The 57,187-nt window shown below is 62.2% G+C and carries 51 protein-coding genes (2 of these 51 running past the window's edge); 18 read left to right on the top strand and 33 right to left on the bottom strand.

The window, feature by feature from the left end; all coding sequences use genetic code 11:
• Together C4Q27_RS02335 and C4Q27_RS02340 are read right to left on the bottom strand one after the other, a co-directional pair.
• On the bottom strand, positions 1-291 hold the 5' portion of the coding sequence (locus C4Q27_RS02335) for a DUF4389 domain-containing protein (protein ID WP_003251499.1). It extends 57 nt beyond the left edge of the window; 291 of the gene's 348 nt are visible here — the first part of the coding sequence; its start codon is at positions 289-291; its stop codon lies beyond the left edge, outside the window.
• A 36-nt stretch (positions 292-327) separates the two neighbouring features.
• On the bottom strand, positions 328-1,353 hold the full coding sequence (locus tag C4Q27_RS02340) for an NAD(P)H-dependent glycerol-3-phosphate dehydrogenase (protein ID WP_010954935.1): 1,026 nt from the start codon (positions 1,351-1,353) through the stop codon (positions 328-330).
• 227 nt (positions 1,354-1,580) lie between these two features.
• Between C4Q27_RS02340 and C4Q27_RS02345 the strand changes: the two genes are divergently transcribed.
• The 5 genes from C4Q27_RS02345 to fabB all read left to right on the top strand — a co-directional run bounded on the left by C4Q27_RS02345 (position 1,581) and on the right by fabB (position 8,468).
• Complete coding sequence (locus C4Q27_RS02345) at positions 1,581-3,695, top strand: TonB-dependent siderophore receptor (protein WP_064493145.1); 2,115 nt, start codon at positions 1,581-1,583, stop codon at positions 3,693-3,695.
• Entirely contained in the window at positions 3,695-4,585 is an 891-nt protein-coding gene (locus tag C4Q27_RS02350; RefSeq protein ID WP_020191659.1) for an ABC transporter substrate-binding protein, read from the top strand. The genes C4Q27_RS02345 and C4Q27_RS02350 overlap by 1 nt, the downstream gene beginning before the upstream one ends.
• Entirely contained in the window at positions 4,582-6,513 is a 1,932-nt protein-coding gene (locus C4Q27_RS02355; RefSeq protein ID WP_104886402.1) for an ATP-binding protein, read from the top strand. Before C4Q27_RS02350 ends, C4Q27_RS02355 begins: the two co-directional genes overlap by 4 nt.
• A gap of 207 nt (positions 6,514-6,720) precedes the next feature.
• A complete protein-coding gene (gene fabA / locus C4Q27_RS02360) occupies positions 6,721-7,236 on the top strand; it encodes a 3-hydroxyacyl-[acyl-carrier-protein] dehydratase FabA (protein ID WP_003251509.1) in 516 nt (171 codons plus the stop codon).
• 11 nt (positions 7,237-7,247) lie between these two features.
• On the top strand, positions 7,248-8,468 hold the full coding sequence (gene fabB / locus C4Q27_RS02365) for a beta-ketoacyl-ACP synthase I (protein ID WP_010954940.1): 1,221 nt from the start codon (positions 7,248-7,250) through the stop codon (positions 8,466-8,468).
• A 156-nt stretch (positions 8,469-8,624) separates the two neighbouring features.
• Here fabB and C4Q27_RS02370 read toward each other — a convergent pair whose 3' ends face one another.
• The gene (locus C4Q27_RS02370; protein ID WP_020415625.1) at positions 8,625-9,632 is read right to left on the bottom strand and encodes an amidohydrolase family protein; all 1,008 of its coding nucleotides are present in this window, start codon (positions 9,630-9,632) and stop codon (positions 8,625-8,627) included.
• A 117-nt stretch (positions 9,633-9,749) separates the two neighbouring features.
• Between C4Q27_RS02370 and C4Q27_RS02375 the strand changes: the two genes are divergently transcribed.
• Positions 9,750-10,613, top strand: coding sequence for a pirin family protein (locus C4Q27_RS02375; RefSeq protein ID WP_104886403.1), 864 nt, complete (start codon positions 9,750-9,752; stop codon positions 10,611-10,613).
• A 244-nt stretch (positions 10,614-10,857) separates the two neighbouring features.
• Here C4Q27_RS02375 and C4Q27_RS02380 read toward each other — a convergent pair whose 3' ends face one another.
• From C4Q27_RS02380 to C4Q27_RS02395, 4 genes are all read right to left on the bottom strand, one after another.
• Positions 10,858-11,583: a dienelactone hydrolase family protein gene (locus tag C4Q27_RS02380; RefSeq protein ID WP_010954943.1), complete on the bottom strand. Its 726-nt coding sequence runs from the start codon at positions 11,581-11,583 to the stop codon at positions 10,858-10,860.
• 63 nt (positions 11,584-11,646) lie between these two features.
• The gene (gene htpG / locus C4Q27_RS02385) at positions 11,647-13,551 is read right to left on the bottom strand and encodes a molecular chaperone HtpG (protein WP_014590273.1); all 1,905 of its coding nucleotides are present in this window, start codon (positions 13,549-13,551) and stop codon (positions 11,647-11,649) included.
• Positions 13,552-13,620: 69 nt separating this feature from the next.
• Positions 13,621-14,103 carry a PaaI family thioesterase gene (locus tag C4Q27_RS02390; RefSeq protein WP_104886404.1) on the bottom strand — a complete coding sequence of 161 codons (483 nt, stop codon included), beginning with the start codon at positions 14,101-14,103 and terminating at the stop codon, positions 13,621-13,623.
• Positions 14,100-14,576, bottom strand: coding sequence for a PaaI family thioesterase (locus C4Q27_RS02395; protein WP_010954945.1), 477 nt, complete (start codon positions 14,574-14,576; stop codon positions 14,100-14,102). The genes C4Q27_RS02390 and C4Q27_RS02395 overlap by 4 nt, the downstream gene beginning before the upstream one ends.
• Positions 14,577-14,730: 154 nt before the next feature.
• Between C4Q27_RS02395 and C4Q27_RS02400 the strand changes: the two genes are divergently transcribed.
• Positions 14,731-15,003 (top strand): hypothetical protein, encoded by a 273-nt coding sequence (locus tag C4Q27_RS02400; RefSeq protein WP_019437947.1) that lies wholly within the window; start codon positions 14,731-14,733, stop codon positions 15,001-15,003.
• Positions 15,004-15,070: 67 nt separating this feature from the next.
• On the opposite strand, the gene C4Q27_RS02405 is transcribed toward C4Q27_RS02400, so the two are convergent.
• The 11 genes from C4Q27_RS02405 to sdhC form a co-directional block, all read right to left on the bottom strand.
• Positions 15,071-15,820 (bottom strand): DUF599 domain-containing protein, encoded by a 750-nt coding sequence (locus C4Q27_RS02405; RefSeq protein ID WP_064493141.1) that lies wholly within the window; start codon positions 15,818-15,820, stop codon positions 15,071-15,073.
• Between the two features lie 235 nt (positions 15,821-16,055).
• Complete coding sequence (brnQ, locus tag C4Q27_RS02410) at positions 16,056-17,369, bottom strand: branched-chain amino acid transport system II carrier protein (RefSeq protein WP_010954948.1); 1,314 nt, start codon at positions 17,367-17,369, stop codon at positions 16,056-16,058.
• A 403-nt stretch (positions 17,370-17,772) separates the two neighbouring features.
• Positions 17,773-18,657: a succinate--CoA ligase subunit alpha gene (gene sucD, locus C4Q27_RS02415; RefSeq protein ID WP_003254203.1), complete on the bottom strand. Its 885-nt coding sequence runs from the start codon at positions 18,655-18,657 to the stop codon at positions 17,773-17,775.
• A complete protein-coding gene (gene sucC / locus C4Q27_RS02420) occupies positions 18,657-19,823 on the bottom strand; it encodes an ADP-forming succinate--CoA ligase subunit beta (RefSeq protein ID WP_003254205.1) in 1,167 nt (388 codons plus the stop codon). Before sucC ends, sucD begins: the two co-directional genes overlap by 1 nt.
• A gap of 171 nt (positions 19,824-19,994) precedes the next feature.
• Positions 19,995-21,431 carry a dihydrolipoyl dehydrogenase gene (gene lpdA, locus C4Q27_RS02425; protein WP_010954949.1) on the bottom strand — a complete coding sequence of 479 codons (1,437 nt, stop codon included), beginning with the start codon at positions 21,429-21,431 and terminating at the stop codon, positions 19,995-19,997.
• 93 nt (positions 21,432-21,524) lie between these two features.
• Entirely contained in the window at positions 21,525-22,748 is a 1,224-nt protein-coding gene (gene odhB, locus C4Q27_RS02430) for a 2-oxoglutarate dehydrogenase complex dihydrolipoyllysine-residue succinyltransferase (protein WP_064493140.1), read from the bottom strand.
• 42 nt (positions 22,749-22,790) lie between these two features.
• The gene (locus tag C4Q27_RS02435; protein ID WP_003254210.1) at positions 22,791-25,622 is read right to left on the bottom strand and encodes a 2-oxoglutarate dehydrogenase E1 component; all 2,832 of its coding nucleotides are present in this window, start codon (positions 25,620-25,622) and stop codon (positions 22,791-22,793) included.
• A gap of 246 nt (positions 25,623-25,868) precedes the next feature.
• Positions 25,869-26,573, bottom strand: a complete 705-nt coding sequence (locus tag C4Q27_RS02440; protein ID WP_003254212.1) for a succinate dehydrogenase iron-sulfur subunit — start codon at positions 26,571-26,573, stop codon at positions 25,869-25,871.
• A gap of 11 nt (positions 26,574-26,584) precedes the next feature.
• Complete coding sequence (gene sdhA, locus C4Q27_RS02445; protein ID WP_003254213.1) at positions 26,585-28,357, bottom strand: succinate dehydrogenase flavoprotein subunit; 1,773 nt, start codon at positions 28,355-28,357, stop codon at positions 26,585-26,587.
• A gap of 3 nt (positions 28,358-28,360) precedes the next feature.
• Positions 28,361-28,729, bottom strand: a complete 369-nt coding sequence (sdhD, locus tag C4Q27_RS02450; protein WP_003254214.1) for a succinate dehydrogenase, hydrophobic membrane anchor protein — start codon at positions 28,727-28,729, stop codon at positions 28,361-28,363.
• On the bottom strand, positions 28,723-29,109 hold the full coding sequence (gene sdhC, locus C4Q27_RS02455) for a succinate dehydrogenase, cytochrome b556 subunit (RefSeq protein ID WP_008091902.1): 387 nt from the start codon (positions 29,107-29,109) through the stop codon (positions 28,723-28,725). Before sdhC ends, sdhD begins: the two co-directional genes overlap by 7 nt.
• Positions 29,110-29,461: 352 nt before the next feature.
• Between sdhC and gltA the strand changes: the two genes are divergently transcribed.
• Entirely contained in the window at positions 29,462-30,751 is a 1,290-nt protein-coding gene (gltA, locus tag C4Q27_RS02460) for a citrate synthase (protein ID WP_003254218.1), read from the top strand.
• A gap of 175 nt (positions 30,752-30,926) precedes the next feature.
• On the opposite strand, the gene C4Q27_RS02465 is transcribed toward gltA, so the two are convergent.
• The 9 genes from C4Q27_RS02465 to C4Q27_RS02505 form a co-directional block, all read right to left on the bottom strand.
• Positions 30,927-31,532: an START domain-containing protein gene (locus C4Q27_RS02465; protein ID WP_043195569.1), complete on the bottom strand. Its 606-nt coding sequence runs from the start codon at positions 31,530-31,532 to the stop codon at positions 30,927-30,929.
• Positions 31,533-31,565: 33 nt separating this feature from the next.
• Entirely contained in the window at positions 31,566-31,820 is a 255-nt protein-coding gene (locus C4Q27_RS02470; protein WP_019437847.1) for a YkgJ family cysteine cluster protein, read from the bottom strand.
• Positions 31,821-31,949: 129 nt separating this feature from the next.
• Entirely contained in the window at positions 31,950-32,384 is a 435-nt protein-coding gene (locus tag C4Q27_RS02475) for a hypothetical protein (protein ID WP_104886405.1), read from the bottom strand.
• Between the two features lie 64 nt (positions 32,385-32,448).
• On the bottom strand, positions 32,449-33,891 hold the full coding sequence (locus C4Q27_RS02480; protein ID WP_003254223.1) for a PLP-dependent aminotransferase family protein: 1,443 nt from the start codon (positions 33,889-33,891) through the stop codon (positions 32,449-32,451).
• Positions 33,892-34,062: 171 nt separating this feature from the next.
• The gene (locus tag C4Q27_RS02485) at positions 34,063-34,875 is read right to left on the bottom strand and encodes an OmpA family protein (RefSeq protein ID WP_064493138.1); all 813 of its coding nucleotides are present in this window, start codon (positions 34,873-34,875) and stop codon (positions 34,063-34,065) included.
• Positions 34,872-35,225: a DUF4398 domain-containing protein gene (locus tag C4Q27_RS02490; RefSeq protein ID WP_014859265.1), complete on the bottom strand. Its 354-nt coding sequence runs from the start codon at positions 35,223-35,225 to the stop codon at positions 34,872-34,874. The genes C4Q27_RS02485 and C4Q27_RS02490 overlap by 4 nt, the downstream gene beginning before the upstream one ends.
• Positions 35,226-35,234: 9 nt before the next feature.
• A complete protein-coding gene (locus C4Q27_RS02495; protein WP_020193859.1) occupies positions 35,235-36,056 on the bottom strand; it encodes an ABC transporter substrate-binding protein in 822 nt (273 codons plus the stop codon).
• A 75-nt stretch (positions 36,057-36,131) separates the two neighbouring features.
• Positions 36,132-37,073, bottom strand: coding sequence for an electron transfer flavoprotein subunit alpha/FixB family protein (locus C4Q27_RS02500; RefSeq protein ID WP_004573654.1), 942 nt, complete (start codon positions 37,071-37,073; stop codon positions 36,132-36,134).
• Position 37,074: 1 nt separating this feature from the next.
• Positions 37,075-37,824, bottom strand: a complete 750-nt coding sequence (locus tag C4Q27_RS02505) for an electron transfer flavoprotein subunit beta/FixA family protein (protein ID WP_003254232.1) — start codon at positions 37,822-37,824, stop codon at positions 37,075-37,077.
• Positions 37,825-38,377: 553 nt separating this feature from the next.
• Here C4Q27_RS02505 and C4Q27_RS02510 point away from each other — a divergent pair.
• Positions 38,378-40,042, top strand: a complete 1,665-nt coding sequence (locus C4Q27_RS02510; protein ID WP_256599965.1) for an electron transfer flavoprotein-ubiquinone oxidoreductase — start codon at positions 38,378-38,380, stop codon at positions 40,040-40,042.
• A gap of 123 nt (positions 40,043-40,165) precedes the next feature.
• On the opposite strand, the gene C4Q27_RS02515 is transcribed toward C4Q27_RS02510, so the two are convergent.
• From C4Q27_RS02515 to C4Q27_RS02535, 5 genes are all read right to left on the bottom strand, one after another.
• A complete protein-coding gene (locus C4Q27_RS02515; RefSeq protein ID WP_019437852.1) occupies positions 40,166-40,567 on the bottom strand; it encodes a type II toxin-antitoxin system MqsA family antitoxin in 402 nt (133 codons plus the stop codon).
• A 2-nt stretch (positions 40,568-40,569) separates the two neighbouring features.
• On the bottom strand, positions 40,570-40,866 hold the full coding sequence (locus C4Q27_RS02520) for a type II toxin-antitoxin system MqsR family toxin (protein ID WP_064493136.1): 297 nt from the start codon (positions 40,864-40,866) through the stop codon (positions 40,570-40,572).
• Positions 40,867-40,960: 94 nt separating this feature from the next.
• Positions 40,961-42,286 carry an MFS transporter gene (locus tag C4Q27_RS02525; RefSeq protein WP_104886407.1) on the bottom strand — a complete coding sequence of 442 codons (1,326 nt, stop codon included), beginning with the start codon at positions 42,284-42,286 and terminating at the stop codon, positions 40,961-40,963.
• 72 nt (positions 42,287-42,358) lie between these two features.
• Positions 42,359-42,838, bottom strand: a complete 480-nt coding sequence (locus C4Q27_RS02530; RefSeq protein ID WP_019437855.1) for a hypothetical protein — start codon at positions 42,836-42,838, stop codon at positions 42,359-42,361.
• Between the two features lie 168 nt (positions 42,839-43,006).
• A complete protein-coding gene (locus C4Q27_RS02535) occupies positions 43,007-43,483 on the bottom strand; it encodes a sigma-70 family RNA polymerase sigma factor (protein ID WP_064493134.1) in 477 nt (158 codons plus the stop codon).
• A gap of 213 nt (positions 43,484-43,696) precedes the next feature.
• On the opposite strand from C4Q27_RS02535, the gene C4Q27_RS02540 reads away from it, so the two are divergent.
• Genes C4Q27_RS02540 through C4Q27_RS02550 form a run of 3 tightly spaced genes read left to right on the top strand, consistent with a single transcriptional unit; the run spans position 43,697 to position 48,247 of the window.
• Positions 43,697-44,875 (top strand): efflux RND transporter periplasmic adaptor subunit, encoded by a 1,179-nt coding sequence (locus tag C4Q27_RS02540; protein WP_064493133.1) that lies wholly within the window; start codon positions 43,697-43,699, stop codon positions 44,873-44,875.
• Entirely contained in the window at positions 44,876-46,840 is a 1,965-nt protein-coding gene (locus C4Q27_RS02545) for a MacB family efflux pump subunit (RefSeq protein WP_104886408.1), read from the top strand.
• A gap of 3 nt (positions 46,841-46,843) precedes the next feature.
• Positions 46,844-48,247, top strand: a complete 1,404-nt coding sequence (locus C4Q27_RS02550) for an efflux transporter outer membrane subunit (RefSeq protein WP_104886409.1) — start codon at positions 46,844-46,846, stop codon at positions 48,245-48,247.
• 140 nt (positions 48,248-48,387) lie between these two features.
• Here the strand turns inward: C4Q27_RS02550 and C4Q27_RS02555 are convergent, their stop codons facing one another.
• The gene (locus C4Q27_RS02555; RefSeq protein WP_064493130.1) at positions 48,388-50,016 is read right to left on the bottom strand and encodes a twin-arginine translocation signal domain-containing protein; all 1,629 of its coding nucleotides are present in this window, start codon (positions 50,014-50,016) and stop codon (positions 48,388-48,390) included.
• Between the two features lie 220 nt (positions 50,017-50,236).
• On the opposite strand from C4Q27_RS02555, the gene pvdM reads away from it, so the two are divergent.
• The 6 genes from pvdM to C4Q27_RS02585 all read left to right on the top strand — a co-directional run.
• Positions 50,237-51,583: a pyoverdine-tailoring dipeptidase-like protein PvdM gene (gene pvdM / locus C4Q27_RS02560; protein ID WP_064493129.1), complete on the top strand. Its 1,347-nt coding sequence runs from the start codon at positions 50,237-50,239 to the stop codon at positions 51,581-51,583.
• A 16-nt stretch (positions 51,584-51,599) separates the two neighbouring features.
• Positions 51,600-52,874, top strand: a complete 1,275-nt coding sequence (locus C4Q27_RS02565) for an aminotransferase class V-fold PLP-dependent enzyme (RefSeq protein ID WP_104886410.1) — start codon at positions 51,600-51,602, stop codon at positions 52,872-52,874.
• Positions 52,875-52,888: 14 nt separating this feature from the next.
• Complete coding sequence (locus C4Q27_RS02570; protein WP_051101450.1) at positions 52,889-53,749, top strand: formylglycine-generating enzyme family protein; 861 nt, start codon at positions 52,889-52,891, stop codon at positions 53,747-53,749.
• A 115-nt stretch (positions 53,750-53,864) separates the two neighbouring features.
• Entirely contained in the window at positions 53,865-55,199 is a 1,335-nt protein-coding gene (locus C4Q27_RS02575) for a lysine N(6)-hydroxylase/L-ornithine N(5)-oxygenase family protein (RefSeq protein ID WP_064493127.1), read from the top strand.
• A 16-nt stretch (positions 55,200-55,215) separates the two neighbouring features.
• Entirely contained in the window at positions 55,216-56,865 is a 1,650-nt protein-coding gene (locus C4Q27_RS02580) for a cyclic peptide export ABC transporter (RefSeq protein WP_064493126.1), read from the top strand.
• A gap of 241 nt (positions 56,866-57,106) precedes the next feature.
• Positions 57,107-57,187, top strand: partial view of a TonB-dependent siderophore receptor gene (locus tag C4Q27_RS02585; RefSeq protein ID WP_064493125.1) — the beginning only. It continues 2,346 nt past the right edge of the window; only the first 81 of its 2,427 coding nucleotides appear in the window; it begins with the start codon at positions 57,107-57,109; the stop codon falls past the right edge of the window.

The raw sequence follows: 57,187 nt of genomic DNA on the forward strand, positions 1-57,187 counted from the left end.
TGCTTCACCTTCCGGCGCACGCGGGGCCGGCCAGTCTGCGAACGGCCACGGCTTCTGGTCGCTGTGGAAACTGCCGAAGCGGCCGATCTGTGCCAGGTACTGGCTCAGGCTGTCGCCGAAGTTCATCAGGCTGGCGCTGGGCGCGCCATACACCAGTCGGTAGATCAGCTGTACCAGCACCAGGCCACCCAACAGCAACTCGGCCAGTTGCCAGACCACCAGGAACACCAGCATCCACAGCACCCGCAGGATGATCGACTCGCGCTGGGCGCGTTCGGGCGTATCGTTCATGTGTTGCTCCTTGCTCGTGTCAGAGCCGCCAAGGGCTCAGTTGAAACCGCTGATGGAAATGAAATCGACATCGGTCTTGGGCTCGGCGCGCATCAGGTGCTCGATCACCTGGTTCAGCGTGCGCCCTTCGAACAGGATGGCATGCAGGCCAGCCACCAGCGGCATGTACACCTGCACTTGCTGGGCCTTGGTCTTGAGCACCTTGAGCGTGTTGACCCCCTCGGCCACTTCGCCCAGGCGGTTGACCGCCTCTTCCAGGCTTTGGCCCTGCCCCAGTGCGTAGCCAACCTGATAGTTGCGGCTCTTGGGCGAGGAGCAGGTGACGATCAGGTCACCGACACCGGCCAGGCCGAGGAACGTCATGGGGTTGGCGCCCTGGCTGACGGCGAAACGGGTCATCTCGGCCAAGGCCCGGGTAATCAGCATGCTCTTGGTGTTCTCGCCCATCCCCAAGGCCACAGCCATGCCGGCGATGATCGCGTAGACGTTCTTCAGTGCACCGCCCAGTTCGACGCCGAAACGGTCGGCACTGGCGTAGACGCGGAAGGTGCGCCCGTGCAGCACGGCCTGTACCTGCTGGCACAGGTCTTCGTGCTCACTGGCCACCACTGTGGCAGTCAGCGCATGTTCGGCGATTTCGCGCGCCAGGTTGGGCCCCGACAAAACGCCGATGCGCGCCTCGGGGGCGATCTCTTCGAGGATCTGGCTCATCAGCTTGAAGCTTTGCGCTTCGATGCCCTTGGTCAGGCTGACCAGGCCCTTGCCGCGCAGCAGCTCGGCATGCGGTGCCAGCACGCTGCGCAAGGCACTCGATGGCAAGGCAACGAAGATCAGCTCGCTGGCCTGCAGGGTGGCCAGCAAGTCGTTGACCGGCTCAACCCCATCGTGCAGGCGGATACCCTTGAGGTAGCGCGGATTCTCGCGATTCACACGCATGGCCTCGGCCTGCGCCGGGTCGCGCATCCATTGGCGCACCGGCACACCGTTTTCCGCCAGCAGGTTCGCCACGGCGGTGCCGAAGCTGCCGCCGCCCAGAACCGCAACAGGTTGCTGTTCAGTCATATCCAATCCATTAAAGCCAAAAGTTAAGTGGCGACCCCGCCATTATACGGCTCGCCTGCTACAGAACCAGTGTCTGGGCGTTTGCGGTATTTGCCATGGCATTTTCGGAGCCGTCGAGATCGAGCGCCGCCACGCGGTACTTTTCAAGACGTACGCCCGACACCCACTGGCAAAACCCCCACGGTCAGTTACCATGCCTGTTTCAATCCTGAAACAAAGGCCGCTCCGTGTTCCCTGGCACGCCCCCGTACCCGCGCCTGCTGTTATTGACCGCCCTGCTCGGCGGTCAGGCCGTGGCCGACGACCTGTTCATCGACAACACCGACCTGCCACAGGTTCTGACCGCCACACGCCTGAAACAATCCCCCGCCGCTGTCCCGGGCAGCATGACCGTACTCGACAGCGAACTGATTCGCGCCAGCGGTGCCCGTGACATCCCCGAACTGCTGCGCCTGGTACCGGGCATGATGATCGGCTACGGTGCCGGTAATCAACCCACGGTCAACTACCACGGCAGCAACGTCAACGACGCACGGCGCATGCAGGTATTGATCGATGGCCGCTCGGTATACCGCGCAGGCCTGGCCACGGTGGACTGGAGCGACATCCCCTTGGCCATGGAGGATATCGAGCGCATCGAGGTATTCCGCGGCCCGAATACCGTCAGCTATGGCGCCAACGCGCTGATGGCGGTGGTCAACATCCTCACCCGCAAACCCGCCGACAGCCATGGTACGCGGCTGAAAGTGACACGCGGCCAGGACGGTATCAACGACTTCTATGCCAGCCACGGCTTGGGTTGGGACGGTGGCGACATGCGCCTGTCGCTGTCGGGCCAACAGGACGACGGCTTCGATGAGAACCAGTTCGGCCAGGACTACCGCGACAGCCGCCGCCTGACCCGCTTCAACCTCAGCGCCAACCACAACCTGGCGGTCGACCAGACCCTGGAGTGGCAACTGGCGGCCAAGGAAGGCAGCAATCAGCGGCCCTACACCTACCAGCCGGTGTTCCAGCAGTACGAGTCCGGGAACAATGCCGACGTCAACGCCAAGGACTATGCGGGCTCGTTGCGCTGGACCAAGGACTTCAGCGCTGAACACAGCCTTTATATCCAGGGCTCAGCCCAGCATTTTGATCGCCAGCAAGTGTGGCGCGCCTGTGATGCCTTGCAGTCGTTCAGCCCCGAACTGACCCAGCTCTGGCAGATGAACCCCGACTTCGCCGAAAAAGTGGCGCGCGGCATTGCGACTGGCGCCCCCCTTTCCACTGACGACCCTGCCCTGAAAGGGCTTCTGCAGAAAGTGCAGCAACAATGGGATGAGGGTGGAAAGCAGCAGGTCTGCGGCGATGTCGATCAGAGCACCCGTGAAACCCGCTACGACCTGGAAATCCAGGACACCCTGAGCCTGACCGACAGCCTGCGTCTGCTCAGTGGCATGAACTACCGCTATGATCGCGCCGACTCGCAGACCTACTTCAACGGCAGCATCGACGACCAGACATGGCGCCTGTTCGGCCAGCTGGAATGGCGGGCCGACGAGCACTGGATACTGCAAGGTGGGGCCATGTTCGAAGACTCGCGCCTGTCTGGCAGTTCGCTGACCCCGCGCGTGGCGGTCAACTACCTGATCACCCCGCGCCACGGCCTGCGTGCGGTGTACTCCGAAGCGGTGCGCTCGCCCGACATGTTCGAGAACAACGTCAACTGGAGTTACACGGTCAAGAACCTCACCCCCAATTCATTCGGCCTGCAAAACGGTGAGTACTTCGTCAAGACCCGTGGCCCTGGCGACCTTGAACAGGAGCGCATGCGCTCGCGCGAGCTAGGCTACAACGGCTACTTCAGCGACCTCGACCTGAGCCTGGATGTGAAGCTGTTCTACGACGAGATCACCGGCATGATCAGCGAGCCTCTGAGGAACAACCAGTACATCGCCAGCAACGCCAACAAGGCCCGTTTCAGCGGCAGCGAGGCGCAAATGGACTGGCGCCCCACCCTGCGCGACCGCCTGCGCCTGACCTATGCCTACGTCGATGCCTGGGCCAGCAACCCCGACGACCGTCGCCTCAGCGCCCGTAACAGCGGCTCGGCCGGGTGGATGCGCGAATGGGGTGCCGGCTGGTCGAGCGCGCTGTTCTACTACGGCGACGATGCCCTCAACCAGTACCGCTACGAGCGTCTGGACCTGCGCCTGGCCAAGCGTTTTCGGGTGTATGGCAGCAACCTGGAGCTGGCGGCGCTGTGGCAGCAGCGCCTGGACGATGAACCCACCTCGGCCCTGCAGAACCGTTATGACAGCCGTCACCGCCTGAGCGTGAGCGCGGAGCTGGAGTTCTGATGGCCCTGCTGCTGCGCCTGTTGCTGCTTTGCCTGTGGCCGTTGGGGCCTTTGTCCGCCAGCGAAGTCCTGCTGGTGGGGGCTGAGGACCAGCCCGGTGTCCGCAGCTTCATCGCCGCCCTGGAAAGCCGCCGGCCACACGATCATGTGCAGTTTCAAACCACCGCCAACCTGCCGCGCCCGGGCAAGCTCAAAGCCGACCAACGCCTGATCCTGCTCGACAACGCAGCACTGGAATGGCGCCTGGGGGAAACCGCCGGCCCGCCGGCGCTGGTCATGCGGGTCAGCCGGGTACAGGCTGAACAGCGCCTGGGAAAGTCGCGCCCCGCGTTCCTCACACTGCTGTGGAGCGACGCACCGCTGGGACGGCAACTGCGCCTGGCACGTTACCTGTTGCCGCAGGCCAGGCGCATTGGCGTGCTGTACGGCGAGCACAGCAGCTTTCTGCTGGACGAACTGCGCCATGCTGCACGGCCGCTAGGCCTGGAGATCGTGGCCCAGGACTGGTCCGACCCGCGTGACAACAGGCCCCTGCAGCACCTGCTGGGCAACAGCGATGTGCTCCTGGGCCTGGACGACCCTGACTTGTACAACTCCAAGACTGCAAAGAACCTGCTGTTGAGCAGTTATGGCCGGCAGATGGCACTGATCGGCCCGAACGCCGGCTTCGTTCGCGCCGGCGCCCTGGCCAGTACCTACAGCGACCAGGACGACTGGCTGTGGGTGCTCGACCAGTTGCTCGACCAGCCGCCGACGCGCTGGCCGCGAAGCCTGTACCCGGTGCGTTACGGCGTCAGTGGCAACCAGCAGGTGGCCCGTGCCCTGGGTCTTGAACCAATCGATCAGAACGCCGCCGTCAAGGCCCTGGCCGAGGGAGAACCCACCCAATGAGCAAACGCTTGAGCTGGGACATTCATACCCGCACGCAGATCATCAGTCTCGGCCCCGCGCTGCTACTGACCTTGCTCTTGATCAGCTTCTTTACCTTCGTACGCATCCAGGACCTGCGCCAGGAACTCAACCACACCGGGCAACTGATCGCCAACCAGTTGGCACCGGCGTCGGAATATGGGGTGATTTCGGGCAACAACGAAGTGCTTGAAGGGCTGATGCGTGCCACCCTCAGCATCCCGCACGTGCGCTTTCTGGAAGTGCAGGACAGCCGCAACCACATCCTGGTGTACGTCGAGCAGTCCGATGAAAGTGCCAACCGCGCGCAACAGGTCGAGGTGTTCCAGGCGCCCATTCGCCTGCAGCAAATCCGCCTGGACAACGACTTCCTGCAACAGGGCAAAGCCACCACCCCGGCCATCGGTGACGACTACCTGGGCCGCGTGATCGTCGGCATGTCCGATGACGCCTTCAGTCAGCGCCAGCAGGAAATCGTGATCAAGGCCGGGATCCTGGCGTTGTTCGCCCTGCTGTTCACCTTCTTGCTGGCACGCCGCCTGGCCCTGAGCCTGGCCAAGCCGATCAGCGACATGGGCCACGCGGTCAAGGCGATTCAGCAAGGCGAGTACAACACCCCCTTGCCGGTCGTCGACGACAGCGAGCTGGGCCACTTGGCCCGCCACATCAATAACCTGGCCAGCGCCCTGGAGCAGGCCAGCGATGAACAGAAGCAGGCCATCGCCGAACTGATCCAGGCCCGCGAGGAGGCCGAACAGGCCAACCGTGCCAAATCGGATTTCCTGGCGATGATGAGCCATGAGTTGCGCACCCCGATGAATGGCGTGCTGGGCATGCTGCAACTGCTGGAAACCACACCGCTAAGCAGTGAACAGGCCGATTACACGGCAGTGGCCAGCGAGTCCACCGGGCATTTGCTCAAGGTCATCAACGACATCCTCGATTTTTCGCGCATCGAACGCGCCGCGCTGCAGCTGGAGCACATCGACTTCAACCTGGGCGAGCTGATCACCAACAGTGTCCAGTCGTTCCAGCACAGCGCCCAGCAACGCGGCCTGGGACTGCACCTGCAACTGCCGGCCGGCATCGAGCAGCTGCAGGTGAACGGCGACCCCACGCGCATCCGCCAGATCCTGCTGAACCTGATAGGCAACGCCCTGAAGTTCACCGAACGCGGCCAGGTGCAAGTCGACGCACGCTGGCAGGTGCTCGACCGGCAGTTGATCTGGCTGACCTGCAGCGTGCGCGACACCGGCATCGGCATCGACAGCGACCGCCTGGAAATGATGTTCGTCGCCTTCCAGCAGGCCGACAGCTCGATTTCCCGTCGTTATGGCGGCACCGGGCTGGGGCTGTCGATCGCTCGTACCCTGGCCGAGCGCATGGGCGGCAAGCTACGCGGTGAAAGCCGTGAGGGCCTGGGTTCGACCTTCACCCTGGAGATGCCGTTGGCCCTTGCCAACCCTGCCCCCGTCCCGTTGACGCCGCCAACGACTGTACGAACGACGGTGCCGGACAATGATCAGGTACTGCTGGTGGAGGACAATCCGGTCAACCGGAGCGTCGTGGAAGCCATGCTGCGCAGCCTGGGGCTGGCAGTATGCACGGCAGAAGATGGCCTTGAAGCCGTCGAGCGGGTCGGCCGGCAGCGCTTTGCTGCCGTGCTGATGGATTGCCGCCTACCTCACCTGGACGGCTATGAAGCCACCCGACGCATCCGCCAGTTGCCCAACGGCGCCGGGCTACCGATCATCGCCCTGACCGCCAACGCGTTGCAGGGCGACCGTGAACGTTGCATGGCCGCCGGTATGGACGATTACCTGAGCAAACCCTTGCGCCGCACCGAATTGCAGCAGGTGCTGCAGCGCTGGTTACCCGGTCAGACAACCGCGACTGGCGATAAATGCTAAAGTGCGGCAGTCTTAAACACTGGACAGGACCTTCATCGGACCTGAAAATAGACGTTTCAGTGCACACCTGTACTTCTTTCACCAGGTGCGCTGTGACTTTCACCACAACGCAATAGTCTACCTGTAGGCTGCCGTCTCGAAGCGCTTGGTTTTCGGGCCGGCCGGGAAGATTCATCCCCTGCCGCAGGGGGTTATTGAGGAGCTCGCATGACCAAACAACACGCCTTTACTCGGGAAGACCTGCTGCGCTGCAGTCGCGGTGAGCTGTTCGGCCCAGGTAATGCGCAACTGCCCGCGCCGAACATGCTGATGGTCGATCGCATCACCCATATCAGCGAAGAAGGCGGCAAGTACGGCAAAGGTGAATTGGTCGCCGAGCTGGATATCAACCCGGACCTGTGGTTCTTCGCCTGCCATTTCGAAGGCGATCCGGTAATGCCGGGCTGCCTGGGCCTCGACGCCATGTGGCAGCTGGTTGGCTTCTTCCTCGGCTGGCAGGGCCTGCCGGGCCGTGGCCGCGCCCTGGGTTCGGGCGAGGTGAAATTCTTTGGCCAGGTACTGCCTGAAGCCAAGAAAGTCACGTACAACATTCACATCAAGCGCGTCCTGAAGGGCAAGCTGAACATGGCCATCGCCGATGGCTCGGTCAGCGTCGACGGCCGCGAGATCTACACTGCCGAAGGCCTGCGGGTCGGCGTGTTCACCTCCACTGACAATTTCTAAGGGTTATTCGCATGCGCCGCGTCGTTATCACTGGTCTGGGCATCGTATCGTGCCTGGGCAATGACAAAGCTACCGTCACCGAAAACCTGCGCAACAGCCGTCCGGGTATCCGTTTCAACCCGGAATACAAGGAAATGGGGCTGCGTAGCCAGGTTTCCGGGTCCATCGACCTCAACCTCGAAGAACTGATCGACCGCAAGGTTTACCGCTTCGTCGGCCATGCGGCTGCCTACGCCTACCTGGCCATGCAGGACGCGATCAAGGACGCTGGCCTGACCGAAGAGCAGGTTTCCAACCCGCGTACCGGCCTGGTGGCGGGTTCCGGCGGCGCCTCGACCCTGAACCAGATGGAAGCGCTGGACACCCTGCGTGAGAAAGGCGTCAAGCGCGTCGGCCCATACCGCGTTACCCGCACCATGGGCAGCACCGTTTCGGCATGCCTGGCCACCCCGTTCAAGATCAAGGGCATCAACTACTCGATCTCGTCGGCCTGCGCCACCTCGGCTCACTGCATCGGTACCGCACTGGAGCAGATCCAGTGGGGCAAGCAGGACATCGTCTTCGCCGGTGGCGGTGAAGAAGAGCACTGGAGCCAGTCGTTCCTGTTCGATGCCATGGGCGCCCTGTCGACCAAGCGCAACGAAACCCCGGAACTGGCCTCGCGCGCCTACGACGCTGACCGTGATGGTTTCGTCATCGCTGGCGGTGGCGGCATGGTCGTGGTCGAGGAACTGGAACACGCCCTGGCCCGCGGCGCCAAGATCTACGCCGAAATCGTTGGCTACGGTGCGACTTCCGACGGCTACGACATGGTTGCACCGAGCGGCGAAGGCGCCATCCGCTGCATGCAGCAGGCGCTCTCCACTGTCGACACCCCGATCGACTACCTGAACACCCACGGTACCTCGACTCCGGTCGGTGACGTGGCCGAGATCAAGGGCGTGCGTGCCGTGTTCGGCGACAAGGCTCCGAAGATCAGCTCTACCAAGAGCCTGTCGGGTCACTCGCTGGGCGCTGCCGGCGTGCACGAGGCGATCTACTGCCTGCTGATGATGGAAAACAACTTCATCGCCGGCTCTGCCAACATCGACGAGCTGGACGCGGAAGTCGCCGACTTGCCAATCCTGCGTAAAACCGAAGAAAACGCCAAGATCGACACGGTCATGAGCAACAGCTTCGGCTTCGGCGGCACCAACGCCACCCTGGTGCTCAAGCGCTGGGAAGGCAAGTAAGACGCTGCTGCTGTAAATGAAAACGCCCCGACTGGTTCGGGGCGTTTTTGTTTGGTTGCCTGTGCTGGCCTCTTCGCGGGTAAACCCACCACACAAGCCTTCAGCGCTGTGCCCACCCTGTAGGAGCGGGTTTACCCGCGAAGAGGCCCGCACAGGTCACTGCTGTACCTTGGGCAACACCGCCAGAAAATTCTCCCGGGCCACCTTGTGCGCCACCGACTCCGGCAAGGCATCCAGAAACGGCTTGAACCCGTGCATCTGCTCCCCCAGGCTGCCAAACCGCCCCACCACATCCGACCCCAGCATGAACCGCTCCGGGTACTTCTCGACCAGCGCCAGCCATTCCTTGCGCGGCGCGCCCTGCTCATCCAGCAAATACGGCTGCAGCACACTCCACGACAAATCGACATACAGGTTCGGGTAGTCCTCCAGCAATCGCGTCAGCACCGGCAGTAGAAAGTCCATCTGCGTCTGGTGGCGATGTATCTCCATGCTGCTGCCCGCATGCGCCCAGATGAATCGCGTATGCGGGTGATTGCGCAGCGGCTCTTCGATCTCCGCCAGGTACAGTGGGTTGCGCTCGCGCTTGGAGGTGATGTTGGAATGCAGCAGAACGGGCAGGTCGCGCTCGGCCGCCAGGTGGTAGATACGCGTCATGGCCTCATTATTGGCACGTGGCGTGTCGCCACTGGTCAGCGCTGTCAGGTCATCATGTCGGGTGAACACCTCGCCGATGCCCTGCCAAAGGCCCGGGTACAAATCGAGCATGCGCTCGATATGGCTGACCGCATTCTTGTCCACCGGGTTGAAACCGCTGAGGAACGGGTGGAAGCGCTTGCGCTGCTCACTTGGCAATTGCTGCAACGCCGCCGCCACGTAAGTATCGGTGGCGCTGTACCAATAGGCATCAGCGTCATCACCGGCGTAGTAGCGCGGGCGCTTGGGTTCGTCTTCGTGCCATTTCTTGGCCACCGGTATGCCTGAAATCATCGACTGCTCAACCCCTGCGGCATCCATGGCCTTGATCAGCGCCGGCATGCCTTCACTTTCCTGGAAGAAGTCCACGTAGTGCAGGTGGGCATCACTGTAGCGGTACTCGCGCGCCTGGGCCGCCTGGCACAGCCAGCCGAACAACAGCACACAAGCCAGCGCTCTGGCGGTCATGGTCATCCTCCTCATGCAAGTACGAACCCAGTAGACCAGGCGGCCGCCAAGACGGTTCAGCCACGGCGGGCAAACCGCTATGCTTGAGGCACTTCCACCGTGCCTGGAGCCTTCCCCATGAGCAGCCCACTGGTCATACACCCCCGAGCCGAGACGGTCGAGGGCCAGCCGATCCTGCGCCCGCTGCCGTCAGCCCAGTGCCGCAGCGTCGGCCCGTTCGTGTTCTTCGACCACATGCTCGAAACAGACTATGCCCCGGGGCATGGCATGGACATCCGCCAGCATCCGCATATCGGCTTGTCGACGCTGACCTACCTGTTCGAAGGCGCAATCCTGCACAAGGACAGCCTCGGCTCGGCGCAGCGGGTGCTGCCCGGTGATGTCAGCTGGATGACTGCGGGCAGCGGCGTCGCCCATGTCGAGCGCACCCCGGAAGATGCCCTGGCCCATGGCTCGCGCCAGCATGGGCTGCAGGTATGGCTGGCATCGCCACGCGAGTTTGAGCAAGGCCCGGCAAGCTACAGCCATCACCCCGCCGCGAGCTTGCCCGTCAGTGACAGCCTGGGTGTGCGTATCTGCATGATTGCTGGCAGCGGGTTCTGCCTGGTGTCGCCGGTGCCGGTGCTGTCCCCTACCCTTTATGCGCATGTACGGATGCAACCGGCAACCACCTTGCTGGTACCGAATGAGCATGTGCAGCGGGCGCTGTACCTGCTCGATGGTGAGCTGACGATGAACGATGAAGACGTGGAACCGTGCAGCCTGGTGGTACTGCCCGAGGGGGAAGAGGTGACGTTGTATGCGGAGGGTGAATGCCAATTGGTACTGATTGGCGGCGCACCGCTGGATGGGCCGCGTCGGATGAACTGGAATTTCGTGGCCAGCGACCCGGAGCTGATCGAGCGGGCTCGGGCCAGGTGGGCTGCGGGGGATTGGCCGGTGGTGCCGGGGGAACATTCGAGGATCGAGTTACCTCGGTGATCGGGGGTGGACACAGGTCGACGGTTGGGCGCAGCCCGTCGTGTAGGAGCGGGTTTACCCGCGAAGAGGCCGGACCTGCCGGCCAATTTCCACCCGCCGTTCACCGTTGACGCCGCCACCGTATTCGCGGGTAAACCCGCTCCTACACCCAGATCGAGGGTGAACGCACATTGGTGATTGGGCGCAGGCCGTCGCGTAGGAGCGGGTTCACCCGCGAAGGGCTGCAAAGCAGCCCCCTGCAATCTCAACGCTGGAACACTTCACTCAGCAGATTATGCATCGAACGGAACGCTCGCTCGGAAGTGCGTCGGTCATACTGCATCTTGCCCGGCATATTGGCATTCGGGTCGGTAAACGAGTGCACCGCGCCGCCATAACTGAGCAACTGCCAGTCCACCTTGGCTGCGTTCATCTCGTCTTCGAATGCCGGCAGCTGCTCTTTAGGCACCAATGGATCAGAGGCACCATGCAACACCAGCACCGAGCCCTTGATGCGCTTGGCATCTTCAGGATTCGGCGTGTCCAGGGTGCCGTGGAACGATACGGCCGCACGCAGGTCAGCGCCGCTACGGGCCAGTTCCAAGGCACAGCAGCCACCGAAGCAGAAGCCGAAGGTGGCCACCTTGCCAGGCTCCAGCAACGCCTTCGACTGCCCCAGCAATTGCGCCAAGGCCTCCTGCATGCGCTTGCGCAGTTCGCCACGGTCATTCTTCAGCGGCATCATCGCCACGCCTGCCTCATCGGCATTGGACGGGCGCACCGATTGCCCGTACAGGTCGGCGATCAGCACCACATAGCCCTTCTCGGCCACTTCCTTGGCAATGCGCTCAGCACCTTCACCAATGCCCATCCAGTTCGGCGCCATCACCAGCCCTGGGCGGCCCAGCGCACCCGGCTCATAGACCAAACGGCTTTCGTAGGTCTTGCCAGACAGGTGATAAACCAGCGATTCGACGATTACTTTGCTCATCAAGCACTCCTTTGGCACTCGTCATAAAAAAGCCCGCCGAAGCGGGCTTTGCTGTGCATCAACTCAAGCAGACAGCTCGACCAGTAGCTTGTTCAGGCGACGAACGTAAGCCGCCGGGTCCTTCAGGCTGTCACCAGCCGCCAGGGCCGCCTGATCGAACAGGATGTGCGACAGCTCGGCGAAACGGTCTTCGCTCTGCTCGTGATCCAGCTTCTCGATCAGCGGGTGGCTCGGGTTGAACTCGAAGATCGGCTTGGACTCCGGCACTTTCTGCCCGCTGGCTTCCAGGATCTGGCGCATCTGCAGGCCCAGGTCCTGCTCGCCAATGGCCAGGATCGCCGGCGAGTCGGTCAGGCGGTGCGAGACGCGCACTTCGGCCACGCTGTCACCCAGCGCACCTTTCAGTCGCTCGACCAGACCTTCCTTGTCCTTGGCGACTTCTTCCTGAGCTTTCTTGTCTTCTTCCGAATCCAGCTTGCCCAGGTCCAGGTCGCCACGGGCAATATCGACAAAGGCCTTGCCGTCGAATTCGTTGAGGTAGCTCATCAGCCACTCGTCGATGCGATCAGTGAGCAGCAGCACTTCGATGCCTTTCTTGCGGAAGACTTCCAGGTGCGGGCTGTTCTTGACCTGCGCGTACGACTCGCCGGTGAGGTAATAGATCTTGTCCTGACCTTCCTTGGCGCGGGCCAGGTAGTCGGCCAGGGCGACGCTCTGCTCGCCGCTGTCGTCCTGGGTGGACGCAAAGCGCAGCAGACCGGCGATTTTCTCCTTGTTGGCGAAGTCTTCGGCCGGGCCTTCTTTCAGCACCTGACCGAAGTTTTTCCAGAAGCCCTTGTATTTCTCGGGTTCGTTCTTCGCCAGCTTCTCCAGCATGTCCAGCACGCGCTTGGTCAGCGCGGTCTTCATCGAATCGATGATCGGGTCTTTCTGCAGGATTTCACGCGACACGTTCAGCGACAGGTCATTGGAATCGACCACACCCTTGATGAAGCGCAGGTACAGCGGCAGGAACGACTCGGCCTGGTCCATGATGAACACACGCTGCACGTACAGCTTCAGGCCACGCGGCGCTTCGCGCTGGTACAGGTCGAACGGCGCACGGGCCGGCACGTACAGCAGCGAGTTGTATTCGAGCTTGCCTTCGACCTTGTTGTGGCTCCAGGCCAGCGGGTTTTCGAAGTCATGGCCGATGTGCTTGTAGAACTCCTGGTACTCCTCGTCCTTCACCTCGGTGCGCGAACGGGTCCACAGGGCGCTGGCGCGGTTGACGGTTTCCCACTCTTCGGCCGGCTGCTCTTCACCTTCGGCGGCGGCCTGCTCTTTCGGCAGTTGAATCGGCAGGGCGATGTGGTCGGAGTACTTCTTGACCACGTTGCGCAGGCGCCAGCCATCGGCGAACTCCTGCTCGTCCTTCTTCAGGTGCAGGACGATACGGGTACCGCGCTGTGGTTTGTCGATGGTGGCGACTTCGAACTCGCCCTCGCCTTTCGACGACCAGTGCACACCTTCGGCCGCTGGCTGGCCCGCACGGCGGCTGTACACGTCGACCTTGTCGGCAACGATGAACGCGGAGTAGAAGCCCACGCCGAACTGACCGATCAGGTGCGAGTCCTTCTTCTGGTCACCGGTGAGGTTTTTCATGAAGTCGGCAGTGCCGGACTTGGCGATGGTGCCCAGGTGGGCAATGACGTCTTCGCGGCTCATGCCGATGCCGTTGTCCTCGAGGGTCACGGTACCGGCGTCCTTGTCGAAGCTCAGGCGAATCTTCAGGTCAGCATCGCCCTCGAACAGCTCTGGCTTGGCCAGGGCTTCGAAACGCAGCTTGTCGGCGGCGTCGGAAGCGTTGGAAATCAGCTCCCGCAGGAAGATTTCCTTGTTCGAGTACAGCGAGTGAATCATGAGGTGCAGCAGTTGCTTCACCTCGGTCTGGAAGCCCAGCGTTTCCTTTTGTGTTTCCACAGTCATGGTCTTCGAAACTCCGATCTGATGGCGTTGGCGCCTGGCGGCCGGTTCGGCCAGCGTTAACGGCGGATGTCATGCAGATGGGGGCTGCCCGGATGATTTCAAGGGCTTTTCCGGTTCGATCTTGAAATGCGCACGGGCCGTAGCAATCGGCGACTGCCTGTCGCCCTGCCAGGCGGTGATGGCCACGTTGGTCACCCGCCGGCCCTGGCGCCACAGCTGGCACTGGGCGTAGGTATCGCGAAAATGGCCGGCGCGCAGGTAGTCGATGGAAAAGTCGATGATCTTCGGAATGCTTGCGCTCTCGCTGTAGATCAGCAGGTACAGCGCTGCCGACAGCTCCATGAAGCCGGCGATCACGCCGCCATGAATAGCCGGTAGCAGTGGGTTGCCGATATTGTCCGGGCTGGCCGGCAGGCGGAACAACACGTCATCGCCCTGACGCTCGCATTCGATGCCGATCAGCCCGGCATAGGGAACCAGTGCCAGCAACGGTCGATAGTCGCCCACCGCATGGGCGGCGTTGAGCTGTTGGCGTACCGCGTGCGGAATCATGCCTTGCCCTCCTTCAGACTGTCGCCGAAACGGATGCCGCCCTTGATGTCCTGGCCCAGGCGCATGAACGTGCCCACCACCTGGCAGATGGGCTGGTCGGGGTCGTCCTGGTAGGCGGTGCCACGGGTGAAGATCACGTCGCGGGTAACACGGTAGCACTGGGCGTGGCCGTAGATGTCCTTGCCGGCCTCAGCCGGGTGCATGTAGTCGATGCGCAGGTCCAACGTCGGGCACACTTCGAAGCGCGGCAGCACACACAATGTGGCCATGCCACAGGTGGTGTCCATCAGCGTGGTCAGCGCACCGCCGTGCACGGCACCGGTTTGCGGGTTGCCGACAATCGCCGGCGACCACGGCAGGACCAGGGTCATGCCATCGCCATCAGCCTGCGCCACGCGCATCTGCAACAACTGACAATGTTTTAACGCCGAGAGAAAGCGCTCGGCCATTGCCATCAAGGTTGAATCGCTCATCGGCTGTTCCCATCGGCCGCAGGGCAGCGGCATAAATTCGTTAAAAAGTCCATGTAGAACGGGACGTTATATATCTGTAATCTTCGTTGAACTTATTCCGCGTAGTTGTACTCGAAGGAACAAGTCACTTATTCCACCAAGGAGAAACACCCCCATGCGTAAACCTTTTGCTTTTGCTCTGATGCTGGCCGCTGCCATGGGCCTGGCTGCTTGCGATAAAGCGAGCGAAGACAAAGCCCAGGACGCACAGCAACACGCCGAGCAAGCCCAGGAAAAAATGGGTGAAGCTCAGGATAAGATGAACGAAGCCGCCGAGGAAAACGCCGAAGCTGCCAAAGATCAGGCCGAAGCCGAGCAGAAGGCTGCCGAAGAAGCCGCTCCGGCTACTCCGGCTCCTACTACACCGGCAGAACCTGCCAAGCAGTAATTGGCTAAAACAAAAAAACCCGACGATGTCGGGTTTTTTTGTGCCTGCGAACTTTCGATTAATCGTTTCAGTTGGAACCAACCGAGCTTTCCTTGGCCGGCTCCGACAGTACACTTTCGGTCGGTGTGAACACCATCACATCGAGTACATCCGAATGGAACTCTCGACGGTACAGAATCAGCACTACTCCCACACTCATCGCCATGAACAACCATGGGCTGATAAACCAGCTCAACATGGCCATGCCGAAGTAATACGAACGCAGCCCCAGGTTGAACTGGTTAGCCGCCAACGACAATACCCGCGCCGCGCGGGAGGCGAATGCCTTGCGCTCCAGCTCATTGACCAGCCGTTCGCCGATCATCGGCGCCGAGCCCACCAGCACGGCGGCAAAGTTGTATTGGCGCATGCACCAACTGAACGTGAAGAAGGCATAGACAAATACCATGGCCAGGCACAGCAGCTTGATCTCCGACATGCCCTGGGATGTTTGCTGAACCAGCGGCAGGTCGGCCAGCAACGACAGTGCCCGGTCGGAGGCACCGAGCACGGTGAGGATGCCAGCCAGAATGATCAGGGTGCTGGAGGCGAAGAACGAAGCGTTGCGCTCCAGGTTACCGATCACGCTGGCATCGGCGATGCGGTTGTCGCGCAGCAGCATGCGGCGCATCCAGTCTTCGCGGTACAAGTGCAGCACGCTGGCCAGGCACGCGGTGTCGCGCCCCTTCCAGATCGCATAGCGGGTATAGCCACCCCAGCACAGGGCGAACCAGGCGATGGCCAGCAGGTTGTTGAGGTTGCTTTGGATGAAGTTCATGCAGGGTTACCGAAAGGGCCATGTGCCTAAAGGATAGGGACCGGATTTCGACGCTGGCAAGCGGCAAAAGGCACACCTGCACACTGAAAAATGCATTACCTGTTGCGAAGAGGCCGAAACCGGCAAACAGCAAAAAGCCCCGCATCCTTTCGGATACGGGGCTCTCTTGTTTTCACCCTTGGCGGGCACCCTTCGGCTTGTGGCCGGTGCCGCCCTCAGGCTTCAACTTGTTCAGTCAGGCCAGCGCCTCGCGCGGCTTGCCGAGCATGCGGTCGCAGGCCACGGCACCCACCAGGGTCACCACCGAAGGTACCAGCCAGGCCATGCCGGCATCACTCAATGGCAGGTGCGCCATGAAGTCTGGCAACACGTGGGCAAGGCTGCTGCCCTTGATCGCATCGACCATGCCGAACAGCAGCGAGACCAGCATCACGGGCGCCAGGATGCGCGTTGGCGAGTTCCACAGGTCTTTCACGAAGCTCAGGCCAACCACCACGATGCACGGCGGATAGATGGCGGTGAGCACCGGGATCGAGAACATGATCAGCTTGGTCAGGCCAAGGTTGGAAATCAGCAGCGAGAAGCCGGCAAGGATCACCACCAGCGCGCGGTACGACAGCGGCAGGATCTGGCTGAAGTACTCGGCGCAGGCACAGGTCAGGCCAACCGCGGTCACCAGGCAGGCCAACGCGATCAGCACGGCGAGGAAGCCGCTGCCCAGGGAGCCGAAGGTGTGCTGTACGTAGGCATGCAGCACCGCCGCACCGTTGGTGGCGTCAGCCGCGATGTCGTGGCTGGTGGCACCCAGGCGGAACAGGCTGATGTAGACCAGGGCCAGCCCGACACCGGCGATCAGGCCGGCGATGATGGCGTAGCGGGTAATCAGCCTCGGCGACTCGACACCGCGCGAGCGAATGGCATTGACAATGACGATACCGAACACCAGGGCACCCAGGGTATCCATGGTCAGGTAGCCATCGGAGAAGCCCTTGGAGAACGCAGCGGCGGCATAGGCAGGCTGTGCGTCACCAATGCTACCGGCGGGCAGCGCGAAGGCAGCGATGCCCAGTACTGCCAGGGCAATGATCTTCAACGGTGCCAGGAAGCGGCCCACGGTGTCGAGCAACTTGCCAGGGTACATGGACACGGCCAGCACGACGATGAAGTACACCAGGCTGTAGATGAACAGCGCCAGCGGGCTTTCACCGGTCAGCGGTGCAACGCCCACTTCGAACGACACGGTGGCCGTACGCGGGGTGGCGAACAATGGGCCGACCGACAGGTAGCACACGGCTGCCAGCAGGCCGCCGAAGAACTTGCCGATCGGGCTGCTCAGTGCATCCATGCCGCCACCGACCTTGGCCAGAGCGACCACCGTGATGACCGGCAGGCCCACGGCAGTGACCAGGAAGCCCAAGGCCGCCATCCATACGTGCGGGCCAGACTGCAGGCCGACGATAGGCGGGAAGATGATATTGCCTGCACCCACGAAAAGCGCAAACGTCATAAAGCCAAGCGCCAGGATATCCTGGCCTTTGAGAACTTTCATTTAAGGTAGTACCACACTGCTGAAATCGGGATTCGAGAGGGGATTTCCCTTTGGGTAAGGGGAAATGCTGCCCGGCTTGATAGGCCAGACCCGTTTAGCGTGTCGTTCCCTTTTGGGGTACGGGCACAGAGTGAACGCGTAATGTAACTGGTTTGTCAGTCAAACGCACTGGCACAGTGCTGCTTGTCCGATGTGCGTACATGTTTGTCGTCTGTGTGACCGAGGACGGCAGGTATTATCCTCGGATTGAAACATTCGTCTGCGTGAAAATTCCTATCAAACCTATCGAAGAATCTCTATTGCCAGCACCGGCCTCTTCGCGGGTAAACACGCTCCTGCGAACCCCACATACGACAAAGGCCACCCGAAGGTGGCCTCTGTGCGCGTGGGGGGTGTAGCAGTATTACTTCTTGGCTTCCCAGCCAGTCAGCTCGGCCAGGGCCTTGCCGATGTCAGCCAGGGAACGCACGGTTTTCACACCCGCGTCCTGCAGGGCGGCGAACTTCTCGTCCGCAGTGCCCTTGCCGCCGGAGATGATGGCGCCAGCGTGGCCCATGCGCTTGCCCGCAGGTGCAGTAACACCGGCGATGTAGGAAACGACAGGCTTGGTGACGTGGGCCTTGATGTAGGCCGCAGCTTCTTCTTCAGCCGAACCGCCGATCTCACCGATCATGACGATCGCTTCGGTCTTCGGGTCTTCCTGGAACAGCTTCAGGATGTCGATGAAGTTGGAGCCCGGGATCGGGTCACCGCCGATGCCGACGCAGGTCGACTGGCCGAAGCCGGCGTCGGTGGTCTGCTTCACAGCTTCGTAGGTCAGGGTGCCGGAACGCGAAACGATACCGACCTTGCCTGGCAAGTGGATGTGGCCTGGCATGATGCCGATCTTGCACTCGCCCGGGGTGATGACACCTGGGCAGTTAGGGCCGATCAGGGTCACGCCCAGCTCGTCGCACTTGACCTTGGCATCCAGCATGTCCAGGGTAGGAATGCCTTCGGTGATGCAGACGATCAGCTTGATGCCGCCAAAGGCAGCTTCCAGGATCGAGTCTTTGCAGAACGGAGCCGGTACGTAGATGACCGAAGCGTCAGCGCCGGTCGCTTCCACGGCTTCCTTGACGGTGTTGAACACCGGCAGGCCCAGGTGGGTGGTGCCACCCTTGCCTGGGGTTACGCCGCCGACCATCTTGGTGCCGTAGGCAATGGCCTGTTCGGAGTGGAAAGTACCCTGCGAGCCGGTGAAGCCCTGGCAGATGACTTTGGTATCTTTATTGATCAGGACGCTCATTACTTGCCCTCCGCAGCTTTGACAACTTGTTGAGCAGCGTCGGTCAGGCTGGTTGCCGCAATGATGTTCAAACCGCTTTCTGCCAGTACTTTAGCGCCCAGTTCGGCGTTGTTGCCTTCGAGGCGAACGACGACCGGAACTTTAACGCCGACTTCTTTCACTGCACCGATGATGCCTTCGGCAATCATGTCGCAGCGAACGATGCCGCCGAAGATGTTGACCAGAACGGCCGCGACATTGCTGTCGGACAGAATGATCTTGAACGCTTCGGTAACGCGCTCTTTGGTAGCACCACCGCCAACGTCGAGGAAGTTGGCCGGCTTGCCGCCGTGCAGGTTGACGATGTCCATGGTACCCATGGCCAGGCCGGCACCGTTGACCATGCAGCCGATGTTGCCTTCAAGGGCAACGTAGTTCAGTTCGAACTTGGCAGCGTGGGCTTCACGGGCGTCGTCCTGCGACGGGTCGTGGAAGGTTTTCAGCTTCGGCTGACGGTACATGGCGTTGGCGTCGATGTTGATCTTGGCATCGAGGCAGTGCAGGTCGCCATCGGCCTTGATCACCAGCGGGTTCACTTCCAGCAGCGCCAGGTCATGATCCTTGAACAGCTTGGCCAGACCAACGAAGATCTTGGCGAACTGTTGAACTTGCTTGCCTTCCAGGCCCAGCTGGAAAGCCAGCTCGCGACCCTGGAACGGCTGAGCGCCGACCAGTGGGTCGATGGTGGCCTTGAGGATTTTCTCAGGCGTTTCGTGAGCGACTTTCTCGATGTCCACGCCACCTTCGGTGGAAGCCATGAACACGATACGGCGGCTCGAACGATCGACTACAGCGCCCAGGTACAGCTCTTTGGCGATGTCAGTGCAGGATTCGACCAGAATCTTGGAGACGGGTTGACCGTTGGCATCGGTCTGGTAGGTAACCAGATTCTTGCCCAACCACTGTGCAGCGAACGCCTTGGCGTCTTCCTTGCTGCGAACCAGCTTTACGCCGCCCGCTTTACCGCGACCACCCGCGTGAACCTGGGCTTTTACAACCCACTCGTTCCCGCCGATCTTGTCGCAGGCTTCTGCAGCTTGCTCAGGGGTGTCGACTGCGAAACCCTTGGAAACTGGCAGGCCGTACTCAGCGAACAGCTGCTTACCCTGATACTCGTGAAGATTCATGCTTTTTACCGTCTTCGTTAGGTACTGCGCTTCGGCGCTGCGCCATCAGTGGCGCCGCACCACCTGTGACCGTTGACCCCGGGTTTCCCGTGTGATCCGGTCCGGCGGACTTTCCGCGGTGAGTCATGCACGCAAGACTCACGACGGGCAGCCCGCCGTGGTTTCTTATAATTAACGCTTCTTACGGTTGGCCACGTGAATGGCGCCGCCATTCACCGCCAGCGCTGCTTCATGCAACGCTTCGGACAGGGTTGGATGGCTGAAGACCATCATGCCCAGATCCTCGGCACTGGTGCCGAATTCCATTGCGATTGCGCCCTGCTGCACCAGTTCGGCAGCCGATGGGCCAATCACGTGAACACCCAGAACGCGGTCGGTCTTGGCATCGGCGATGACCTTGACGAAACCACCGGTGTCGTTGGCAGCCATCGCACGGCCGCTGGCCGCGAACGGGAAGGTGCCCACGTTAACCTCAACGCCCTCGGCCTTCAAGGCCTGTTCGGTCTTGCCGACCCACGCGATTTCCGGGTGGGTGTAGATGACCGACGGGATCAGGTCGTAGTTCATCTGGGCCTTGTGGCCCTTGATGCGCTCGACGACCATGATGCCCTCTTCCGAAGCCTTGTGGGCCAGCATCATACCGCGTACCACGTCACCGATGGCGTACACGCCCGGAACGCTGGTGGCGCAGTAATCGTCGACGAAGATGTAGCCACGCTCGTCGATGGTCACGCCGCTGTCGGAAGCCAGCAGATCGGTGGTCACCGGGCGACGACCGACTGCAACAATCAGCTTGTCGAAGGTGATCTTCTGCTCGCCTTCGGCGTTGGTGTAGGTCACTTCGACTTCATTGCCGTTGACTTTCGAGCCGGTGACGCGAGCGCCCAGCTTGATGTCCAGGCCTTGCTTGGTCAGGGTCTTCTGGGCTTCTTTCGACACGGCGGTGTCGGCAGCCATCAGGAAGGTGTCCAGGGCTTCCAGGACGGTCACTTCAGCACCCAGGCGAGCCCATACCGAGCCCAGCTCCAGGCCGATCACGCCTGCACCGATAACGCCCAGGCGCTTCGGTACGGCCTGGAATTCCAGGGCGCCGGTGGAGTCGACGATGACATTCTGGTCGACCGGGGCCGGCGGAATGTCGATCGGGCGCGAGCCGGAAGCCAGGATCACGTTCTCGGCTTCGATGACTTCGGTGGTGCCGTCAGCCTTGGTGACTTCGACCTTCTTGCCGGCCAGCAGCTTGCCGTGGCCCTGGATCGAAGTGACGCCGTTGGCCTTGAACAGGGTGGCAACGCCACCGGTCAGGTTCTTGACGATGCCGGCCTTGCGGCCAACCATCGCGGCGACGTCCATCTTCACTTCGCCAGTGGAGATACCGTGGACGTTGAAGCTCTCTTTGGCTTCCTTGTACTTCCAGGAGCTGTCCAGCAGCGCCTTGGAAGGAATGCAACCTACGTTCAGGCAGGTGCCGCCCAGGGCCAGTTTGCCCTCGGCGTCGGTGTACTTCTCGATACAGGCAGTCTTCAGACCAAGTTGGGCAGCCTTGATGGCAGCCACATAGCCGCCTGGGCCTGCACCGATTACCACTACGTCGAATTTCTGGGTCATAAAAGATTCCTTATCAGCTACAAGCTACAAGCCGCGAACCGCGCGGCCTGGCTTCTTGCGAAGCCAGGCCCGGCACGGTACGCAGCCAGAGGGTTAGATGTCCAGCAGCAGGCGGGACGGATCTTCCAGCAGGTTCTTGATAGTGACCAGGAAGGTTACCGCTTCCTTGCCGTCGATCAGGCGGTGATCGTACGACAGCGCCAGGTACATCATCGGGCGAATCACGACCTGGCCATTGATGGCCATCGGGCGCTGGATGATGTTGTGCATGCCGAGAATGGCGGCCTGCGGCGGGTTGACGATCGGGGTCGACATCATCGAACCGAAGGTGCCACCGTTGGTGATGGTGAAGGTGCCACCGGTCATCTCTTCGATGGACAGTTTGCCGTCACGGGCCTTCTTGCCGAAGGTAGCGATGCCGTTCTCGATTTCAGCCAGGCTCATCGACTCGGCGTTACGCAGCACCGGCACCACCAGGCCACGGTCGCTGGACACGGCAACACCGACGTCGGCGAAGCCGTGGTAGACGATGTCGTTGCCGTCGATCGAGGCGTTGACGGCCGGGAAGCGTTTCAGCGCTTCGGTAGCGGCTTTGACGAAGAACGACATGAAGCCCAGGCGCACGCCATTGTGGGTCTTCTCGAACAGGTCCTTGTACTTCGAACGCAGGGCCATGACTTCGGTCATGTCCACTTCGTTGAAGGTGGTCAGCATCGCCATGTTCGACTGGGCTTCGACCAGACGCTCGGCGATCTTGGCACGCAGGCGGGTCATCGGCACGCGCTTCTCGGTACGGTCGCCAGCAGCGACGACAACCGGGGCAGCGGCAGCAGCGGCAGGCTTGGCAGCCGGTGCAGCGGCAGGTGCCGACTTCTTCTTGGCAACAGCAGCAACCACGTCTTCCTTGGTGACGCGACCGCCTTTACCGGTACCTGCAACGGTAGCCAGGTCGATGCCGTTTTCTTCAGCCAGCTTGCGCGCAGCCGGGGCAGCGATCGGGTCATCTTCGCCAGCATCAGCGCTGGCAGCAGCCGGAGCAGCTGCAGGTGCGGCTGCCGCGGCAGGCGCAGCGGCAGCACCGCCCTCAACGATCGAACCCAGCAATTCGTCGGACAGGACGGTGTCGCCCTCGCCCTTGACGATGTCGCCGAGCACGCCATCGGCAGTAGCCAGTACTTCCAGGACAACCTTGTCAGTCTCGATGTCGACGATCAGCTCGTCACGCTTGACGGCTTCGCCCGGCTTCTTGTGCCAGGTGGCAACGGTGCCATCGGCAACCGATTCCGGGAAGGTTGGGGCTTTGATCTCGATAGCCATTATCTGTGTTTCCTTAAATTCGGTTTCAGGTGCGCGAAGGCGTTAGACAGTGAAGGCGTCTTGCAGCAGTTTTTCCTGCTGTTCGGCGTGCTTCGAAGCGTAACCACAGGCTGGCGCGGCAGAAGCGTCGCGACCGGCGTATTCCAGGACCAGTGCCTTGTTGTGGCGGCCCAGGATACGGCGCATGTGGTGCTGGCTGCTGTACCAGGCGCCCTGGTTCATCGGCTCTTCCTGACACCAGACCGCATGCTTGAGGTTGGTGTAAGGGGCGAGGATTTCGACCAGATCGTCCTCAGGGAACGGATACAGCTGCTCGATACGCAGGATGGCGATGTCTTCGCGGCCTTCGGCACGGCGTTTTTCCAGCAGGTCGTAGTAGACCTTGCCGCTGCACAGCACCAGACGCTCGACCTTGGCCGGATCGATTGCGTCGATTTCCGGGATCACGGTCTGGAACGAGCCTTCTGCCAGGTCTTCCAGGGTCGAGATGGCCAGCTTGTGGCGCAGCAACGACTTCGGCGTCAGGACTACCAGCGGCTTGCGCAGCGGGCGAATGACCTGGCGACGCAGCAGGTGGTAAATCTGTGCCGGCGTCGTCGGTACGCAGACCTGGATGTTGTGCTCGGCGCACAGCTGCAGGTAACGCTCCAGACGCGCGGAGGAGTGCTCCGGCCCCTGCCCTTCATAGCCGTGTGGCAGCAGCATGGTCAGGCCACACAGGCGGCCCCACTTGTGCTCACCACTGGTGATGAACTGGTCGATCACCACTTGCGCACCGTTGGCGAAGTCGCCGAACTGGGCTTCCCAGATCACCAGCGCGTTCGGCATGGTGGTGGAGTAGCCGTATTCGAAGGCCAGTACCGCCTCCTCGGACAGGAACGAATCGTACAGATCGAAACGTGGCTGGCCTGGGAACAGGTTCTGCAACGGAATGTAGGTGCTGGCGTCCTTCTGGTTGTGCAGCACCGCGTGACGGTGCGAGAAGGTGCCACGGCCAATGTCCTGGCCGGTCATGCGGATCGGGTGACCTTCGAACTGCAGGGTGGCGTAAGCCATGGTCTCTGCATAACCCCAGTTGATCGGCAAGCCACCGGCCTGCATCTTCTGACGGTCTTCGTAGATCTTCGACACCTGACGCTGGACCACGAAACCTTCCGGCAGCTCGAGCAGCTTGGCCGACAGATCCTGCAGGGTCTTGAGGTCGAAACGGGTGTCGTGACGCGCGGTCCAGGCATGGCCCAGGTACGGACGCCAGTCGACGAACAGCTCGCGGTTCGGCTCCTTGACCAGGCTTTTCACCACGTGCAGGCCATTGTCCAGCGCGTTGCGGTACTCGTCGATCTTGGCCTGAGCGCGCTCGGCGTCGATGCGACCGGCCTGGATCAGCTGCTCGGCATACAGCTCACGGGTAGTGCGCTGCTTGCTGATTTGCTGGTACATCAGCGGCTGGGTGCCGTTAGGCTCGTCAGCCTCGTTGTGGCCACGGCGACGGTAGCAGACCAGGTCGATGACCACGTCACGCTTGAACTGCATGCGGTAGTCGATGGCCAGCTGGGTGACGAACAGCACGGCTTCCGGGTCATCGCCGTTCACGTGCAGGATCGGTGCCTGGATCATCTTGGCAACGTCGGTCGCGTACTCGGTGGAGCGCGCATCCAGCGGGTTGCTGATGGTGAAACCAACCTGGTTGTTGATCACGATGTGCACGGTACCGCCGGTCTTGAACCCGCGGGTCTGCGACATCTGGAAGGTTTCCATGACCACGCCCTGGCCAGCGAACGCAGCGTCGCCGTGGATCGAGATCGGCAGCACCTTGTCGCCAACGGTATCGTTGCGGCGGTCCTGACGGGCGCGCACCGAACCCTCGACCACCGGCGAAACGATTTCCAGGTGGGACGGGTTGAACGCCATGGCCAGGTGCACTTCGCCACCCGGGGTCATCACGTTCGAAGAGAAGCCCTGGTGATACTTCACGTCACCGGAGCCCAACTCGTTCATCTTCTTGCCTTCGAACTCGTCGAACAGCTCGCGCGGGTTCTTGCCGAAGGTGTTTACCAGCACGTTCAGACGGCCACGGTGGGCCATGCCGATCACGACCTCCTTGGCGCCGTAAGAACCGGAACGCTGGATCATTTCATCCAGCATCGGAATCAGGCTCTCGCCGCCTTCAAGGCCGAAACGCTTGGTGCCCGGGTACTTGGTGCCCAGGTACTTTTCCAGGCCCTCACCGGCGGTCACGCGCTCGAGCAGGTGGGCCTGCACGTCAGCGGAAAATTCCGGACGGCCGCGCACGCTTTCCAGGCGCTGCTGGAACCAGCTGCGCTGCTCGGAATCGACGATGTGGGTGAATTCGGCGCCAATGGTGCGACAATATGTCTTCTGGAGTGCATCGAAGATGTCGCGTAGGCTCGCCTCCTCTTTGCCGATGAACAGGTCGCCGGCACGGAAGGTCGTATCAAGATCGGCATTGGTCAAGCCGTAGTGATTGATCGACAGGTCTACGGGCGCAGGGCGCTGCCACAACCCCAACGGGTCGAGCTTGGCAGCCTGATGGCCGCGCATACGATAGGCCTGGATCAGTCGCAGAACTTCAACCTGCTTCTTCTCGTGTTCACTGCTCACGCTCCCGGCGGAAACCGGTTGGGCGCGGCGCTGGTTCTTTGCCAGCAGTACGAAATGGTCGCGGATTGTCGAGTGCGATACATCAGTAGCGGTGCTGCCGTCGGCTGGCAACTTCTGGAAGTAAGTGCGCCACTCTTCTGGCACAGCGTTAGGGTCGTGCAGGTAGAGCTCGTAGAGCTCTTCCACATATGCAGCGTTACCACCTGAAAGGTGGGCGCTATCCCACATGCGCTGCATCACGCTTTCTTGCATGCTTGGTCACCCTCGATTAGGGGACTGATCGGCGAGAGCCACAGCAAACCTGGAAAAGTCCGAAAACAGCGACTGAACCACGCCACCTGGATCCTGCTGATTTTCCGGGTACCAGCCCGGAAAGCCCCTGCTGGTCTCATATCTTCATAGGTAATGAACGCGGGCTTTGTGGGCCCTTGTTCGGGTTTTACCTCAGTGCGGGCTCACCACCCGCACCTCGGCTTACTGCAGGTACAACGCTTTGTATCAGGTGCCGCTTTGCAGCAGCATGTTACGTACGTGACCGATTGCCTTGGTCGGGTTCAGACCTTTCGGGCAAACGTTTACGCAGTTCATGATCCCGCGGCAGCGGAATACGCTGAACGGGTCATCCAGGGACGCCAGGCGCTCCTGAGTCTTGGTATCGCGGCTGTCGGCAAGGAAGCGGTAGGCTTGCAGCAATGCTGCCGGGCCCAGGAACTTGTCCGGGTTCCACCAGAACGACGGGCAGGAAGTCGAGCAGCAAGCGCACAGGATGCACTCGTACAGGCCGTCCAGCTTGTCACGGTCTTCCGGCGACTGCAGGCGCTCGATGGCCGGGGCCGGGGTGTCGTTCTGCAGGAACGGCTTCACCTTCTCGTACTGCTTGTAGAAGATGCTCATATCGACCACCAGGTCACGAATGACCGGCAGGCCTGGCAGAGGACGCAGAACCAGCTTGCCGCCTTTCACCACCGCCGACAGCGGGGTGATGCAGGCCAGGCCGTTCTTGCCGTTCATGTTCATGCCATCAGAACCGCAAACGCCTTCACGGCAGGAGCGACGGTACGAGAAACCCTCGTCCTTTTCCTTGATCAGTGCCAATACATCCAGCACCATCAGGTCCTTGCCGCCGGTATCGACGTCGAACGACTCCATTTTTGGCGCCGAATCGGTGTCCGGGTTGTAACGATAAACTTCGACTTTCAACATAGCAGCCACCCTTAGTAAGTCCGAACTTTTGGTTCGAAGGCTGGAACAGTCTTCGGCGCAAAGTTGACGCCGCGCTTGGCAACGCGCTTCTCACCCGGGTAGTACAGGGTGTGGCACAGCCAGTTTTCGTCGTCACGGTCTTCGAAGTCTTCACGGGCGTGAGCGCCGCGGGACTCTTTACGGGCTTCGGCCGCGATGGCGGTAGCTTCGGCGACTTCCAGCAGGTTCTGCAGCTCCAGCGCTTCGATACGCGCGGTGTTGAAGGCCTGGGACTTGTCGTTGATCTTGACGTTGGCGATACGGTCACGCAGACCGGCCAGCTGCTCGATACCCTTCTGCATGTATTCGCCAGTACGGAATACACCGAAGTAGTTCTGCATGCAGCTCTGCAGCTCGCGCTTCAGGCTGGCAACGTCTTCACCGCTGGTACGCTCGTTGAGCTTGTTCAGGCGGTTCAGGGCAACATCGACGTCGGTGTCGCTGGCGTCGCGGTATTCCACGCCTTCGCTCAGCGCCTTCTCCAGGTGCAGGCCGGCAGCACGGCCGAACACCACCAGGTCGAGCAGCGAGTTGCCGCCCAGGCGGTTGGCACCGTGAACCGATACGCACGCCACTTCACCTACGGCGAACAGGCCCGGGATGATGTGATCCTGGCCGTCGGCGTCCATGGTGATGGCCTGGCCATGAATGTTGGTGGCAACGCCGCCCATCATGTAGTGGCAGGTCGGCACGACCGGCACCGGCGCGACCACAGGGTCGACGTGGGCGAAGGTCTTGGACAGTTCGCAGATACCTGGCAGGCGGCTGTGCAGCACTTCCTCGCCCAGGTGGTCCAGCTTCAGCAGTACGTGGTCCTTGTTCGGGCCCACGCCGTTGCCGGCGATGATTTCCTTGACCATGGAACGGGCAACCACGTCGCGGCCGGCCAGGTCTTTGGCGTTCGGCGCGTAACGCTCCATGAAGCGCTCGCCGTGGGCGTTGATCAGGTAGCCACCTTCACCGCGGCAACCCTCGGTGACCAGTACACCGGCGCCGGCGATACCGGTCGGGTGGAACTGCCACATTTCGATGTCCTGCACCGGCACGCCTGCACGCAGGGCCATGCCGATACCGTCACCGGTGTTGATCAGGGCATTGGTGGTGGACGCGTAGATACGGCCCGCACCGCCAGTGGCCAACACGGTGGCCTTGGACTTGATGTACAGGGTTTCGCCGGTTTCGATGCAGATGGCGATCACACCCACGAATGCGCCGTCCTGGTTCTTCACCAGGTCAACTGCGTAGTACTCGTTGAGGAACGTGGTGCCCGCTTTCAGGTTGCCCTGGTACAGGGTGTGCAGCAGTGCGTGACCGGTACGGTCCGAAGCGGCACAGGTACGGGCGGCCTGGCCACCCTTACCGAAGTCCTTGGACTGACCACCGAACGGGCGCTGGTAGATGCGGCCGGTTTCGGTGCGCGAGAACGGCAGACCCATGTGATCCAGCTCGAAGACCGCAGCCGGGCCTTCCTGACACATGTATTCGATAGCGTCCTGGTCACCGATGTAGTCGGAACCCTTGACGGTATCGTACATGTGCCAGCGCCAGTCGTCGTTCGGGTCGGCCGAAGCGATGGCGCAGGTGATGCCGCCCTGGGCGGATACGGTGTGCGAACGGGTCGGGAAGACCTTGGTGACTACGGCAGTCTTGTGGCCGCCTTGAGCCAGTTGCAGCGCTGCGCGCATGCCGGCGCCGCCGCCACCGATGATGATGGCGTCGAAGGAAATGGTTGGAATGCTAGCCATGGATCAGATACCCCAGAGAATCTGCACACCCCAGACGAAGTAAGCGAACATCGCAACGCCGCATACCGCCTGGAACAGGAAACGAATCGCAGTTGCCGACTTGCCGAACGACATAGGCGTCAGGTAGTCGGTTGCAATGGTCCACATGCCAACCCAGGCGTGAGCGCCCAGGGCAACGAGGGCCAGCAGACTGAAGATCCGCATCGCGTTGTTGGAGAACAGACCATGCCACTGGGTGTAGTCGATGCCTGGGTGGGCGACCACGTAGCCGATCAGGAAGAGGAAGTAAGCCGCGAGAACGACCGCAGAAACGCGCTGCGCCATCCAGTCATAGAGGCCCGAACGCGACAGGTTCGTGACATTGGTTACCATACCCAAACTCCCACCAGAACGATCAGCACCACGGAGATGACGATCACGATTTTCGAGCCCAGCTTGCCGCCTTCCAGCGTCTCACCGATACCCATGTCCATGATCAGGTGACGAACACCTGCCACGAGGTGATAAAGCAGGGCGGACAGCAGACCCCAGGTCACGAACTTGGCCAGCGGGCTGGTCAGACACGCCTTCACCTCACCGAAGCCTTCCTCGGAACCCAGCGACTTGCCCAGTGCATAAAGCATGATGGCAAGGCCGATGAACAGGATGACGCCGGAGATACGGTGCAGGATGGACGTGTACGCAGTGACGGGGAGCTTGATGGTCCTTAGGTCTAGGTTTACAGGTCGTTGGCTTTTCACGGCTTTTTTCACACTGAAGAGCCCCTAGCGAATCAGGGCAAAGTTGTTGGTAAGTGTACTGGTCAGGTACCCACCACCCAGGGAACGGCGACCCCCAGCAGTTCGGGCTTGCAAGCCCCTGGCGGTCGGGTGCCGAGTATAGACAGTTAGGCTGCTTATGACAACGTGACGGGGTAGCCCAAATAGCGCATTGCCTTTAATGAACAAAAGGCGTAAATGGGCGAGAATTTCGGGAAAAATCAGGCTTGAATGCCTGATTCAACAAGCCTTTAGGCAAATTGACATCTGAATTTATCCCTCTATAGTGGTGCGGGCCCTGCGTGGGGGGTCTGTCTGATGATTTCAAGCATTAATAGGAGGCCACATGGCTGACAAAAAAGCGCAGTTGGTCATCGAGGGCGCTGCCCCCGTCGAGCTGCCCATTTTAACCGGCACCGTTGGTCCTGATGTAATCGACGTCCGCGGGTTAGGGGCCACTGGTCACTTCACCTTCGACCCAGGTTTCATGGCGACTGCCTCGTGCGAGTCGAAGATCACCTATATTGACGGCGACAAAGGTATCCTGCTGCACCGCGGCTACCCGATCGAGCAACTCGCCGAACAGTCCGACTACCTCGAAACCTGCTACCTGCTGCTCAATGGCGAACTGCCGAACGCCGAGCAGAAGGCCCAGTTCGTCAGCACCGTCAAGAACCACACCATGGTTCACGAGCAGCTGAAGTCCTTCTTCAACGGCTTCCGTCGCGACGCTCACCCGATGGCGGTGATGTGCGGCGTAGTCGGCGCCCTGTCGGCGTTCTATCACGACTCCCTGGACATCAATAACCCGCAACACCGCGAAATCTCCGCGGTGCGCCTGGTCGCCAAGATGCCGACCCTGGCTGCGATGGTTTACAAGTACTCCATGGGCCAGCCGATGATGTACCCGCGCAACGACCTGTCGTACGCGGAAAACTTCCTGCACATGATGTTCAACACCCCGTGCGAGATCAAACCGATCAGCCCGGTGCTGGCCAAGGCAATGGACCGGATCTTCATCCTCCACGCCGACCACGAGCAGAACGCCTCCACCTCCACCGTTCGTCTGGCAGGCTCGTCGGGTGCCAACCCGTTCGCCTGTATCGCCGCCGGTATCGCCGCACTGTGGGGCCCGGCCCACGGCGGTGCGAACGAAGCCGTACTGACCATGCTGGATGAAATCGGCGATGTCTCGAACATCGACAAATTCATCGCCAAGGCCAAGGACAAGAACGACCCGTTCAAGCTGATGGGCTTCGGTCACCGCGTGTACAAGAACCGCGACCCGCGCGCCACCGTGATGAAGCAGACCTGCGACGAAGTCCTGCGCGAGCTGGGCATCAAGAACGACCCGCAGCTGGAACTGGCCATGCGCCTGGAAGAGATCGCCCTGACCGATCCTTACTTCATCGAGCGCTCGCTGTACCCGAACGTCGACTTCTACTCGGGGATCATCCTCAAGGCGATCGGTATTCCGACCAGCATGTTCACCGTGATCTTCGCCCTGGCACGTACCGTGGGCTGGATCTCGCACTGGAAAGAAATGCTCTCCAGCCCGTACAAGATCGGCCGTCCGCGCCAGCTGTACACCGGCGAGCAGAAGCGCGACATCGTTGCCCTGAAAGACCGCAAGTAAGCTGCAGTAGCCGAACGCAAGAAGGCTGCCCTCGGGCAGCCTTTTTCATTTGTCCTGTACCGGCCTCTTCGCGGGCTTGCCCGCTCCCACAGGTACTGCACAGATCTCGAGGGCTGCGCTGTACCTGTGGGAGCGGGCAAGCCCGCGAAGAGGCCGGCACAGACACCACAAAACCTCAGTTTTTCTCCGCCCGCTCGCGCAGCCCTTTCAGGGTATTGAACGGCGCATCCACCACGAACTTGTTGGCCACCATCGCCGGCACGCTACCACCTGGCTCGGTGTGCACCTGGTAGGTCACTTCAGTGCTGTCACCCTTGGGCACCAGCTTCCAGAAGCCGTCGACTTTTGCCACCCGAACAAAACCCTTCTCTTCCGGCAGGTAAGTCGGCTCTTCTTTCAGGTTACGGGTCAGGCTGCCATCCGCCTCCTTGACGGTCGTAATGTGCAGCACGGAATCACGCGGCGTCACCGGCCATGGCGTATTGAACTGGGTATAGGTCCAGCTCTGGTCACCTTCGTGCTTGAGCAGCTTCTGCGACTTGCATTCGTGAATCCAGGCACAAGCCCCGGACACGTCCTCCTGCAGCGCCTCGACCTTGGCCAGCGGCGCCTTGATCACGGTCACACCGCGATAGGCCTTGTACTTGGACCCGGCCACCTCACTGAGGGATACCTTGATGCCCTCCTCGTCCTTGGCCACTTGCCAGTTTTCAGCCCAGGCCACAGGCGACAGCAGAACACCCACACCACACAGCAGTGCAATACGCTTGAACGATCTCATCATGTTTATCCTTGTTGTCGAAGATCCAGCCTGTCACGCCGCCGTCATCTGCTCCCACCAGCCAAGAATCCTGATTGCCTCGTCACGATCACTGCCGCACACCTCGACATCTGCCTTGAAACCACCGCACACCGCCGGCCGCTCAGGCTTGCCGAACAGGTCGCAAAGGTTGGCCGCAGTCAGGTGCAGGCAGCGCTCACCCGCCGGCTTGCCATTGGGCATTCGCGGCATCGCAGAAGTGATGGACGGGGCGATGCAGCAGGCACCACAGCCCTCACGGCATTGCATGGCTATTCACCAAAATCAGGACTCCCTGGAACAAAACGGGACGAACGTCCCTGGATAGTAACCGCTCAAACAGTCGTTTGAAATTGCTGGCACGATGAAATCTGCTGTGACCTGGCAGTCAGTTCCCGCCTATTGGCGATACTCGAAATCGATGGCAGCTCCTTCCACGTCATGACGGCTGTCATTGCGCAGTTGCAGCTGCATTTCGTTGTTGATCAGCCGGCCATTGAGCTGATACGGACTGTCATTGGTCTCTGGCTTTTCTGTGAACATGGGCGGCAACAAAGGTTTGCGCCGCTGGATTGGCGAAGGCGTGCCTACATCCGGCTCAAGTTTGTCGACCATATCAACGGGCAGGCTGAGGTCCAGATTTGTCTTGGGCAAGGGCTTGGCAACCGCTTTGCTGACCGGCTTGTGTACAGGCTTGGCAGTCGCCTTTTTTGGCACGTGCTTGCCCTGAGCTGCCTGAGCCTGGTTTGCCGGTTGCGCAGCCAAGGCAGGGACGACCGGGCAGCAGAACGTCAGAAGGCACACGATCAGTACAAAGCAGCGCGAAGTGTTCATGGCAAATGGACAGACTGGCAGGAAAAATGCCTATGCTCCCTGTTCCACAGGCGGCTTGCAAGCCTTACAACAGCGTGACCGCAGTCTCCCTGCACAACTGCTGCGCCAGCAAACCGAGCGTAATCACAGCCCGCTCGGCCTCTTTATTCCAAGGTATGCCGCAATTGAGTCGGACACAGTGGTTGAACTGCTCTGTGTTACTGAATATCAGTCCTGGTGCAATGCTGATGCCCTGCTCCAGCGCGCGCACATGCAGCTCCTGGGTATTGACCCGACCAGGCAGGCTCACCCAGAGGATGAAGCCGCCTGTCGGCCGGGTCATCTGGGTACCCTCGGGGAAGTGCTGCTGCACTGCCAGCTGATAGGCACTGAGGTTCTTGCGATATTCCTGGCGTATGTAGCGCAGATGCCGGTCGTAGCCGCCATTTTCCAGGTAGGCTGCCACGCCCATCTGCGTCACGCTACAGGCCGAGTGGGTGGTAAAAGTCTGCAGGCGCTGAATTTCGTCCTGGTAACGCCCGGCGATCATCCACCCCACCCGCACGCCAGGGGACAGGGTCTTGGAGAAGCTCGAACAGTAGATCACCCGGTCCAGCCGGTCGAACGCCTTCAGCGCCTTGGTCTTGCCTTGCTCGAACATCAGCTCACCGTAGATGTCATCCTCGATGATCTGGATATCAAAGTCCGAGGCCAGGCGCAGCAATTGCTTTTGCCGCTCTTCGGGAACGGTGCCGCCCAGCGGGTTGCTCAAGCGCGCAGTGAGCACCAGCGCCTTGATCGACCATTGGTTAGCCGCCAGTTGCAAGGCTTCGAGGCTGATACCGGTGGACGGGTCACTGGGGATTTCGATCACTTTCAAACCCAGCAGGTCTGCCAGCTGCAGCAAGCCGTAATAGGTCGGTGACTCGGCGGCGATCAGGTCACCTGGGCGGGTCAGCACCCGCAGCGACATCTGCAGGGCATCGACACACCCATGGGTCACGATCACTTCGCGCGGGTCGACCAGCACGCCGGCATCGCGCATGCGTATGGCGATCTGTCGGCGCAGCGGCTCGAAACCGGGGCTGAACATGTAGCTGAAGGCGCGCGGGCTATGGAAGCGCGTCACCTTGGCGATTTGCTGATGCAGGGCGCGCACTGGCAGGTAGTCGACATGCGGCACAGCAGCGCCAAACGGGAACACACCATCGCGGCGCGCCTCAGTCAGCACCTGCTGGATGATGCTGGCGCGCGTGACCAGGCCCGGGCGCTCCACCCGAGCGATGTCCGGGGTTTGCGCGGTCAAGGCAGGGGTCTGGTGCACGTAATAGCCAGACTGCGGCCGCGCCCGGATAAGCCCCTGGTCCTCGAGATTGGCATAGGCCTGCAACACCGTGGCATGGCTGACATTGAGCTGGGCGCTCATCTTGCGCACGGAGGGTACCCGCTCGCCTGGCTGGTAGACACCGCGACGGATATCATCGGCCAGTTGCTGGGCGATACGCTGGTACAGCAGCAGGTTGGTCATGTCGACATGCTCGTTGTTCTTGTACGGGTCACTGACGGTAGAGGATACCGTAACAGTTGCAAAGTGTACTGGGACAGATTGCAACGTAGTCGACAATACAACAGCGTGACAGCTATCGAAACGATTAAACCGACATAAAACGGGCCGCAAAGCGGCCCATTTCTACAAGACTCAGCGCGCCGGTGCGAGCCGCCCCTTGTCATCGGAGAATACGATCTCCACCCGACGGTTCTGTGCCCTGCCCCGCTCCGAAGCATTGGCCTCGATCGGGTACTGGTCGCCATAGCCTTCAACCTGCAGGCGCTTTTCGTCGATGCCCAGGTCCACAAGCATGTCGGCCACGGACTGCGCCCGGTCGCGCGACAGCTTGAGATTCTCCTCGCCCGCGCCAGTACTGTCGGTATAGCCCTCGATACGCACTACCCGGCGCGGGTTGAGCTGCAGGAACTGCACCAGCTTGAGCACAGTCCGGCTGGCCGAGTTCTTCAGGTCGGCACTGCCGGTATCGAACAGCACATCGCCCAAGGTCATCACCAAGCCACGGTCGGCCTGCTCCGAAGCCAACGCGGCAATCTGCGACTCGACCCACTTGCCCTGCTGCTGCACGCTGGCCAGTTTGGCCTCACGCAAGGCCAGCTGCAGGCGCTGGCGCTCCAGGTCGAGCTTGGCCTGGCGCTCCTGGTTCAGCGCCAGCTTGGCATGCTCGCGGGCAATCTCGCTGTAGCGCTGGCTGAGGTAAGCATAATGCCGCACATCGGAACCGGTGCCGATGTAACTGGACAGGCGCTCGGCGCGAGCCAGCGACTCACCCGCCCGAATCACGTCACGCGGCGCGCTGCGCAGCACATCGGAATCATCTTTGACCCCCTGGAAGGCGACGGTGGCCTCATCCAGCGCGGCACTGCTGCGCGGGCTGGCGCAACCTTGCAAACCTGCCGTCAGCGCCAACAATGCCAGTGCAGCCAAAGGCGTACGACGGATCATGGCTGTACCTCCAGTTGCTTGCGCAAGCGCTTGACCCGCGACTGCAGCACCTGCAGCTGCTCTTCGCTCTTCTGGTTCAGCACCTGGGCCTCGGCCAGGCGCGCATCCAGCTCGGCTTGCTCAGCGCGCATGCGCGCATCGCGGTAGTCCTGGGTAAGCATGTTGGCCTTGGCGCGGGCCAACTTGTCTTCAGCCAGTTTCAGCGTTTCGACCTGCTCAGTGGCGCCGACGGCCTTGGCCTGGTCCAGTGCCTGTTCGGAAATGCGCATCTGCTCTTCAGGGGCCGGATCATTGGCGCAGCCAGCCAGGCCGAGCACGGCCAGGGCAAGGATTAGTGGTTGGGTTCTCACGCAATCTTCCTAGTGTTTGGGGGCGTCCGCCGGTACCTGCATCTGCGCTTTCCAGCGCTCGACATTTCGTTGCAGCACAGCTTCGGATGCACCAGAGATCGGCAATTCTGTCAGTTTTTTTGCCAATTGCCCACGCAACCAGCTGTCATTACACGCCGAGTTGTGCGATAGCGCCAGGTACAGGCCCGGCCTGTCCACCGGCAAGCCGCGGGCTATCAGGTCATTGCTCATGCCCAGGCTCTGGGCCATGGCCATACCGGAGTAACGGCCAGCCAGCACATAGTCCACCTGGCCGAGTACCAGTTTCTGAAAGGCCTGGGTCAGGTTTTGCGCCGGCACCAGCTTGAGCTGTGCCTTGGCGAACGCAGTAAAGGCCGGGGTCAGGCGTGCACGCTCGGACAAACTGCCCTGATATCTGGCCAGATCGGCCGGGCCATCAAAGGTCACCGCTGCATCATGGCGGGTCCACACCAGGTACTCATTGAGCTGCAACGGCGGATGGATGTAGTCCAGCGCGGTCAGTTGCTCCACCTGCAAGGGTGTGTCGAGCAGCAGGTCCATGCGCCCACTGCGCACCTCTTCCAGCGCCTGATCACGGCGACCGGCACTCAGCACCTCGACCTTCACACCCAGTTCGCCAGCCACCTGGCGCAACAGGTCGACGTTGGCGCCAATCAGGTGCCCGGGGTCTTTTGGGTCTTGCCACGAATAGGGCGGCGCATCTGGGCTACCGGTCGCCACCAGGCGCTCGCATTTGCCTGCTGCCATAGCCAGTGATGGTAGCAACAGCGCCACGCACGCCAGCACCCTGCCCGTTCCGCGCAACGTCATGCCTTACTCCTCAACCCATAAAAAAACCCGACCCTCAAAGCGAGGGCCGGGTTCTTTATAAGTGAAGCAGGCGGATCAGACCAGCTTTTCCAGCTCCGGAACCGCTTCGAACAGGTCAGCGACCAGGCCGTAGTCGGCCACCTGGAAGATCGGCGCTTCTTCGTCCTTGTTGATCGCCACGATCACTTTGGAGTCTTTCATGCCGGCCAGGTGCTGGATCGCGCCGGAGATACCGACGGCGATGTACAGCTGTGGCGCAACGATCTTGCCGGTCTGGCCGACCTGCATGTCGTTCGGCACGAAGCCTGCGTCGACTGCGGCGCGCGAAGCACCAACCGCAGCGCCGAGCTTGTCGGCCAGGCTGTACAGGTGTTTGAAGTTGTCACCGTTGCCCATGCCACGGCCGCCGGAAACGACGATCTTGGCAGCGGTCAGCTCTGGGCGGTCGGACTTGGCCAGCTCTTCGCCAACGAAAGCCGAAATACCGGCGTTGTGCGCAGCGCCAACAGCCTCGACGGCAGCCGAACCACCTTCGGCGGCCACGGCGTCGAAGCCGGTGGTACGCACGGTGATCACCTTGATGGCCGCGCTCGATTGCACGGTGGCAATAGCGTTACCCGCGTAGATCGGGCGCTTGAAGGTGTCGGCGGACTCGACCGAGATGATCTCGGAGATCTGGTCCACGTCCAGCAGCGCGGCAACACGTGGCAGGATGTTCTTGCCGTTGGTGGTAGCCGGGGCCAGCACGTGGCTGTAACCCTTGGCCAGCTCGACGATCAGCGGCGCGACGTTTTCCGGCAGGACGTGGGCGTAGGCGGCGTTATCAGCCACCAGCACCTTGGCAACACCAGAGATTTTGGCAGCGGCTTCAGCAACGCCGCCGACGTTCTGGCCTGCGACCAGCACGTGCACATCACCACCGATCTTGGCGGCTGCGGCGACAGTGTTCAGGGTGGCCGGGGCTACGGCACCGTTCTCCGGACCTTGTAGAAGGTCAGCGACAACCAGGATAGTCATATCAGATTACCTTCGCTTCGTTCTTCAGCTTCTCGACCAGTTCGGCCACCGATTTGACCTTGATGCCAGCGCTGCGGGCAGCCGGGGCTTCAACCTTCACGGTCTTGTTGGTGGAGGCGAGGGAAACGCCCAGTGCGTCTGGAGTAACAGTCTCCAGTGGCTTCTTCTTGGCCTTCATGATGTTCGGCAGCGACGCGTAGCGTGGCTCGTTCAGGCGCAGGTCGGTGGTGACGATCGCGGGCAGGTTCAGTGCAACGGTCTGCAGGCCGCCATCGATTTCACGGGTGACATTCAGCTTGTCGCCAGCGACTTCGACCTTGGACGCAAAGGTACCCTGGGCGAAGCCAGTCAGCGCGGCCAGCATCTGGCCGGTCTGGTTGTTGTCACTGTCGATGGCCTGCTTGCCGAGGATGACCAGCTGCGGCTGCTCCTTGTCGACAACGGCCTTCAGCGCCTTGGCCACGGCCAGGGAGTTCAGTTCGTCAGCGGCTTCTACCAGAATGGCACGGTCGGCACCCAGGGCCAGGGCAGTACGCAGTTGCTCCTGAGCGGTGGTCGGGCCGACGGAAACCACGACGATCTCGGTCGCAACGCCTTTTTCCTTCAGGCGTACGGCTTCTTCCACGGCGATTTCGCAGAAGGGGTTCATGGACATCTTGACGTTAGCAAGGTCGACGCCGGAGTTGTCCGCTTTGACGCGAACCTTGACGTTGTAGTCGACCACTCGTTTGACAGCTACAAGAACCTTCATGGATTCCTCGTTACTCTCCGGTGAATAGATAGTCGCCTGGGGCAGAGCCCAGCGATGCGCGTGGGTACAAGGGCACCTCTAAAAACGTATGGGGAGGCAGCATCTTCACAGTGACCAAACAGTCTTGTTCGGACTCTTGCGACAAATCCTCACGGGTCATTTCCTGTCGTGGCGTGTAAACTCCACTACAAACCGGCCTAAGCCCGCAAAACCCTGCTCCACACCTGGCCTTTAGAGGTGTACCTGCGCCCGGCTGCAAGCCTACGGCGAACGTAAAACCGCTCGTATCTTGACCGTAACACCCATTCCGGTCAATACGGCAAATCGGTCACCCTCCAGCCGCGTTCCTGTGATTTTACTGGCCTGCGGCAAATTCAAACAAACGTTTGTATTGGACCCGCCAAGTGGTGTAGATATAATGCGCGGCCAAGACAAAACGGTGTAGTCCGTCATTTGCCCAGCTACAGTTCCGCCGTTGCGTAGAACCGCTGCGAATGCCCCGCACCCATAAGACAAAGCAACAGCACGAGCCTTGATGAGTAGGAGAGAACCAGTGGAACGCGAATACATGGAATTCGACGTGGTCATCGTCGGCGCCGGCCCGGCGGGCCTGTCCGCCGCCTGCCGCCTGAAGCAGAAGGCCGCCGAAGCCGGTAGCGAAATCAGCGTCTGCGTGGTGGAGAAAGGCTCTGAAGTCGGCGCCCACATCCTCTCTGGCGCAGTGTTCGAGCCCCGCGCCCTGAACGAGCTGTTCCCCGACTGGAAAGCACTCGGCGCACCGCTGAACACCGAAGTGAAGCGCGACGACATCTACGTGCTCAAGGATGCCGGTAGCGCGACCAAGGTGCCTGACCTGTTCGTGCCCAAGACCATGCACAACCATGGCAACTACATCATCTCGCTGGGCAACCTGTGCCGCTGGCTGGCCCAGCAGGCCGAGAACCTCGGTGTGGAGATCTACCCGGGCTTCGCCGCCCAGGAAGCGCTGTTCGACGACAACGGCGTGGTCCGCGGCATCGTCACCGGCGACCTCGGTGTCGACCGTGAAGGCAACCCCAAGGATGGCCTGTACACCCCGGGCATGGAACTGCGCGCCAAGTACACCCTGTTCGCCGAAGGCTGCCGTGGCCACATCGGCAAGCAGCTGATCAAGCGCTTCAACCTCGACAGCGAGTCCGACGTCCAGCACTACGGCATCGGCCTGAAGGAAATCTGGGAAATCGACCCGGCCAAGCACGAACAGGGCCTGGTGGTACACACCGCCGGCTGGCCGCTGGACGTGGTGGCCAAGGAAAACACCGGTGGCTCGTTCCTTTATCATCTGGAAAACAACCAGGTGGTGGTCGGCCTGATCGTCGACCTGTCCTACGCCAACCCCTACCTGTCGCCGTTCGACGAATTCCAGCGGCTCAAGCACCACCCGGTGATCAGCCAGTACCTCGAAGGCGGCAAGCGCATCAGCTACGGCGCCCGCGCCTTGGCCAAGGGCGGCATCAACTCGCTGCCGAAAATGGTCTTCAATGGTGGCGCGCTGATCGGTTGCGACCTGGGCACCATGAACGTGGCCAAGATCAAGGGCAGCCATACCGCGATGAAGTCCGGCATGCTCGCCGCCGAAGCAGTGGCCGACGCATTGATCGCCGGCAGCGAAGGCGGCGATCAATTGAACAGCTATGTCAGCGCCTTCAAGGCCAGCTGGCTGTACGAAGAACTGTTCGCCAGCCGCAACTTCGGCCCGGCCATGCACAAGTTCGGCCCGTTGCTGGGCGCGGCGTTCAACTATGTCGACCAGAACTGGTTCGGTGGCAAGCTGCCGTTCACCCTGCACGACACCAAGCCGGACTATGCCTGCCTCAAGCTGGCCGCCGACTCGAAAAAGATCGACTACCCGAAACCGGACGGCAAGCTCAGCTTCGACAAGCTCAGCTCGGTATTCCTCTCCAGCACCAACCACGAAGAGGAACAACCCTGCCACCTGAAGCTGACCGATCCGAGCGTACCGATCGCCAGCAACCTGCCGCTGTACGACGAGCCTGCCCAGCGCTACTGCCCGGCAGGCGTGTACGAAGTGATCACCCAGGAAGACGGCAACAAGCGTTTCCAGATCAACGCGCAGAACTGCGTGCACTGCAAGACCTGCGACATCAAGGACCCGGCCCAGAACATCACCTGGGTCACCCCTGAAGGCGCTGGCGGGCCGAACTACCCGAACATGTAAGTAAGGCCCCTGCCCTTGCGGCAACAAAAAGCCCCCGGTCCTTATGGGCCGGGGGCTTTTTGTTGGCTATCCGCGCCTACAGACAGTGTCATTTGGAAACCCAAGCAAGGCCGGGCAACCGCCTCACGCAGTCCTGACTTCCTCAAAGAGCTCCGGGTGACGGTCGAGCAACTTGAACAATTTGATCAGCGCCACCGGCGGTTTGGTTTTGCCATTCTCATAACGCGAAAAAGCATTGACTCCTCCACCGAATATTTCCCCAGCCTCCCGCTGATCCAGATCAAATTTCTTGCGTACGGAAACGATGAAATCGGGATCAACGTCTAGAGCATTGACTTGGCGATTGAAGGCAGACATCAGATCGCTGACTCGCATAGCCTCGTCATGACTTAGCACTGCCTCACCACAGACAGAACAGTAATCGCCCGTCACATCAGGTATCAGGGTCGATTCCCCCTTATACCGGTAGGGCATGTCCTGAGTGTCTAGCGCGAGCTCGGCACCTCCGCAAATTGGGCATCTCATGTTCACAACTCCTTGAAAGACACGATGAGCGCGTCATCTACCACTGACAGTTTCAGGTACAGATATCCCTTTACCGTAAGCGGCCGATAGACATCTTGCCAAACGCGGTGGTCGGCATAACTGGTCATGCTTTTGTAGAAATCTCTGCGCTCCAGACCGGTGATGACCTCCAGCATGTCCGCATATTCCATTCCCAAGGCCTGAGCGCCTCGTAAGGAAGCGGTTGTAGGGCTGATGCGGCCAGCGCCCACCAGTGCTCTTACCCGCTCCAGCGGGCAATGAGGCATTCTCTTTTCCATGAGAAATTAACCTTCCAGGTTAAATTTGGCTAATAGGTTATTCCAATAGCCCCCACCTGGAAGTCTGCCCCAATGCCCCGCAGCCGTTACCGGCTCATTTGTCGCCGCACATGACCGGCATCGGCTCCGCCGCAAACACCAATGGCTCACGGCGCCCGAAATACAAGGCTGTCAGCAGCCCCACCGCGCCCATGATCAGACAAAACCCGACACACACCCACGGGCTCCACGGCATCAGCGCAATCAGTGCCAGCGGCGTGGTACTGGCCCACAATGCGTAGGCCACGTTGTAGGTGAAGGAAATGCCCGATACGCGGATCTGCGCCGGGAACAGCCCCACCATCACCGAGGGCACCACCCCCACCACGCCGCAGCTCAACCCCGCCAGCGCATAGGCCAGCCAGGTCATGCCCCACTGCCCCACCAGGCTGGCGTACAACGCGCCGATACCCAGCGGCAGCAACAGGCTATACAGCATCAGCGCGCGCCAGGCACCCACACGGTCGACCAGCAGCCCGGCCAGCACGCAGCCAATGTTGAGGAAGACGATGCCCACGCTGCTCAGGGCGAAGGTGTGCCCGGCACTCATGCCGAAACGCTGCTGCATCACCGTCGGGGTGATCACCACCAGCACCACCACCGCCGAGGTCAGCACACAGGTCAGCAACGCGGCAGGGATCAACGCCCGGCGGTGCTCGCCCAGCACTTGCCGCAGCGGAAACGTCACAGGTTGCTCCTGGCGAGCGCGCAGGGCGAGGAACACCGGTGTTTCACTGAGCCAGCGGCGCAGCCACACACCAATCACACCGAACACCCCACCCAACAGGAACGGGTAGCGCCAGGCGTAATCGAGGATTTCCTGCGGAGTGAACAGTTGCGCCAGCAAGGTTGCGGTCAGCGCCCCCAGCAGGTAGCCGAAGGTCAGCCCGGCCTGCAGAAAGCCCAGGGCATAGCCGCGCCGCCCGTTTGGCGCGTGCTCGGCAACGAACGTCCAGGCGCTTGGCACTTCACCGCCTACGGCAGCACCCTGGAGGATGCGCAAGGCCAACAGGATCAGCGGGGCGGCATAGCCGATGTCGGCATAGGTCGGCATCACCCCGATCAGCAGGCACGGCAGGGCCATCATCAGGATGCTCAGGCTGAATACCCGCTTGCGCCCCAGATGGTCGGCGAAGTGCGCCATCAGGATGCCGCCCAGCGGCCGCGCCAGATAGCCGGTGACGAAGATCCCGAAGCTTTGCAGCAGGCGCAGCCATTCGGGCATCTCGGGCGGGAAGAACAGCTGGCTGAGGGTCAGCGCGAAGAACACGAAAATGATGAAGTCGTAGATTTCCAGCGCGCCGCCCAGCGCCGCCAGGCCCAGGGTCCGATGGTCGCCGCGGCTGAACCGGGGCGGGCGAGCGGTATCGATGGCAGTCATGGCAGGGTCCGCAGATCGGCAAAGGGCAAGAGCATAACAAATAGCTGCCCGATTGCCCCGCCGGCAGCACCGCTAGCGGCTGAACACCGTATGCGCGAAGTTGGCTCGCGGCCGTGGCCGCGCTGTACTGGCTGGCAGCGTGCCCGGTAGCGGTAGCTTGCCGACCACCATCGGGGCGTCGATGATTGCCATGAATGTCTCCAGCGCCTCGTTATCGGGCGCCTGAGGCAGGCTCAGGCTGACCGCCTGGCGCTCGGTCTGCGGCACTGCTGGCACTTTCAACTGGCTGGAATGGTAAAGCAGGGCATGCTGGATTTGTGTGCTGACGCGGCAGAAGCGTTCCAGATCTACGCCACAATGGCTGGCCAACTCGATATTGCCCAGCAACAGGTGAAAGGGCTGCAAGGCGCACTGCACCAGGCGCTGCAGTTCCTCGAAGCTATCCACGGGGGCTATCCGGTAATAGCCCAAACCATTGAGCAACCGCTCCAGTTGCAGGCGCTGGCACGGGTGTGCGTCGGCGATGAGGATGCGCAGGGTCTTGTTTGCCATGGTCGGACCTGGGCCATTAGGTAATGGGCACGCTCCATGACCATACTGCGCCGGTAACGGCTATTGCCAGGGCCATGCCTGGCAGCGGTCTTCTTTGATAGAAGTCGGGAAAGCCGCATAAATCAAGTGATTGACTGACGGAATTTGCATTTGCCTTTAACCTGGCAATCAGGATTCCCATTGCCGCATGCGCACCCGGCAGTGCTTCATGGCATTGACGATGTGCTTTTCCACCAGGCTGCGGGAAATGCCCAGGTGCTCGGCGATCTGCTGGTGCGACAGGCCGTCGAGCTTGCGCAGCAAGAAGCACTCGCGGCAGACCTTGCTCAGCTCATCCAGGGCACGCTGCATCAGCGCCAGGCGCTGGTCCTGCTGCATGTCGTGGGCCGGCGCCGGAGTATGCCAGCGCTCGTCGCTATCCAGCACCTCCAGCGGCTCGGCCTGGCGCACCAGGTGGCGGCGGTGGCGGTCGACCACCAGGTTTAGCGCGGTGCGGTAGAGGAAGGCGCGCGGGTGCTCGATGCGCTCGGTGTCGGTGCGCTCCAGTACCCGCAGGTATGCATCGTGGGCAACGTCTTCCGCCGCTTGGCGACTGCCAAGGCGTGCGGAAAGGAAGCTCACCAGTTCACGATAATAATGTTCCACGACGGTACCTGGCGCCACCCTGCCTGGACGGCGGCAGAGGCGCGGGAGTGTGTGATATCAGCTTGCAATCTTACAAATTATAATTATTCTCAGCAACACACAGCCTCCCCCTCCAGTGCGGGTAAATCCCGCCCACTCGTCTTCGTCTAACTGGGACCTCCCTGCGCGCCTCGATTGGCTGCGTATGGCCAACATCCATGGCTGGAAGTCCGCATGAGACGCTTACCCAATACTCGCCGCCGCATCCTCTTCGGTGGCCTGGGCCTGCTTGGCCTGGGCAGCCTGCTGGCCTGGAAGACCCTGCCCTTGGACAATCATCCGGTCAACACCGTGGCCGTGACCCGCGCCGATATAGAAAGCAGCGTCACCGCCCTCGGCACGCTGCAACCACGCCGCTATGTGGACGTCGGCGCCCAGGCCTCCGGGCAGATCCGTCGCCTGCATGTAGAAGCGGGCGACCAGGTCCGCCAAGGCCAGTTGCTGGTGGAAATCGACCCTTCCACCCAGCAGGCCAGGCTTGATGCCGGCCGATACTCGATCGAAAACCTCAAGGCCCAGTTGGCCGAGCAGCGTGCCCAGTACCGCCTGGCCCAGCAACAACTCAAGCGCCAGCGCGACCTGGCCGCTGCCGGTGCCACCCGCGAGGAAGACCTGCAAATCGCCGATGCCCAGCTCAAGGTGACCCAGGCCCGCATCGACATGTACCAGGCGCAGATCCTCCAGGCCCAGGCCAGCCTGCGCAGCGACCAGGCAGAGCTGGGCTACACCCGCATCTATGCGCCCATGGACGGCACTGTGGTGGCGGTGGATGCCCGCGAAGGCCAAACGCTCAACGCCCAGCAGCAAACACCGCTGATCTTGCGCATCGCCAAACTCTCGCCGATGACCGTCTGGGCACAGGTGTCCGAAGCCGACATCGGCAAGGTCAGACCCGGCATGACCGCCTACTTCACCACCCTGGCCGGCGGCAAGCGCCGCTGGACCAGCACCGTGCGCCAAATCCTGCCGATCCCGCCCAGGCCGCTGGATCAGACCAGTCAGGGCGGTGGCAGCCCCGCCAGCGTCACCGCCGGCACAACTGGCGCCCAAGTGGTGCAATACACCGTGCTGCTCGATGTGGAAAACCCGGATGGGGCCCTGATGGCCGAAATGACCACCCAGGTATTCTTCGTCGCCGGCCAGGCCAGCCAAGTGCTCACGGCGCCGCTGGCAGCCCTGGATGATGCCGAAGACGAAGGCCTGCGCCTGGCCCAGGTGTTCACCCGTGACGGCAAGATCGAACAGCGCAAGGTGCGCACCGGCCTGAGCGACCGCCTGCGTGTGCAGATACTCGATGGCCTCGCCGAAGGCGAGCAACTGGTCATCGGCGCCCCAGCCGCCAGCGGAGGTTGAATGACAGCGCCCCTGATTGAACTCACTGACATCCGCAAGCACTACGGCGGCATCGATTCGCCGAAGGTGGAAGTGCTGCGCGGCATCAGCCTGAGCATCCACCCTGGCGAGTTCGTCGCCATCGTCGGCGCCTCCGGCTCGGGCAAGTCGACCCTGATGAACATCCTTGGCTGCCTCGATCGCCCCACCAGCGGTAGTTTTCGCTTCGCTGGCAAGGACGTTGCCGAACTGGACAGCGACGAACTGGCTTGGCTGCGGCGCGAAGCCTTTGGTTTCGTATTCCAGGGCTACCACCTGATCCCCTCCGGCTCGGCCCAGGAAAACGTCGAAATGCCAGCTATCTATGCCGGCACCCCGGCCGCCGAGCGCCATGCCCGCGCCGCAGCCCTGCTCGAACGCCTCGGCCTGGCCAGCCGCACGGGCAACCGGCCGCACCAGTTGTCTGGCGGCCAGCAACAGCGGGTGTCGATCGCCCGAGCCCTGATGAACGGCGGCCACATCATCCTCGCCGACGAACCCACCGGCGCCCTGGACAGCCACAGCGGCGCCGAAGTCATGGCCCTGCTCGACGAGCTGGCCAGCCAGGGCCATGTGATCATCCTCATCACCCACGACCGTGAAGTAGCGGCCCGGGCGCGACGGGTGATCGAGATCCGCGACGGCCTGATGATCAGCGACTCGGCGGCCGACCAGCCCCCCGACGAAACGCATCCAAGCCTGCAGGCCGACGACCTGCGCCAGCGACTGGACCGCGGCGCCACCTTGCGCGGGGCCTGGAAGGGCGAATTGCTCGAAGCCCTGCAAGCGGCCTGGCGGGTCATGTGGATCAACCGCTTCCGCACCGCCCTGACCCTGCTCGGCATCGTCATCGGCGTGGCCTCGGTGGTAGTGATGCTGGCTGTCGGCGAAGGCAGCAAGCGCCAGGTCATGGCGCAGATGGCGGCGTTCGGCTCGAACATCCTCTACCTCAGTGGCCGCCACGCCACGCTGCGCGAACCGGCCGGCATCGTCACGCTGGACGATGTCGCCGCCATCGCCCAGTTACCCCAGGTCCAGCGCATCATGCCGGTGATCGGCGACCAGTTGACCGTGCGCCACGGCAACAACAACCAGCAGTTCTACGTCGGCGGCAATAACACCCAGTTCTCCGAGATCCTCAACTGGCCAGTCGTCGAAGGCAACTTCTTCACCGAAGCTGACGAACAGGCTGCCGCCGCCGTCGCGGTGATCGGCCAGAAGGTCCGGGACAAGCTCATGGAGCCTGGCAGCGATCCGCTGGGCCAGTACCTGCTGATCGGCAACGTGCCCTTCCAAGTGGTCGGCCTGCTCGCCGGCAAAGGTGCCAGCTCCGGCGACCAGGACAGCGACGAGCGCATCGTGGTGCCCTACTCCGCCGCGTCCGTGCGCCTGTTCGGCAAGCAAGACCCGGAATACGTGATCATCGCAGCTGCCGATTCGAGCCGGGTTAGTGAGACCGAGCGGGCAATCGCCCACCTGATGCGCCAGCGCCACCAAGGCAAGCAGGACTTCGAACTGACCAACGACGCCGCACTGATCCAGGCCGAAGCGCGCACCCAGAACAGCCTGTCGCTGATGCTCGGTGCCATCGCCGCGATTTCCCTGCTGGTCGGCGGTATCGGCGTGATGAACATCATGCTCATGACCGTGCGCGAACGTACCCGCGAGATTGGCATCCGCATGGCCACCGGCGCCCGTCAGCGCGATATCCTGCGTCAGTTCCTCAGCGAGGCGGTGATGCTGTCAATGGTCGGCGGGGTGACGGGTATCGTGCTGGCACTGTGCATCGGTGGCGGCCTGATGCTCGCCGGCATCGCCGTGGCATTCGCCCTACCCGCCATTCTCGGCGCCTTCACCTGCGCCGTCATCACCGGCGTGGTGTTCGGTTTCATGCCGGCCCGCAAGGCTGCTCGCCTCGATCCGGTCAAAGCCCTTACCAGCGTATAGCCCATGACATTGCCAAGCCGCATCAGCCTGTTGACCCTCAGCCTGGCCCTGGCCGCCTGCAGCACACCGCCCGCCCCCGAGGCCGGTATTGCCGCGCCGCCAACCTGGCAATCCCGTGCCGACGCTCCCAGCCAGACCCTGCCGGATGCCCATTGGTGGCAAGCCTTCGCCAGCCGCGAGCTGGACCGCCTGATCGAACGCGCCCGGCACAACAGCCACGACCTGGCCGCCGCCGCGGCACGGGTGCGCCAGGCCCAAACCCAAGCCGTGATCGCCGGCGCTCCGCTGCTGCCGGAACTGACGTTCGGCCTGGACGGCAGCCGTCAGCGCCTGTTGCGCGGCGACGGCAACGACCAACTCGACGCCAGCAGCAGCGAGCGCACCAGTACCTCACTCGGCACACGCTTGAGCGCCAGCTACGAGGTCGATTTCTGGGGCGGCATCCGCGCCGCCCGCGACAGCGCCCTGCATGGCCTGGACGCCAGCCGCTTCGATCGCCAGACGGTGGAGCTGACCCTGACCAGCGCCATCGCCGATAGCTACCTACAGGGCCTGGCTCTGGAGGAACAGCTGCGTATCGCTCGCCTCAACCTCAAAAACGCCCGGGACGTGCTGGGCCTGGTCGAGGCACGCCAGCGTTCTGGCTCGGCCACACGACTGGAGCTGGCGCAGCAACGCAGCCTGGTGGCGGCACAAGAGCGCCAGGTGCCCCTGCTGGAGCAGCAATGGCAGGACAACCGGGTCACCCTCGCCACCTTGCTCGGTGATCCGGTGCAGGCATTGCCGGACACCAACGAATCGATCGGCGCCCTGCGCTGGCCGGCGATCGGCAGCGGCGTCCCCAGCGACCTGCTCGGCCGGCGCCCCGACATTGCCGCCGCCGAGGCCCGACTGGCCGCCGCCAGCGCCAACGTACAAGTGGCGAGGGCCGCCATGTTGCCCAAGCTGACCCTGGGAGCGGACCTGGGCAGCGGTGCACGGACCTTCGGCGATATTCTCGACAGCCCCTTCTATACCCTGACTGCCGGCATTGTCGCACCCATCTTCAACAACGGCCGCCTGCGCGCCGAACGCGAACTGGCCAGTGCCGAACAGGAAGAGCTGCTGCACGACTATCGCACCGCAATCCTGGCAGGCTTCGCCGACGTGGAAAAAGCGCTCAATGCGATCCATGGCGTAGACCGCCAGCAGCAGTGGCAGGACCAGGAGGTACAGGAAGCCCGCACCGCCTTCGACCTTGCACAGCAGCGCTACAGCGCCGGCGCCGAGACGTTGCTGACCGTGCTGGAAACCCAGCGCACGCTGTATGTCGCCCAGGACCAACAGGCGCAACTGCACCTGGCTCGGCTGCAGGGCAGCGTAGCGTTGTACAAGGCATTGGGAGGTGGCTGGCAGGTCGAGCGCTGATGCCTGTCAGATAGCGTCAAGGGGCTGGGTGATCTCCCACAGGTAATTACGCCATTCCTGTGGGAGCTGGCTTGCCGGCGATGGGCCGCAAAGCGGCCCAAGATTACCTAACACTGGCATTAGGCTGAACCCGCACGGTGTCAGCGCCGCGCCAGTTTCAGGTTGCGGGCATACCAGGGCCGCTGCGGCACCTTCGGCCGCAAGCTGGCAAACAGGTCGTCATCAGCGAAGATGATACGCAGCGCCAGCTTCATGGTCTCTGGGTCCATCTCCACACTGCGGCCCGGCCGCAGCCCCGGCACAGTCGAACAGCCATGGGTATCCGGCCCCAGCCATGGGTCGGCTACCTCTACCCAACGCCCCGGCGCGAACCACGGTACACCGTTGACCTCGGTGCGCCGCACCTGGCCGGGATGCGCACGCTCATGGGCGCGGAACCAATCTTCGATACGGTCATCGATCCAACCATGGAAGTGCCAGAACACCGGGTTTACATGGGACGAGAACGGGTCGCCGAGAAAGTCGTTTTCCGCTTCGAACCAGCGTGCGGCAAAGTCCTCCGGCTGGCGCGCGAACGGCACCGGCAAGCCGCTGGACGGGTCGCGCGGCACCGAGGCCCAGCGCATGTGCAACCAATCGTGAAGGCCCAACTCCATCTGCGAACCGAACTGCCCTAGGGTGAGGGTGCTCAGGTAATGCGGGTCGGTGTACCTCGACTCCCAGACCTGGAAGTTACCGTGGAAGGTATCCGGCGTCTTGATATCGCGCACCCACTGGGTATAGGCGGCATCGTCCGAAGCCAGCCAGGTGGGTGGCAAGGCCGTACCGTCATGGTTGTCGAAATAGCTGGCGAAGCCGACGCGGTCGCGTTCGAGCTCTGGCTGCGGGAGTGGGAAACGCGCCCATGACGGCAGGTCCTGGATGGCCCGAGCGGCACGCAGCATGTGTCGGTGCATGAAGAAAAAGTCCTCGCCCGAGCCATTGCGATCCTTGTGCCGGCCACGGGCGTCACGCTCCTGGTCGCGCGGCCCAGGCTGCCAACCCAAGCCGCGTAGGGCCGCCTGCTTGTCCTTGTCGAGGTTGTGCCACTTGTCACGCGAGGCATGCCACAACTGGTGGAACAGACGGTGCTCCGGCGCAATCAGCCAAGCCAGCAAGGCCGAGGACAAAGGCGTGCGCTCGCGTGCCTCGGGGAAACTGCGCTTGAGCGCAAGAAATTTGTTGTCCTGCACGGGTAGGGTCAACGAACGCCCCAGCGCCGCGATGCGCCCATTCAGGGTGGCCTGCCCGGCATTACCGAACCCACCCCAGACTTCGTCGAGCACCACCGTGCACTGGTAGCCCGCCTGGTCTTCCCCCGGCCAGGTAGGAAACAGCCGCCAACGCAAGGCCCTGTTCGTATCCACCAGCAGGTCACCAAGCACTCGGTAACGTGGCTCCTCGGAGCCACGCAGGCGCTCAGGCGTGTCCAGGTAACCACGCAGGCCGCGGCCACTTGGGGCAACATCGAGAAACATTTCCAACTCACCCTCAGGCAGGCCGGGCAGCCCGGCATCTTCCCCTTGCAGGGTAAAACGCCAGATACCGCGCAAGGTGTCGCCCAATTGCTGCAGCGCCGCGTCGGCCAGTTCCACCACCGCCTCGCCGGGGGTTTCCGGAAACTGCTCGTCAAACCGCTGGCGTTGCACGTGCTGCGCATACATCGCGCCGGGCACCGCCACGCCTGCCAATGCCACACCGGCGATGAACCCGCGTCGAGAAATCGTCATTGCAACTACCTGAGCATTCATTGCGGCCGTGGAGCACGGCCCGTCCAAGGCTAAAACGTTGCGCCACCGGCGAAATTTAGCGCCAGGCGTGACTCCGCCTGGTTCGAAGCTGGCGATAAATTTGCCCGGCCGTCGCTCGTTCACCTGATACCCAAGCCCTGCCCAAGCAGCACGCTTCATGTCGGCAGGCCGCCCCGATCAATCGTGCAACGAGATGGCAATGACCAAGACCCGTTCCCGCAAGGCCCTGTACATCGGCCTACCCCTGGCCCTGGTGGCCGCCCTGGGGGGTGCCGCCGGCTATTTCTTCTGGCAACAGCAGCACGCCGGCTACCCGCTGAAAATCGTGCAACAGGCCAACGACCTGCACGAGCACATGCTGTCGTTCGACAGCCATGTCACCGTGCCCCTCGAACTGGGCAGCGCCGGCCACGAAATCGACAAGGACGGCCCGGGCCAGTTCGACCTGGTCAAGGCCAACCGTGGTCGCCTGTCCGGTGCGGCGCTGACCATCTTCGGCTGGCCGGAAATCTGGAACGGCCCAAACGCCCCGCACCGCCCTACCCCCGGCTTCGTCGATGCCGCCCGGCAGGAACAGGAAGCTCGCTACAAGATCATCAGCGGGATGGTCCGGGACTTTCCCAACCAGGTCGGCATCGCCTACACCCCCGATGACTTCCGCCGGCTCAATGGCGAAGGCAAGTTCGCCATCTTCATCAGCATGCTCAACGCCTACCCACTGGGCCACGACCTGTCGCAGCTGGACTTGTGGGCTGCGCGCGGCATGCGCATGTTCGGCTTCAGCTACACAGGCAACAACGACTGGGCCGATTCCTCGCGCCCACTGCCGTTCTTCAACGACACCGCCGATGCCCTCGGTGGCCTGTCGCCGCTGGGTGAGCAGGCGGTCAAGCGCCTCAACGATCTGGGCGTGATCATCGACGTATCGCAGATGTCCACCCTGGCGCTTGAAGATGTCGCCCGCCTTACCCGCGCACCAATGGTCGCCTCGCACTCCGCGCCCCGGGCGCTGGTAGACATCCCTCGCAACCTCTCCGACAAGGAGATGCAGTTGATCAAGGACAGCGGCGGTGTCATCCAGGTGGTCGGCTTCGGCCAGTACCTCAAGCCCCTGAGCAAGCCGGTGATGGAAAAACTCGACGCTCTGCGCGCGCGCTTCGACCTGCAACCCCTGCAGGGCCTGGCCAACGCCCTGATGCCGGGCGATGCGGTGATCGCCATCTGGCCCGAAGCGCGTTTCGGCGAATACGCAAGCGCGCTGTACAGCACTCTGGAAGAAGAACCCAAGGCTACTCTCGCGCAGTACGTCGACGCCATCGACTATACGGTGAAGAAAGTCGGCATCGACCATGTCGGCATCAGCTCGGATTTCAACGACGGCGGCGGCCTGGACGGTTGGAACAACGTCGGCGAAATCCGCAACGTCACCGCCGAGCTGCTGACCCGAGGCTACAGCGAAACGGACATCGCGAAACTCTGGGCAGGCAACTTCCTGCGCGTCTGGGAGCAAGTGCAGAAAGCCGCCCACCCCGTCGCCAACCGTTGAGTCGAGCCTGTCTTCCATGAGCAACCGTCGCACCTTTCTCAAGCAGGCTGGCCTGCTGGCCGCCAGCCTGCCGCTGCTGCCCCAGGCCCTGGCCGATAGCCCCGACAAGCCGCTGAGCGGCGCCGACAAATGGCGCAACCTGCGTGAGCTGTTCCCCCTCGCCCCCAACGTGGCGCACTTCGCCAACTTCCTGGTCACCGCCCACCCACGCCCGGTGCAGGCCGCCATCGACCGCCACCGCGCCGACCTCGACCGCAACCCCGCCGCGCTGATGGACTGGGAAAGCCAGTACGAATGGCAGCGCGAGGATGAAGTACGCGAGTGGGCCGCACGCTACCTGGAGGTCGGCCCGCGCCAGATCGCCCTGACCGGCAGCACCACCGAAGGCCTGGCGATGATCTATGGCGGCCTCAAAGTCGGCGCCGGGCAGGAGATCCTGATTACCGAGCACGAACACTATTCCGCGCAGAAGGCGCTGGAGTTCCGCAACCAGCGCCAGGGCACCGCGGTGCGCCAGATCCGCCTGTTCGACGACCCATGGACGGTCTCCACCGACCAGGTGCTGAGCACCCTCGACAAGGCCATCAAGCCCAACACCCGGGTGCTGGGCATGACCTGGGTGCACTCTGGCAGCGGCGTCAAGCTGCCGGTGGGCGAGATCGGTGAACTGGTGCGCCGACACAACCGCGAGCGCAGCGAAGCCGAGCGCATCCTGTATGTGGTCGACGGCGTGCATGGCTTCGGCGTGGAGAACGCCCGCTTCGCCGACTTCAACTGCGACTACTTCATCGCCGGTACCCACAAGTGGATGTTCGGCCCGCGCGGCACCGGGATCATCTGCGCCGCCTCCACCGGCATGCAGCACCTGGTGCCCAGCGTCGCCACCTTCTCCCGCGATGAGGACTTCGCCACCATCATGACCCCGGGCGGCTACCACGCCTTCGAGCACCGCTGGGCCGCCGGCGAAGCGTTCAAGCTGCACCTGCAGTTGGGCAAGGCCGAGGTGCAGCAGCGCATCCACCAGCTCAACAGCCTGCTCAAACAGCGCCTGCTCGAGCACCGCCAGATCCAGCTGGTGACCCCACGCAGCGAACAGTTCTCCGCCGGTTTCACCTTCTTCCGCATCAAGGATCGTGACGCCGACGCCGTCGCCGCGCACCTCACCACCAACAAGGTGATGTGCGACGCCGTATATCGCGACGTCGGCCCGGTGATCCGCCTGGCGCCAAGCCTGCTCAACGACGAGCAGCAGATAGACCGGGCCATGTCCCTCATTACCCAGCAACTTTGAACAAGGCATCTTCCATGAGCGCACCTCTGCACCGCCTCACCCTGGCCGCCGTGCTGGCCGCCTGCAGCCTGCCGGCCCTGGCCGCGCAGCCGTCGGACAAGCCCGGCACGGTGTTCCGCGACTGCGACAAGACCTGCCCGGAAATGGTCGTGCTGCCCGCCGGCACCTTCACCATGGGCACCCCGCCCGACGAGATGGGCCGCCAGGACGACGAAGGTCCGCAGCATCCGGTGACCTTCGCCAAACCGTTCGCCATCAGCCGTTTCCAGATCACCGCCGGTGAATGGGCCGACTACCAGAAGGCCACCGGCATCGTCATCGCCGACGGCGACGATCGTCCCGGACGGCGCTGCACCAACAGCAAGCCCAGCTACCAGCAAGGCCCTCGCCAGCCGGCGGTGTGCATGAGCTACGAAGACATCGAGCACTATGTGGCCTGGCTGTCGAAGAAGACCGGCAAGCACTACGCCATGGTCAGCGAAGCCCAGCGCGAATACGCCGCACGCGGCGGCAGCACCGGCATGTTCCCGTTCGAGCCGGACGCCAATCTCGAGATCAGCAAGAACGCCAACGTCTACGGCCCCAAGGACGGCTTCAGCTACAGCTCACCGGTGGGCAGTTTCCCGGCCAATGCCTTCGGCGTGTACGACATGCACGGCAACGTCTACGAGTGGGTCGCCGACTGTTACCACGACAGCTATGTCGGCGCGCCGGCCGACGGCAGCGCCAGGAAGGAAGCCGACTGCCGGCAGATCTCGATCCGCGGCAACGACTGGGGCGAGGCGCCGATCTTCTCGCGCTCGGGCAACCGCAACACCACTGTGCGCGACGACCGTGGCGACTGGATCGGATTCCGCGTGGTCCGCGAGCTGTAAAGCGCCCGGCGGCGGTAAATTCTCCGCCAGCAGGCTCGTTCCTATCGGTGTACTTGCGCAGGACACGGGGCGCCCTTCAGCGGCGTCCCACTCGACCATCCAAGGAACCGCAACCATGAGCCAGACCTCTTCCCCCGAAAAAATCCACGACCTCATCGGCGTCGGCCTCGGCCCTTCCAACCTGGCCCTGGCCATCGCCCTGGAAGAGCTCGCCGAGACCAACGGCCACGCCCTCGACGCCCTGTTCATCGACAAGCAGACCGACTACCGCTGGCACGGCAACACCCTGGCCACCCAGAGTGAGCTACAGATCTCCTTCCTCAAGGACCTGGTTTCGCTGCGCAACCCTACCAGCCCCTACAGCTTCGTGAACTACCTGCACCAGAAGCAGCGCCTGGCCGACTTCATCAACCTGGGCACCTTCTACCCCTGCCGCCTGGAGTACAACGACTACCTGCGCTGGGCCGCCGAGCACTTCGCCACCCAGGCGGTGTACGGCGAGGAAGTGCTGCGCATCGAACCTGAGCTACGCGAGGGCAAGGTCGACCACCTGCGCATCGTCTCCCGCGACCCGCAGGGCCGTGAAACCCAGCGCCGTGCCCGCTCGGTGGTGGTCGGCAGCGGCGGCACGCCGAAGATCCCCGACGCCTTCCGCGCCTTCAAGAACGACCCGCGGGTATTCCACCACTCCCAGTACCTGAGCGCACTGCAGCAGCTGCCTTGCAACGAAGGCAAGCCGATGCGCATCGCCGTGGTCGGCTCCGGGCAGAGCGCCGCCGAGGCCTTCATCGATCTCAATGACAGCTATCCATCGGTCAAGGTCGACATGATCCTGCGCGCCTCGGCCCTCAAACCGGCCGACGACAGCCCGTTCGTCAACGAGATCTTCGCCCCCGAGTACACCGACCTGGTGTTCAACCAGCCCCACGCCGAGCGCGAGAAGCTGGTCAGCGAATACCACAACACCAACTACTCGGTAGTCGACGTCGACCTGCTCGAGCGCATCTACGGCATCCTTTACCGCCAGAAGGTCGCCCATCAGCACCGCCACGCCGTACTGTGCCGCCGCACCATCGAAGATGTGGTGGAAACTGCCGCAGGCATCGAGCTGACCTTGCGCGACCTGGCCACCGATGTGCGCCAGACCCACCGCTACGACGCGGTGATCCTCGCCACCGGCTACGAACGCCGCTCGCACCGCGAATTGCTGGCGCCACTGCAGCAGCACCTGAAGGACTTCGAGGTGGACCGCGACTACCGCGCGCTGGCCAACCCTGAGTTCGGCGCCAACGTCTACCTGCAAGGGTTCTGCGAAGCCTCCCACGGCCTGAGCGACACGCTGCTGTCGGTATTGCCGGCACGCGCGGCGGAGATCGGCCAGTCGCTCTACCAGCACCTGGGCAAGCAGGCCAGCAACGCGCCGGCCAGCCTGCGCCAGACCTGCGCCTGAGGACGGGAACCAGCCGATGAGCACTTCCAACCGCGGGGCCCTGCGTGAATTGCTGGCCCTGCTCAGGCCATTCTGGCCGATCGTCACCCTGTCCATCTTCCTCGGCATGATCGGGGGCCTGAGCGTGACCACGCTGTTGGCCACCATCAACGGCGCGCTGCACGCCGAGGGCGACCTGGGGCACAGCCTGATCCTGGGCTTTGCCGGGTTGTGCCTGCTGGCACTGGTGAGCACGATCCTGTCGGATATCGGTACCAACTATGTCGGCCAGCACATCATCGCCCGCCTGCGTAAAACACTGGGGGAGAAGGTGCTCGCCGCGCCGATCGAGCAGATCGAGCGCTTTCGCAGCCACCGTCTGATTCCGGTACTGACCCATGATGTCGACACCATCAGCGACTTCGCCTTCGCCTTCGCGCCCCTGGCGATCTCGCTGACGGTGACCTTGGGCTGCCTGGGCTACCTGGCCATGCTGTCATGGCCGATGTTCCTGCTGATGCTGGCGGCCATCGCCGTGGGCACGAGCGCCCAGTACCTGGCGCAATCGGTAGGCGTGCGTGGCTTCATGGCCGCCCGCGACGCCGAGGACGACCTGCAACGCCAGTACAACGCCGTCGCCGGTGGCGCGAAGGAACTGCGCATCCACCGCCCACGTCGCCACCGCATGTTCGTGCATGGCATCCAGGCCACCGCGGATTTCATCTGCAAGACCCAGATCCGCGCGATCAACACCTTCGTGATCGCCAAGACCTTCGGCTCCATGCTGTTCTTCGTGGTCATCGGCGTCGCGCTGCTGATGCACGGTGCCGGCCCTGGACAGGACAAAGCGGTCATCAGTGGCTTCGTCCTGGTGCTGCTGTACATGAAAGGCCCGCTGGAACACCTGATCGGCACGCTGCCCATCGTCGGCCGTGCCGGCATCGCCTTCCAGCGCATCGCCGATCTTTCCCGGCAGTTCTCCTCCCCCGAGCCGCACCTGCTGCTGACCGACGCACCGGCTGCCAAGGCCACGGTGCGCAGCCTGGAACTGGTCGAGGTGAGCTACACCTTCCCAGCGGTGGGCGATGCCGCGCCCTTCCAACTAGGGCCGGTCAACCTGCGGATCGAACAGGGCGAAATTGTCTTCATCGTCGGCGAGAACGGCTGTGGCAAGACCACGCTGATCAAGCTGTTGCTGGGACTCTACGCACCACAACAGGGGCATATCGCACTGGATGACAAGATCATCGATGCCAGCGACAGGGACCAGTATCGCCAGCTGTTCACCACGATCTTCGCCGACTACTACCTGTTCGACGATGTGATCCAGGGTGAACAGAGCATTCCCGAAGATGCCAACCAGTACCTGGAACGCCTGGAAATCTCACACAAGGTGAGCATCCAGGACGGCAAGTTCACCACCACCGACCTGTCCACCGGGCAACGCAAGCGCCTGGCGCTGATCAATGCCTGGCTGGAGCATCGCCCGGTGCTGGTGTTCGACGAGTGGGCGGCCGACCAGGACCCGACCTTCCGCCGGATCTTCTACACCGAGCTGCTGCCCGACCTCAAGCGCCTGGGCAAGACCATCATCGTGATCTCCCACGATGATCGCTACTTCGATATCGCCGACCAGTTGGTACGCATGGAAGCCGGTCGCGTGGTCACCCAGCACGTCCCGGCCTGACCACTCCACGAGCGCGGCGCACGGCCCGGCCTGTCCGGGGCACGGCGCCGCGATCCGCCCGCAAGGAAGCTGGAACAGTCGACGCCATAGCATTACCGCTCGGGGTTTTCATCAGATAAATCGCAAAGGACAGATTGTTGATTCTGTTTTTCCGGTTTTCAATCCGTGATGCGTCTAATTATCAGTTACTGATTATTCCAAAAGAAAAACTGCCCACTTCCTTCAGGAGCCCCTTTCACCCATGCACCGCCCGAATCTGTCCCCGACCCCTCTGGCACGCGCCGTACGTCCATCGCAGTCGAACCGTACGGTACTGCCGGGC

Origin of the sequence: Pseudomonas sp. SWI36, assembly GCF_002948105.1 — a bacterium.
In the GTDB taxonomy this organism is placed as follows: domain Bacteria; phylum Pseudomonadota; class Gammaproteobacteria; order Pseudomonadales; family Pseudomonadaceae; genus Aquipseudomonas; species Aquipseudomonas alloputida.

Excerpts from the sequence above, each read along its gene's own strand:
- pvdM (WP_064493129.1), top strand. The coding sequence starts at position 50,237 with ATGACCAAGACCCGTTCCCGCAAGGCCCTGTACATCGGCCTACCCCTG.
- C4Q27_RS02350 (WP_020191659.1), top strand. The coding sequence starts at position 3,695 with ATGGCCCTGCTGCTGCGCCTGTTGCTGCTTTGCCTGTGGCCGTTGGGG.
- C4Q27_RS02480 (WP_003254223.1), bottom strand. The coding sequence starts at position 33,891 with ATGACCAACCTGCTGCTGTACCAGCGTATCGCCCAGCAACTGGCCGAT.
- C4Q27_RS02435 (WP_003254210.1), bottom strand. The coding sequence starts at position 25,622 with ATGCAAGAAAGCGTGATGCAGCGCATGTGGGATAGCGCCCACCTTTCA.
- sdhA (WP_003254213.1), bottom strand. The coding sequence starts at position 28,357 with ATGGCTAGCATTCCAACCATTTCCTTCGACGCCATCATCATCGGTGGC.
- sdhD (WP_003254214.1), bottom strand. The coding sequence starts at position 28,729 with ATGGTAACCAATGTCACGAACCTGTCGCGTTCGGGCCTCTATGACTGG.
- C4Q27_RS02440 (WP_003254212.1), bottom strand. The coding sequence starts at position 26,573 with ATGTTGAAAGTCGAAGTTTATCGTTACAACCCGGACACCGATTCGGCG.
- C4Q27_RS02485 (WP_064493138.1), bottom strand. The coding sequence starts at position 34,875 with ATGATCCGTCGTACGCCTTTGGCTGCACTGGCATTGTTGGCGCTGACG.
- C4Q27_RS02390 (WP_104886404.1), bottom strand. The coding sequence starts at position 14,103 with ATGATTCCGCACGCGGTACGCCAACAGCTCAACGCCGCCCATGCGGTG.
- C4Q27_RS02375 (WP_104886403.1), top strand. The coding sequence starts at position 9,750 with ATGAGCAGCCCACTGGTCATACACCCCCGAGCCGAGACGGTCGAGGGC.
- C4Q27_RS02475 (WP_104886405.1), bottom strand. The coding sequence starts at position 32,384 with ATGAACACTTCGCGCTGCTTTGTACTGATCGTGTGCCTTCTGACGTTC.
- C4Q27_RS02530 (WP_019437855.1), bottom strand. The coding sequence starts at position 42,838 with ATGGCAAACAAGACCCTGCGCATCCTCATCGCCGACGCACACCCGTGC.
- C4Q27_RS02340 (WP_010954935.1), bottom strand. The coding sequence starts at position 1,353 with ATGACTGAACAGCAACCTGTTGCGGTTCTGGGCGGCGGCAGCTTCGGC.
- htpG (WP_014590273.1), bottom strand. The coding sequence starts at position 13,551 with ATGACTGTGGAAACACAAAAGGAAACGCTGGGCTTCCAGACCGAGGTG.
- C4Q27_RS02565 (WP_104886410.1), top strand. The coding sequence starts at position 51,600 with ATGAGCAACCGTCGCACCTTTCTCAAGCAGGCTGGCCTGCTGGCCGCC.
- C4Q27_RS02520 (WP_064493136.1), bottom strand. The coding sequence starts at position 40,866 with ATGGAAAAGAGAATGCCTCATTGCCCGCTGGAGCGGGTAAGAGCACTG.
- brnQ (WP_010954948.1), bottom strand. The coding sequence starts at position 17,369 with ATGAAAGTTCTCAAAGGCCAGGATATCCTGGCGCTTGGCTTTATGACG.
- C4Q27_RS02550 (WP_104886409.1), top strand. The coding sequence starts at position 46,844 with ATGACATTGCCAAGCCGCATCAGCCTGTTGACCCTCAGCCTGGCCCTG.
- C4Q27_RS02400 (WP_019437947.1), top strand. The coding sequence starts at position 14,731 with ATGCGTAAACCTTTTGCTTTTGCTCTGATGCTGGCCGCTGCCATGGGC.
- C4Q27_RS02395 (WP_010954945.1), bottom strand. The coding sequence starts at position 14,576 with ATGAGCGATTCAACCTTGATGGCAATGGCCGAGCGCTTTCTCTCGGCG.
- fabA (WP_003251509.1), top strand. The coding sequence starts at position 6,721 with ATGACCAAACAACACGCCTTTACTCGGGAAGACCTGCTGCGCTGCAGT.
- C4Q27_RS02555 (WP_064493130.1), bottom strand. The coding sequence starts at position 50,016 with ATGACGATTTCTCGACGCGGGTTCATCGCCGGTGTGGCATTGGCAGGC.
- C4Q27_RS02570 (WP_051101450.1), top strand. The coding sequence starts at position 52,889 with ATGAGCGCACCTCTGCACCGCCTCACCCTGGCCGCCGTGCTGGCCGCC.
- C4Q27_RS02515 (WP_019437852.1), bottom strand. The coding sequence starts at position 40,567 with ATGAGATGCCCAATTTGCGGAGGTGCCGAGCTCGCGCTAGACACTCAG.
- C4Q27_RS02380 (WP_010954943.1), bottom strand. The coding sequence starts at position 11,583 with ATGAGCAAAGTAATCGTCGAATCGCTGGTTTATCACCTGTCTGGCAAG.
- C4Q27_RS02355 (WP_104886402.1), top strand. The coding sequence starts at position 4,582 with ATGAGCAAACGCTTGAGCTGGGACATTCATACCCGCACGCAGATCATC.
- C4Q27_RS02370 (WP_020415625.1), bottom strand. The coding sequence starts at position 9,632 with ATGACCGCCAGAGCGCTGGCTTGTGTGCTGTTGTTCGGCTGGCTGTGC.
- sucC (WP_003254205.1), bottom strand. The coding sequence starts at position 19,823 with ATGAATCTTCACGAGTATCAGGGTAAGCAGCTGTTCGCTGAGTACGGC.
- sucD (WP_003254203.1), bottom strand. The coding sequence starts at position 18,657 with ATGAGCGTCCTGATCAATAAAGATACCAAAGTCATCTGCCAGGGCTTC.
- C4Q27_RS02500 (WP_004573654.1), bottom strand. The coding sequence starts at position 37,073 with ATGACTATCCTGGTTGTCGCTGACCTTCTACAAGGTCCGGAGAACGGT.
- C4Q27_RS02465 (WP_043195569.1), bottom strand. The coding sequence starts at position 31,532 with ATGAGATCGTTCAAGCGTATTGCACTGCTGTGTGGTGTGGGTGTTCTG.
- C4Q27_RS02540 (WP_064493133.1), top strand. The coding sequence starts at position 43,697 with ATGAGACGCTTACCCAATACTCGCCGCCGCATCCTCTTCGGTGGCCTG.
- C4Q27_RS02505 (WP_003254232.1), bottom strand. The coding sequence starts at position 37,824 with ATGAAGGTTCTTGTAGCTGTCAAACGAGTGGTCGACTACAACGTCAAG.
- fabB (WP_010954940.1), top strand. The coding sequence starts at position 7,248 with ATGCGCCGCGTCGTTATCACTGGTCTGGGCATCGTATCGTGCCTGGGC.
- gltA (WP_003254218.1), top strand. The coding sequence starts at position 29,462 with ATGGCTGACAAAAAAGCGCAGTTGGTCATCGAGGGCGCTGCCCCCGTC.
- C4Q27_RS02405 (WP_064493141.1), bottom strand. The coding sequence starts at position 15,820 with ATGAACTTCATCCAAAGCAACCTCAACAACCTGCTGGCCATCGCCTGG.
- C4Q27_RS02580 (WP_064493126.1), top strand. The coding sequence starts at position 55,216 with ATGAGCACTTCCAACCGCGGGGCCCTGCGTGAATTGCTGGCCCTGCTC.
- odhB (WP_064493140.1), bottom strand. The coding sequence starts at position 22,748 with ATGGCTATCGAGATCAAAGCCCCAACCTTCCCGGAATCGGTTGCCGAT.
- C4Q27_RS02470 (WP_019437847.1), bottom strand. The coding sequence starts at position 31,820 with ATGCAATGCCGTGAGGGCTGTGGTGCCTGCTGCATCGCCCCGTCCATC.
- lpdA (WP_010954949.1), bottom strand. The coding sequence starts at position 21,431 with ATGACCCAGAAATTCGACGTAGTGGTAATCGGTGCAGGCCCAGGCGGC.
- C4Q27_RS02495 (WP_020193859.1), bottom strand. The coding sequence starts at position 36,056 with ATGACGTTGCGCGGAACGGGCAGGGTGCTGGCGTGCGTGGCGCTGTTG.
- C4Q27_RS02575 (WP_064493127.1), top strand. The coding sequence starts at position 53,865 with ATGAGCCAGACCTCTTCCCCCGAAAAAATCCACGACCTCATCGGCGTC.
- C4Q27_RS02525 (WP_104886407.1), bottom strand. The coding sequence starts at position 42,286 with ATGACTGCCATCGATACCGCTCGCCCGCCCCGGTTCAGCCGCGGCGAC.
- C4Q27_RS02545 (WP_104886408.1), top strand. The coding sequence starts at position 44,876 with ATGACAGCGCCCCTGATTGAACTCACTGACATCCGCAAGCACTACGGC.